Origin of the sequence: Geobacillus sp. Manikaran-105 (assembly GCF_002809955.1) — a bacterium.
GTDB classification, from domain to species: domain Bacteria; phylum Bacillota; class Bacilli; order Bacillales; family Anoxybacillaceae; genus Geobacillus; species Geobacillus thermophilus.
In genome coordinates this window covers 1-45,401 of the sequence record NZ_PIJG01000019.1, presented here as the reverse complement: position 1 = coordinate 45,401, position 45,401 = coordinate 1, and the positions used below count along the sequence as shown (strand labels likewise).

General features: G+C 55.3%; 38 protein-coding genes, 1 rRNA gene, 3 pseudogenes and 1 riboswitch. Of the genes and pseudogenes, 30 read left to right on the top strand and 12 right to left on the bottom strand.

Annotated elements, in window-relative coordinates; all coding sequences use genetic code 11:
* A 5S ribosomal RNA gene (gene rrf / locus CV945_RS07570) occupies positions 1-98 on the top strand; the annotation flags it as partial.
* 240 nt (positions 99-338) lie between these two features.
* On the opposite strand, the gene CV945_RS07565 is transcribed toward rrf, so the two are convergent.
* Entirely contained in the window at positions 339-782 is a 444-nt protein-coding gene (locus CV945_RS07565; protein ID WP_100659493.1) for an Hsp20/alpha crystallin family protein, read from the bottom strand.
* A gap of 147 nt (positions 783-929) precedes the next feature.
* Positions 930-1,031: riboswitch (purine riboswitch) on the top strand.
* A 110-nt stretch (positions 1,032-1,141) separates the two neighbouring features.
* On the opposite strand from CV945_RS07565, the gene purE reads away from it, so the two are divergent.
* The 12 genes from purE to purD all read left to right on the top strand — a co-directional run bounded on the left by purE (position 1,142) and on the right by purD (position 13,947).
* Positions 1,142-1,630 carry a 5-(carboxyamino)imidazole ribonucleotide mutase gene (purE, locus tag CV945_RS07560; protein ID WP_033009939.1) on the top strand — a complete coding sequence of 163 codons (489 nt, stop codon included), beginning with the start codon at positions 1,142-1,144 and terminating at the stop codon, positions 1,628-1,630.
* The gene (gene purK, locus CV945_RS07555; protein ID WP_232722056.1) at positions 1,614-2,771 is read left to right on the top strand and encodes a 5-(carboxyamino)imidazole ribonucleotide synthase; all 1,158 of its coding nucleotides are present in this window, start codon (positions 1,614-1,616) and stop codon (positions 2,769-2,771) included. The genes purE and purK overlap by 17 nt, the downstream gene beginning before the upstream one ends.
* Complete coding sequence (gene purB, locus CV945_RS07550) at positions 2,768-4,063, top strand: adenylosuccinate lyase (RefSeq protein WP_033009942.1); 1,296 nt, start codon at positions 2,768-2,770, stop codon at positions 4,061-4,063. The genes purK and purB overlap by 4 nt, the downstream gene beginning before the upstream one ends.
* A gap of 75 nt (positions 4,064-4,138) precedes the next feature.
* Positions 4,139-4,867 carry a phosphoribosylaminoimidazolesuccinocarboxamide synthase gene (gene purC / locus CV945_RS07545; RefSeq protein WP_100659491.1) on the top strand — a complete coding sequence of 243 codons (729 nt, stop codon included), beginning with the start codon at positions 4,139-4,141 and terminating at the stop codon, positions 4,865-4,867.
* Positions 4,855-5,109, top strand: coding sequence for a phosphoribosylformylglycinamidine synthase subunit PurS (gene purS, locus CV945_RS07540; protein WP_025948703.1), 255 nt, complete (start codon positions 4,855-4,857; stop codon positions 5,107-5,109). Before purC ends, purS begins: the two co-directional genes overlap by 13 nt.
* Positions 5,106-5,792, top strand: coding sequence for a phosphoribosylformylglycinamidine synthase subunit PurQ (gene purQ, locus CV945_RS07535; protein ID WP_033016682.1), 687 nt, complete (start codon positions 5,106-5,108; stop codon positions 5,790-5,792). The genes purS and purQ overlap by 4 nt, the downstream gene beginning before the upstream one ends.
* A complete protein-coding gene (gene purL / locus CV945_RS07530; RefSeq protein WP_050368120.1) occupies positions 5,776-8,004 on the top strand; it encodes a phosphoribosylformylglycinamidine synthase subunit PurL in 2,229 nt (742 codons plus the stop codon). The genes purQ and purL overlap by 17 nt, the downstream gene beginning before the upstream one ends.
* On the top strand, positions 7,980-9,392 hold the full coding sequence (gene purF, locus CV945_RS07525; protein ID WP_100659490.1) for an amidophosphoribosyltransferase: 1,413 nt from the start codon (positions 7,980-7,982) through the stop codon (positions 9,390-9,392). Before purL ends, purF begins: the two co-directional genes overlap by 25 nt.
* 65 nt (positions 9,393-9,457) lie before the next feature.
* Positions 9,458-10,498: a phosphoribosylformylglycinamidine cyclo-ligase gene (purM, locus tag CV945_RS07520; protein WP_033016678.1), complete on the top strand. Its 1,041-nt coding sequence runs from the start codon at positions 9,458-9,460 to the stop codon at positions 10,496-10,498.
* Positions 10,495-11,127, top strand: a complete 633-nt coding sequence (purN, locus tag CV945_RS07515) for a phosphoribosylglycinamide formyltransferase (RefSeq protein ID WP_033009948.1) — start codon at positions 10,495-10,497, stop codon at positions 11,125-11,127. The genes purM and purN overlap by 4 nt, the downstream gene beginning before the upstream one ends.
* Positions 11,090-12,628, top strand: a complete 1,539-nt coding sequence (gene purH / locus CV945_RS07510; RefSeq protein WP_044744031.1) for a bifunctional phosphoribosylaminoimidazolecarboxamide formyltransferase/IMP cyclohydrolase — start codon at positions 11,090-11,092, stop codon at positions 12,626-12,628. The genes purN and purH overlap by 38 nt, the downstream gene beginning before the upstream one ends.
* A gap of 26 nt (positions 12,629-12,654) precedes the next feature.
* Positions 12,655-13,947, top strand: a complete 1,293-nt coding sequence (gene purD / locus CV945_RS07505) for a phosphoribosylamine--glycine ligase (RefSeq protein WP_100659489.1) — start codon at positions 12,655-12,657, stop codon at positions 13,945-13,947.
* Here the strand turns inward: purD and CV945_RS17835 are convergent.
* Both CV945_RS17835 and CV945_RS07500 read right to left on the bottom strand, forming a co-directional pair.
* Positions 13,901-14,005 (bottom strand): EYxxD motif small membrane protein, encoded by a 105-nt coding sequence (locus CV945_RS17835; protein WP_325048220.1) that lies wholly within the window; start codon positions 14,003-14,005, stop codon positions 13,901-13,903. The genes purD and CV945_RS17835 overlap by 47 nt on opposite strands.
* Before the next feature lie 294 nt (positions 14,006-14,299).
* Positions 14,300-14,545: a YgaP family membrane protein gene (locus tag CV945_RS07500; protein ID WP_033009953.1), complete on the bottom strand. Its 246-nt coding sequence runs from the start codon at positions 14,543-14,545 to the stop codon at positions 14,300-14,302.
* Between the two features lie 94 nt (positions 14,546-14,639).
* Between CV945_RS07500 and CV945_RS07495 the strand changes: the two genes are divergently transcribed.
* The 8 genes from CV945_RS07495 (at position 14,640) to CV945_RS07460 (ending at position 24,909) form a co-directional block, all read left to right on the top strand.
* The gene (locus tag CV945_RS07495; RefSeq protein ID WP_100659488.1) at positions 14,640-16,385 is read left to right on the top strand and encodes an adenine deaminase C-terminal domain-containing protein; all 1,746 of its coding nucleotides are present in this window, start codon (positions 14,640-14,642) and stop codon (positions 16,383-16,385) included.
* 49 nt (positions 16,386-16,434) lie between these two features.
* On the top strand, positions 16,435-17,424 hold the full coding sequence (locus tag CV945_RS07490) for a DUF3048 domain-containing protein (protein WP_198518488.1): 990 nt from the start codon (positions 16,435-16,437) through the stop codon (positions 17,422-17,424).
* 102 nt (positions 17,425-17,526) lie between these two features.
* On the top strand, positions 17,527-17,853 hold the full coding sequence (locus CV945_RS07485) for a YerC/YecD family TrpR-related protein (RefSeq protein ID WP_033009956.1): 327 nt from the start codon (positions 17,527-17,529) through the stop codon (positions 17,851-17,853).
* A gap of 99 nt (positions 17,854-17,952) precedes the next feature.
* Positions 17,953-18,654 carry a heptaprenylglyceryl phosphate synthase gene (pcrB, locus tag CV945_RS07480; protein ID WP_033009957.1) on the top strand — a complete coding sequence of 234 codons (702 nt, stop codon included), beginning with the start codon at positions 17,953-17,955 and terminating at the stop codon, positions 18,652-18,654.
* Between the two features lie 28 nt (positions 18,655-18,682).
* On the top strand, positions 18,683-20,857 hold the full coding sequence (gene pcrA / locus CV945_RS07475) for a DNA helicase PcrA (protein WP_044744023.1): 2,175 nt from the start codon (positions 18,683-18,685) through the stop codon (positions 20,855-20,857).
* Positions 20,858-20,878: 21 nt separating this feature from the next.
* A complete protein-coding gene (gene ligA / locus CV945_RS07470; protein ID WP_100659486.1) occupies positions 20,879-22,891 on the top strand; it encodes an NAD-dependent DNA ligase LigA in 2,013 nt (670 codons plus the stop codon).
* Positions 22,888-24,111 (top strand): CamS family sex pheromone protein, encoded by a 1,224-nt coding sequence (locus CV945_RS07465; RefSeq protein WP_033009959.1) that lies wholly within the window; start codon positions 22,888-22,890, stop codon positions 24,109-24,111. The genes ligA and CV945_RS07465 overlap by 4 nt, the downstream gene beginning before the upstream one ends.
* Before the next feature lie 240 nt (positions 24,112-24,351).
* Positions 24,352-24,909 (top strand): LOG family protein, encoded by a 558-nt coding sequence (locus tag CV945_RS07460; RefSeq protein ID WP_100659485.1) that lies wholly within the window; start codon positions 24,352-24,354, stop codon positions 24,907-24,909.
* Between the two features lie 7 nt (positions 24,910-24,916).
* Here the strand turns inward: CV945_RS07460 and CV945_RS07455 are convergent.
* The 4 genes and pseudogenes from CV945_RS07455 to CV945_RS07440 all read right to left on the bottom strand — a co-directional run.
* Positions 24,917-25,207: pseudogene (locus CV945_RS07455) on the bottom strand (flavin monoamine oxidase family protein); the annotation flags it as partial.
* 135 nt (positions 25,208-25,342) lie between these two features.
* Positions 25,343-26,122 carry a VOC family protein gene (locus CV945_RS07450; RefSeq protein WP_100659484.1) on the bottom strand — a complete coding sequence of 260 codons (780 nt, stop codon included), beginning with the start codon at positions 26,120-26,122 and terminating at the stop codon, positions 25,343-25,345.
* A 29-nt stretch (positions 26,123-26,151) separates the two neighbouring features.
* The gene (locus CV945_RS07445; RefSeq protein WP_100659483.1) at positions 26,152-26,658 is read right to left on the bottom strand and encodes a hypothetical protein; all 507 of its coding nucleotides are present in this window, start codon (positions 26,656-26,658) and stop codon (positions 26,152-26,154) included.
* A 169-nt stretch (positions 26,659-26,827) separates the two neighbouring features.
* A complete protein-coding gene (locus CV945_RS07440) occupies positions 26,828-27,022 on the bottom strand; it encodes a Uma2 family endonuclease (RefSeq protein ID WP_232722052.1) in 195 nt (64 codons plus the stop codon).
* A 120-nt stretch (positions 27,023-27,142) separates the two neighbouring features.
* Here CV945_RS07440 and gatC point away from each other — a divergent pair, with 120 nt between their 5' ends.
* The 4 genes from gatC (at position 27,143) to CV945_RS07420 (ending at position 31,827) form a co-directional block, all read left to right on the top strand.
* Entirely contained in the window at positions 27,143-27,433 is a 291-nt protein-coding gene (gene gatC / locus CV945_RS07435) for an Asp-tRNA(Asn)/Glu-tRNA(Gln) amidotransferase subunit GatC (RefSeq protein WP_014194780.1), read from the top strand.
* A 12-nt stretch (positions 27,434-27,445) separates the two neighbouring features.
* Positions 27,446-28,903 (top strand): Asp-tRNA(Asn)/Glu-tRNA(Gln) amidotransferase subunit GatA, encoded by a 1,458-nt coding sequence (gene gatA / locus CV945_RS07430; protein ID WP_100659482.1) that lies wholly within the window; start codon positions 27,446-27,448, stop codon positions 28,901-28,903.
* A gap of 13 nt (positions 28,904-28,916) precedes the next feature.
* Entirely contained in the window at positions 28,917-30,347 is a 1,431-nt protein-coding gene (gene gatB / locus CV945_RS07425) for an Asp-tRNA(Asn)/Glu-tRNA(Gln) amidotransferase subunit GatB (protein ID WP_063193642.1), read from the top strand.
* 175 nt (positions 30,348-30,522) lie between these two features.
* Positions 30,523-31,827, top strand: a complete 1,305-nt coding sequence (locus tag CV945_RS07420) for a homocysteine synthase (protein ID WP_100659481.1) — start codon at positions 30,523-30,525, stop codon at positions 31,825-31,827.
* Positions 31,828-32,043: 216 nt separating this feature from the next.
* Here the strand turns inward: CV945_RS07420 and CV945_RS07415 are convergent, their stop codons facing one another.
* The 4 genes from CV945_RS07415 to CV945_RS07400 all read right to left on the bottom strand — a co-directional run bounded on the left by CV945_RS07415 (position 32,044) and on the right by CV945_RS07400 (position 36,109).
* Entirely contained in the window at positions 32,044-32,673 is a 630-nt protein-coding gene (locus CV945_RS07415) for an ABC transporter permease (protein WP_050368131.1), read from the bottom strand.
* Positions 32,674-32,897: 224 nt separating this feature from the next.
* Positions 32,898-34,025, bottom strand: coding sequence for an ABC transporter ATP-binding protein (locus CV945_RS07410; protein WP_100659480.1), 1,128 nt, complete (start codon positions 34,023-34,025; stop codon positions 32,898-32,900).
* Between the two features lie 16 nt (positions 34,026-34,041).
* On the bottom strand, positions 34,042-34,944 hold the full coding sequence (locus CV945_RS07405; RefSeq protein ID WP_100659479.1) for a glycine betaine ABC transporter substrate-binding protein: 903 nt from the start codon (positions 34,942-34,944) through the stop codon (positions 34,042-34,044).
* Positions 34,945-35,377: 433 nt separating this feature from the next.
* Positions 35,378-36,109 (bottom strand): hypothetical protein, encoded by a 732-nt coding sequence (locus CV945_RS07400; RefSeq protein ID WP_100659478.1) that lies wholly within the window; start codon positions 36,107-36,109, stop codon positions 35,378-35,380.
* Positions 36,110-36,254: 145 nt separating this feature from the next.
* Here CV945_RS07400 and CV945_RS07395 point away from each other — a divergent pair, with 145 nt between their 5' ends.
* From CV945_RS07395 to CV945_RS07375, 5 genes and pseudogenes are all read left to right on the top strand, one after another.
* The gene (locus tag CV945_RS07395; RefSeq protein ID WP_100659477.1) at positions 36,255-37,745 is read left to right on the top strand and encodes a TIGR02677 family protein; all 1,491 of its coding nucleotides are present in this window, start codon (positions 36,255-36,257) and stop codon (positions 37,743-37,745) included.
* A 2-nt stretch (positions 37,746-37,747) separates the two neighbouring features.
* A complete protein-coding gene (locus tag CV945_RS07390; RefSeq protein ID WP_100659476.1) occupies positions 37,748-38,944 on the top strand; it encodes a TIGR02678 family protein in 1,197 nt (398 codons plus the stop codon).
* Entirely contained in the window at positions 38,904-43,025 is a 4,122-nt protein-coding gene (locus CV945_RS07385; RefSeq protein ID WP_100659475.1) for a TIGR02680 family protein, read from the top strand. Before CV945_RS07390 ends, CV945_RS07385 begins: the two co-directional genes overlap by 41 nt.
* Positions 43,022-44,242, top strand: coding sequence for a TIGR02679 family protein (locus tag CV945_RS07380; RefSeq protein WP_033024570.1), 1,221 nt, complete (start codon positions 43,022-43,024; stop codon positions 44,240-44,242). Before CV945_RS07385 ends, CV945_RS07380 begins: the two co-directional genes overlap by 4 nt.
* A gap of 49 nt (positions 44,243-44,291) precedes the next feature.
* A pseudogene (locus tag CV945_RS07375) lies at positions 44,292-44,675 on the top strand (RpnC/YadD family protein); the annotation flags it as partial.
* Positions 44,676-45,217: 542 nt separating this feature from the next.
* Here CV945_RS07375 and CV945_RS07370 read toward each other — a convergent pair.
* Positions 45,218-45,388 (bottom strand): annotated as a pseudogene (locus tag CV945_RS07370) (IS982 family transposase); the annotation flags it as partial.
* Between the last annotated feature and the right edge of the window lie 13 nt (positions 45,389-45,401).

Genomic DNA, 45,401 nt, shown 5'->3' with positions numbered 1-45,401 from the left:
GGGAAACACCCGTTCCCATCCCGAACACGGAAGTTAAGCCCTCCAGCGCCGATGGTAGTTGGGGCCAGCGCCCCTGCAAGAGTAGGTCGCTGCTAGGCAGGCAAAAATGAGGGAGCTGTTTGGTTCTCTCATTTTTTTGCCTATTTCAAATGAGTCATTTTGAATGACGCCATTTTTAATCCTCTCCCCCAAAATGTAAAGCGTGATCATCGTTTCCTAGACCCCCTTTTTCATAAAAGCGATAGGAAACGGAAACTCGCGAAAGGGTGTCCTGCACGGCATGGGACACCCTCTTTTTTTATATGCGGCGGTTGACGGTCTGCTGCCTATTGGGACGATCATTCCCCTTTTTTAATCATAATTTTCTTTTTGGGTTCTTCGGGAATGAGGCGATGCAAGTGAATGAAGAGCAGGCCGTGATGGTATGTCGCTTCAATGCGGTCCTCTTTGACCGGGAATGGCAGTGGAACGGTTTTTTCAAACCGGCCTTGGAAAATGCCTTCTTCTACTAATTCAAACCCTTTAAAGTTGAGATTGACTGTCGCCTTCACTTCCAGCGTTTTGTATGATACATACACTTCCGCGTCCTCGATTTTTTCCAGTCCGGGAAGGCTAATGACGATGAGCAGTTCGTTGTCTTTCTTGTATAGGTTCATGCCGGATGATGATTTGTTTGCCGACGGCAGCAACGGCTGAATGCTCCCCCAAAAATCGGTTTGGAAAAACTGCTGCCAATGCTTTGTCCAATCGGAAAACGGTGTGAACGGGTTTTGATCAGCCATGGCGTTTCCCTCCTCTGCTCCTTCATCATATGCCGCCCTGTCTGTTTGGTGATTGATAAAATACGAACATTTCCTTTTCAAAAATATTAAATGTTCGATTTTGCCTTGACACTTTGTTTCAAAACTTGTTAATATAAAAGTAACTTCATAGTGTATCGCAATGTCCCTCATATAATTTTGGGAATATGGCCCAAAAGTCTCTACCCAATCACCGTAAATGATTGGACTATGAGGGAAAGGATCGGTTTTGGCTTTTTTTCGATCAGCAACTGTCAAAGCCCAGAACGATGCTTTCCCTCGTTTATAAGCGGGAATGTATGTTCTGGGCTTTATTGTTTTGCATTAAAGGGGTGGAACGTATGAGCCCGATCGTCGGGGTTGTGATGGGAAGCCATTCGGATTGGGAAACGATGCGGCATGCTTGCGCTGTTCTTGAGGAATTGGGGATTCCGTTTGAGAAAAAAGTCGTGTCGGCGCATCGGACGCCGGATGAGATGTTTCGGTATGCAGAAACGGCGGAGGAGAGGGGCATTAAAGTCATTATTGCTGGGGCCGGCGGTGCGGCTCATTTGCCGGGGATGATTGCGGCGAAAACGACGCTGCCGGTGATTGGGGTTCCTGTGCAGTCGAAGGCGTTGAACGGTTTGGATTCATTATTGTCGATCGTGCAAATGCCGGGTGGGGTGCCGGTGGCGACGGTGGCGATCGGCAAGGCGGGGGCGACGAACGCCGGGTTGCTCGCGGTGTCGATCGTTGGACTGTTTGAGCCGCGCTATATGGAGGCGCTCAAAGCGCGGCGGGAAGCGATTCGAAAACAAGTCGTGGAAAGCAGTGATCAGCTTGGCTAAGCGGTGGATTGTTCCCGGACAGACGATCGGCATGATCGGTGGGGGGCAGCTCGGGCGGATGATGGCTTTGGCGGCGCGTGAGATGGGGTTTCGCATCGCCGTGCTGGATCCGACGCCTGATTCCCCGTGCGGGCAAGTGGCCGATGTGGAAATCACCGCGCCGTACCATGATTTGGATGCGATAGCTGAACTGGCGCGCGTGAGCGATGTCATTACGTACGAATTTGAAAATATCGATGCGCAGGCGCTTGAGTGGCTGGAGGCAAACGCCTATGTCCCGCAAGGAAGCCGGCTGCTGGCGGTGACGCAAGACCGGGCGCTGGAGAAAGCGGCGATTGTCGAAGCCGGGTTGCCGGTGGCGCCGTATAGGGAAGTGGACGGATGGGATGAGTTGGAACAGGCCGTTGCCATGACCGGCTTTCCGTGCGTCTTGAAAACGCGGCGCGGCGGTTATGACGGCAAAGGGCAATATGTGCTGCGCGGCGAAGGCGATCTAGCCAAAGCGGCTGATTTGCTTGGACTTGGCCCATGCATTTTGGAAGGCTGGGTGCCGTTTGTGAAAGAAATGTCGGTCATTGTCGCCCGCAACCTCGATGGTGAGACGGCTGTTTTTCCAGTGGCGGAAAATATTCATATCGAGAACATTTTGCATCAAACGATCGTTCCGGCCCGAATTCCGGAAAGCGTGCAAGAGCGGGCCATTCGCTACGCGGAAGTGTTGGCCGCATCGTTTTCGCTCGTTGGGACGCTGGCGGTGGAAATGTTTTTGACGGCGGACGGGGATATTTATATTAATGAGTTGGCCCCTAGACCGCACAACTCGGGTCATTATACAATCAATGCATGTGCGACGTCGCAGTTCGCCCAGCACATCCGCGCTGTTTGCAACTGGCCGCTCGGCTCGACGGAGTTGTTAAAGCCGGCTGTGATGGTGAACCTTTTAGGGGAGCACGTCGGACCGGCCATCGGGCAGATCGGGGCGCTCGGCGGCGCAGCCTATCTCCATTTATACGGCAAGCATGAGGCGAAGCCGAAGCGAAAAATGGGCCATGTGACCGTACTGGCGGACGATGTTGAGGAAGCGCTGAGGCGAATCGAGTCGTGGCAAATTTGGCAAGATCGGAGGCTGGAACGAAGATGATTGAACGCTACACGAGACCGGAAATGGGAGCCATTTGGACGGAGGAAAACCGCTTTAAGGCGTGGCTTGAGGTGGAGTTGCTTGCCTGCGAAGCGTGGGCCGAACTTGGCGTCATTCCGAAAGAGGACGTCCGCCGCTTGCGGGAAAACGCGTCGTTTGACATCCGCCGCATTAAGGAAATCGAAGAAGAAACGCGCCATGATGTCGTAGCGTTTACGCGGGCGGTTTCGGAGACCCTCGGCGAGGAACGGAAATGGGTGCATTATGGTCTCACGTCGACCGATGTCGTCGATACGGCGCTCGGCTACTTGTTAAAGCAGGCGAACGCGATTTTGCGGCGCGATTTGGAAAACTTCATTCAAGTATTGAAAGAGAAAGCGCGCGAACATAAATATACGGTCATGATGGGGCGCACGCACGGCGTTCATGCCGAACCGACGACGTTCGGGCTGAAGCTGGCGCTTTGGTATGCCGAAATGCTCCGGAATTTGGAGCGGTTTGAACAAGCAGCCAAGATGGTGGAAGTCGGGAAAATTTCCGGAGCGGTCGGCACGTATGCCAACATTGACCCGTTTGTCGAGCAATATGTGTGCGAGAAGCTCGGACTGACGCCGGCGCCGATTTCGACGCAGACGCTGCAGCGCGACCGCCACGCTTACTATATGGCGACGCTCGCGCTCATCGCGACATCGATTGAAAAGTTCGCCGTTGAGATTCGCGGCCTGCAAAAAAGCGAGGTTCGTGAAGTCGAGGAGTTTTTCGCGAAAGGGCAAAAAGGCTCATCAGCGATGCCGCATAAGCGCAATCCGATCGGTTCGGAAAATATGACCGGCATGGCGCGCGTCATTCGCGGGTATATGGTGACGGCGTATGAAAATGTGCCGCTTTGGCATGAGCGCGACATTTCCCATTCGTCGGCTGAGCGCATCATTTTGCCGGACGCGACGATCGCGTTGAACTATATGTTGAATCGGTTCGCGAACATTGTGAAAAACTTGTTGGTCTACCCGGAAAATATGAAGAAAAATATGGAGCGCACGTTCGGGCTCATTTACTCGCAACGCGTGTTGCTCGCTTTGATTGACAAAGGGATGACGCGCGAGGAAGCGTACGATTTGGTGCAGCCGAAAGCGATGGAAGCGTGGGAGCGACAAGTGCCGTTCCGCTCGCTGCTTGAGGCGGATGAGCGGATTACAAGCCGGCTCACCAAAGAGGAACTCGATGATTGCTTTGACTACCGCCATCATTTGAAACACGTCGATACGATTTTTGCCCGTTTAGGATTGGATTGAGCAGAAAACGGCTGGCTTTGGGCCAGCCGTCCGAACGGAAAATTTTCAATCTTCTGGATAACGGAGGCGTTCATCATGCCGACAAAACAACAGCTGCTGTACGAAGGGAAAGCGAAAAAGATTTACGCGACCGATGCGCCGGGCGTGCTTTGGGTCGAGTACAAAGACAGTGCGACCGCATTTAACGGCGGGAAAAAGGCGACGATCGCCGGCAAGGGGCGGCTCAATAACGAGATTTCCAGCTTGTTGTTTTTGAAGCTGCGCGAAGCCGGCATCGCCAATCATTTTCTTGAAAAGCTGTCGCCGACCGAGCAGCTCGTCCAACAGGTTACGATCATTCCGCTTGAGGTGGTCGTGCGCAATGTTGTAGCGGGCAGCTTAGCGAAACGCATCGGCTTGGCGGAGGGAACGCCGCTTGAGGCGCCGCTTGTCGAGTTTTACTACAAAAACGATGATCTTGGCGACCCGCTGCTCGTGGAAGACCATATTGCGATTTTAAAACTTGCCAGCCGCGAGGAGATTGACCAGTTGAAACGCGAAGCGCTCAAGGTGAACGACGTGCTGGGCGCCCATTTTGCGGAACGAAAGGTGAGATTAATTGATTTTAAGCTGGAGTTCGGCCGCACGGCGGACGGGGCGATTGTTTTAGCCGACGAGATTTCGCCCGATACGTGCCGGCTGTGGGACGCTGACACGAACGAGAAGCTCGATAAAGACGTGTTCCGCCGCGACTTGGGCAGTTTGACGGACGCATACGAAGTCATTTTACAACGGTTAGGGGGAGAATCGGCATGTACAAAGTAAAAGTGTATGTCACGTTGCGAGAGAGTGTGTTGGATCCGCAAGGGACCGCGGTGAAAGGGGCGCTGCACAGCTTGTCATATACGGAAGTGAAAGATGTACGAATCGGGAAGTTCATGGAGCTTGTGATGGAAGAGAGCGGCCGCGACATCAACGAGCTCGTTCGCGAGATGTGCGAAAAGCTGCTCGCCAATCCGGTGATTGAAGATTACCGCTATGAAATTGAGGAGGCCGTCGCCCGATGAAGTTTGCCGTCGTTGTATTTCCGGGATCGAATTGCGACGTCGACATGTATCATGCGATCGCCGATGAGCTTGGCGAGGAAGTCGAGTACGTCTGGCATGATGAGGACAACTTGGACCGGTTTGACGCCGTTTTGCTTCCGGGCGGATTTTCGTACGGCGATTACTTGCGTTCCGGAGCGATCGCCCGCTTTTCGAAAGTAATGGCTGCCGTCAAACAGGCGGCTGATGCCGGAAAACCGGTGCTTGGCGTGTGCAACGGGTTTCAAATTTTGCTTGAAGCCGGCTTGCTTCCTGGGGCGATGCGCCGCAATCAAGGGTTGAAGTTCATCTGCCGGCCGGTGCAGCTTGTGGTGGAAAACAATGGGACGATGTTTACATCCGCCTACGAAAAAGGGGAAGTCATTACGATTCCGATCGCCCATGGCGAAGGGAATTATTATTGCGATGAACAGACGCTCGAGCGCTTAGTGGAAAACAAGCAAATCGTGTTCCGCTACCATGGGGAAAACCCGAACGGCAGCCTCATGGATATTGCCGGCATCGTCAATGAGCGGGGCAATGTGCTTGGCATGATGCCGCATCCGGAGCGGGCGGTCGACGCCTTGCTCGGCAGCGCGGACGGGCTGAAACTATTTCGATCGATCGTCAACTATTGGAGGGAGACGCATGTCGTTACTGCTTGAGCCGAGCGCGGCGATGATCAAAGAACAACAATTGTACCGCGAGATGGGATTGACGGATGACGAATTTGCGCGCATTGAGGCGATTTTAGGAAGGCTGCCGAACTACACGGAAACCGGCATTTTTTCGGTAATGTGGTCGGAGCACTGCAGCTATAAAAACTCGAAGCCGGTGCTGAAAAAATTCCCGACCGACGGCCCGCACGTGCTGCAGGGGCCGGGCGAAGGCGCCGGGATCGTCGACATCGGCGACGGGTTGGCGGTGGCGTTTAAAATCGAAAGCCACAATCACCCGTCGGCGATCGAGCCGTATCAAGGGGCGGCGACCGGGGTCGGCGGCATCATCCGCGACGTCTTTTCGATGGGGGCGCGGCCGATCGCGCTGCTCAATTCACTTCGGTTTGGCGAACTGACGTCGCCGCGCGTCAAATATTTGTTCGAGCAGGTCGTCGCCGGCATTGCCGGGTACGGCAACTGCGTCGGCATCCCGACGGTCGGCGGTGAAGTGCAGTTTGATCCGTCGTATGAAGGGAATCCGCTTGTCAACGCCATGTGCGTCGGGATCATCCGCCATGAGGATATTCAGCGCGGCATTGCGACTGGAGTCGGCAACACGGTCATGTACGTCGGGGCGAAAACGGGCCGCGACGGCATCCACGGGGCGACGTTTGCATCGGAAGAGTTGAGCGAACAGTCGGAAGCAAAGCGCCCGGCCGTGCAAGTCGGCGATCCGTTTATGGAAAAACTGCTGCTGGAGGCGTGTTTGGAAGCAGTCAAGTCGGATGCGTTAGTCGGCATTCAAGATATGGGGGCGGCAGGGCTCACGAGTTCATCCGCCGAAATGGCAAGCAAAGGCGGATTTGGCATTGAAATGAATTTGGATCTCGTCCCGCAGCGCGAGACCGGCATGACGCCGTATGAAATGATGCTGTCTGAATCGCAGGAGCGGATGCTGCTTGTCGTCAAGCAAGGGCGGGAAGACGAAATCGCCGCGATTTTTGCCAAGTATGGGTTGGAAGCAAAAGCGATCGGCAAAGTGACCGATGACAAAATGCTTCGTCTCTGGTTCCGCGGCGAGGTGGCGGCGGAAATTCCGGTGGACGCGCTGGCGAAAGACGCGCCGGTTTACCATAAGCCGTCGAAAGAGCCGGTTTACTACCGCGAATTTCAAGCGATGCCGCCGTATATTCCGCACATCGAAGACTACAACCAAACATTGCTCGGGCTCCTCGCCCAACCGACGATCGCGAGCAAAGAATGGGTGTATGACCAGTACGACTACATGGTGCGGACGAATACGGTCGTCGCCCCCGGATCGGACGCGGCCGTCGTGCGCATCCGTGGCACGAACAAGGCGCTTGCGCTCACCACGGATTGCAATTCGCGCTACTTGTACTTGGATCCGGAAGTGGGCGGGAAAATCGCCGTCGCCGAGGCGGCGCGCAACGTCGTTTGTTCGGGGGCGAAGCCGCTCGCGATTACGGACTGCCTTAACTTTGGCAGCCCGGAAAAGCCGGAGATTTTCTGGCAGCTCGAAAAAGCGGTCGACGGGATGAGCGAGGCGTGCCGGGCGCTCGGGACGCCGGTGGTGAGCGGCAACGTCTCGCTGTACAATGAAACGAACGGTGTGGCCGTCTACCCGACACCGGTCGTCGGCATGGTCGGGCTCATTGAGGACCTTTCGCATATTACCACCCAGCTATTTAAGCAAGTGGGCGACCTCATTTACGTGATCGGCGAGGCGAAGCCGGAGTTTGGCGGCAGCGAGCTGCAAAAATGGCTGGAAGGCCGCATTTTCGGAAAAGCACCGGAGATTGACTTAGAGGTGGAGGCAAGACGCCAGCGCCAGCTGCTGGCGGCGATCCGCGCTGGGGTCGTGGCGTCGGCGCATGATGTGGCGGAAGGTGGGTTGGCGGTCGCGTTGGCGGAGTGCCTGATGGGGGCTTTAGGGCTTGGCGCCAAGGTGACGGTCGGCGGCGACCTCGTCAGTGAACTGTTCGGCGAAACGCAATCGCGCTTTGTTGTTTCAGTGAAAAAAGAACATCAGGAAGCGTTTGAACAGCTCGTGGAAGCGAAGCGAATCGGCGAAGTGACAGGCGACGGCATCTTGACAGTGAACGGGGAACAGGGGGAAACGGTCATCCGCCTTTCGGTTGACGAGATGCGAAACGTCTGGAAAGGGGCTATTCCATGCTTGCTGAAATCAAAGGATTGAACGAGGAGTGCGGCATTTTCGGCATTTGGGGGCATGAAGACGCCGCCCGGCTCACATATTACGGGCTTCACAGCCTGCAACACCGTGGGCAGGAAGGGGCCGGCATCGTGGCGGCGCATAACGGGAGCTTATCCGGTCATAAAGGGCTGGGGCTGGTGACGGACGTGTTTCAAAGCGGCACGCTCGATGCACTCAAAGGGGCGGCGGCCATCGGTCATGTCCGCTATTCGACGGCGGGCGGGGGCGGCTATGAAAACGTGCAGCCGCTCTTGTTCCGCTCGCAAACCGGATCGATGGCGCTCGCCCATAACGGCAACTTGACGAACGCCATCGAGTTGAAGCTCGCGCTTGAAGGACAAGGAAGCATTTTTCAGACGACATCGGATACGGAAGTGTTCGCCCATCTCATCCGCCGCAGCCAAGCGCCGACGTTTGTCGGGCAAATGAAAGAGGCGCTCAGCCAGATCGAAGGGGCGTTTGCGTTTTTGTTGCTGACGGAAGAAGCGCTCTATGTGGCGCTTGACCCGCACGGCTTCCGGCCGCTGTCGCTCGGCCGGCTCGGCTCGGCGTATGTCGTGGCGTCGGAAACGTGCGCGTTCGACGTCATCGGCGCCACATACGAGCGGGAAGTGGCGCCTGGGGAATTGCTCATCATCAGTCATGAAGGGGTGCGTTCGGAACGGTTTGCTCCTAGGCAGCCGCGGTCGATTTGCAGCATGGAATACATTTACTTCGCCCGCCCGGACAGCCATGTCGACGGCATCAACGTCCATACGGCCCGCAAAAACTTAGGGAAACGGCTGGCGCTTGAGGCGCCGGCAGAGGCCGACATCGTCACCGGCGTGCCGGACTCGAGCATTTCGGTCGCCATCGGCTATGCGGAAGCGAGCGGCATCCCCTATGAATTAGGGCTCATCAAAAACCGTTACGTCGGCCGGACGTTCATCCAGCCGTCACAAGCGCTTCGTGAGCAAGGCGTGAAAATGAAGCTGTCACCGGTGCGCGGGGTTGTGGCCGGCAAGCGGGTCGTGATGGTCGACGATTCGATCGTGCGCGGGACGACAAGCCGGCGCATCGTCACGATGCTCCGTGAAGCGGGGGCCGTGGAAGTGCATGTGCGCATCAGCGCCCCGCCGATCACCCATCCTTGTTTTTACGGCATTGATACGTCATCAAGGGAAGAATTGATCGCGGCGAAACATTCGGTCGAAGAGATTCGCCGCTTGATCGGTGCGGATTCACTGGCGTTTCTCAGCCAGGAAGGGATGCTTGAGGCGATCGGGCGCCCGGACGTCTCGCCAGAGCGCGGGCAATGTTTGGCATGTTTCACTGGCCAATACCCAACCCGCATCGGCTGGGCTGTCCGACCGTGCTTGACGGTGAAATAACATCGCGATGGAGAACGCGATTTGGTGTGAAGTTGGCTGCATGGCGGCCAAAGGGAGGATGGAATGTGGCAAACGCATATAAAGAAGCAGGGGTTGACATTGAGGCGGGTTACCAAGCGGTCGCTCTCATGAAACAGCACGTGCAAAAAACGATGCGCCCGGAAGTGCTGGGTGGGATCGGCGGCTTTGGCGGTTTGTTCGATATATCGGCGCTTGGCTATCGCCAGCCGGTGCTTGTCTCCGGCACGGATGGCGTCGGCACGAAGCTGAAAGTGGCGTTTTTGCTTGACCGACATGATACAATCGGCATCGACTGCGTCGCGATGTGTGTCAACGATATTCTTGTCCAAGGAGCGGAACCGCTCTTTTTCCTTGACTATATCGCCTGCGGCAAGGCGGTGCCGGAGAAAATCGCCGCCATCGTCAAAGGGGTGGCCGACGGCTGCGTCGAAGCCGGCTGCGCCTTGATCGGCGGGGAAACGGCGGAAATGCCGGGAATGTATGAGGAAAATGAGTATGATTTGGCAGGGTTTGCGGTCGGCATTGCGGAAAAAGAACGATTGGTGACCGGGCAAACGATTCAAGCGAGCGATGTGCTGATCGGACTGCCTTCAAGCGGTCTCCACAGCAACGGCTACTCGCTCGTGCGCCGCATCGTGTTTGACCAAGCGAAGTTGGACGTTGACCGCATTTACGAGCCGCTTGCGGTTCCGCTCGGCGAGGAGTTATTGAAGCCGACACGCATTTATGCGAAACCGTTGCGTTCTTTGCTGCAGACGTTTACGATCAAAGGGATGGCTCATATTACCGGCGGCGGATTTATCGAAAACATTCCGCGCATGCTGCCTTCCGGGCTGGGTGCGCGCATTGAGCGCGGCTCATGGCCGGGGCTGCCGATTTTTGATTTGTTGCGCCAAAACGGCGGGCTTGAGGAAGAAGAGATGTTTTCCGTCTTTAATATGGGCATCGGCCTTGTGATGGCGGTCAGCCCGGAGGCGGCGGACTCGGTTGTCGATGCGCTGGCCCAGCAAGGGGAGGCCGCATACATTATCGGCGAAGTCGTCGAAGGGGAAGGCGTGTCGTTTGCCGGAGGGAACGGCGCATGAAACGGTTGGCGATCTTTGCGTCCGGGAGCGGCACGAACTTTCAAGCGATCGTCGACGCAGCCAAGCGCGGTGAGGTGCCCGCGGAAGTAGCGCTTTTGGTGTGCGACCGCCCGGGGGCGAAAGTCATTGAACGGGCGGCGCGCGAAAACGTGCCGGCGTTCGTGTTTTCGCCGAAAGAGTATCCATCGAAGGCGGCGTTTGAAAGCGAAATTTTGCGCGAGCTGAAGGAGCGGCGCATCGACTGGATTGCGCTCGCCGGCTATATGCGTTTGATCGGGCCAACGTTGCTTTCCGTCTATGAAGGGAAAATCGTCAACATTCATCCATCGCTGCTGCCGGCGTTTCCGGGCAAAGATGCGATCGGCCAGGCGTACCGGGCGGGCGTTTTGGAAACAGGCGTCACCGTCCATTATGTTGATGAAGGGATGGACACCGGGCCGGTCATCGCCCAGTGCGCCGTCCCGATCGTGCCCGGTGAGCCGATCGAGGCGCTTGAGGCGCGCATCCATCAAGTTGAACATGAGCTGTATCCAGCGGTGTTGCGCATGCTGCTAGGGGAGAAGGAACAACAGGAAGAAAGGATCGAGAATGATGGCAGTGAAACGAGCATTGATCAGCGTGTCCAATAAAGAAGGGATCATTCCGTTTGCAAAGCAGTTGGCGGAACTTGGCGTCGACATCATTTCGACCGGCGGGACGAAACGGGCGCTTGAAGAGGCCGGCGTTCCGGTCATTTCGATCTCCGATGTCACCGGGTTTCCGGAAATTTTGGACGGGCGCGTCAAAACGCTGCATCCAGCCATCCATGGCGGCATTTTGGCGGTGCGCAGCGATGAGCGCCACCAAGCGGCGCTTAAAGAGCACGGCATCCGCCCGATTGATTTGGTCGTCGTCAACTTGTACCCGTTCCAGCAAACGATCGCCAAACCGGACGTGACGCTGGCCGAGGCGATTGAAAACATCGATATCGGCGGCCCGACGATGGTGCGGGCGGCGGCGAAAAACTATGCCGATGTCGCGATTGTCGTTGACCCGGCCGACTATCCAATGGTGATCGAAGAGCTGAAAACAACCGGTTCGATCCAAGCAAAGACGCGGCAGCAGCTGGCGGCGAAAGCGTTCCGCCATACGGCGGCGTATGATGCGATGATCGCCGAATATTTGACCGGTCTCACCGGCGAAGAGTATCCGGAAACGCTCACCGTCACCTACACGAAAAAACAGTCGTTGCGCTATGGCGAAAATCCGCATCAATCGGCGGCGTTTTACGCCAAACCGCTCGGCGCGGCGTTCTCGATTGCCAAAGCGGCACAGCTGCACGGAAAAGAGCTGTCGTACAACAACATCAACGACGCCAATGCGGCCATCAACCTCATTCGCGAATTTCAAGAGCCAGCCGCAGCGGCGATCAAACATATGAACCCGTGCGGCGTCGGGGTCGGTGCCACGCTTCTTGAGGCATTTACGAAAGCGTACGAGGCCGATCCGGTCTCGATTTTCGGCGGCATTGTCGCCGTCAACCGGGAAGTGGACAAAGAAACAGCCGAACGGATGCACGACATCTTTTTGGAAATCGTCATCGCCCCATCGTTCAGCGACGAGGCGCTCGCCATTTTGACGAAAAAGAAAAACATCCGCTTGTTGACGCTTGATTTTGCCGCGCCGGACGTTAAGGAAAAAACGCTCGTTTCCGTCAATGGCGGCTTGCTTGTGCAAGAGGCCGATAAGTATACGCTTGAAGACGCCGAATGGAACGTCGTCACGAAACGCGAGCCGACCGAGGCGGAGCGCGAACAGCTTCGATTTGCTTGGAAGGTTGTCAAACATGTGAAATCGAATGCGATTGTACTCGCCAAAAATGGGATGACGGTCGGCGTGGGCGCCGGGCAAATGAATCGAGTCGGCGCGGCCAACATTGCCATTGAACAAGCCGGGGAACAGGCGGTTGGCGCTGTGTTGGCGTCCGATGCGTTCTTCCCGATGGACGACACGGTTGAAGCAGCAGCAAAAGCCGGCATTACCGCGATCATTCAGCCGGGCGGCTCGATTCGCGACGCCGACTCGATTCGCAAAGCGGATGAGTACGGCATGGCCATGGTGTTTACCGGTGTGCGCCATTTCAAACATTAAACGGCGGCAAAAAGGAGAGGAAGACAATGAACGTTCTGGTAGTCGGACGCGGCGGGCGCGAGCATGCCATCGCCTGGAAAGCGGCGCAAAGCCCGCTTGTGGACAAGCTGTACGCGGCGCCAGGCAACCCGGGCATCGGGGAAGTGGCGGAGCTCGTCGACATTGATGAGCTCGATATCGACGCGCTTGTGCAGTTTGCCAAGCAACGCGCAATCGGTTTGACGATCGTTGGGCCGGAAGCGCCGCTGGCTGCCGGCATCGTCGATCGGTTTCTGGCTGAGGGGCTTCGCATTTTCGGCCCAACTCAAGCGGCAGCGCTCATCGAAGGAAGCAAGGCGTTTGCGAAGGAGCTGATGAAGAAATACGGCATCCCAACGGCGGACCATGCGACCTTTGCGTCGTATGAAGAGGCGAAAGCGTACATTGAACAAAAAGGCGCGCCGATCGTCGTGAAAGCGGACGGATTGGCTGCCGGAAAAGGCGTGACCGTCGCCCAAACGGTGGAAGAAGCGCTGGCCGCCGCGAAGGCAGCGCTTGTCGATGGCCAGTTTGGCACAGCCGGCTGCCAAGTCGTGATCGAGGAGTATTTGGAAGGCGAAGAATTTTCGTTTATGGCGTTCGTCAACGGCGAGAAAGTGTATCCACTTGCCATCGCCCAAGACCATAAGCGGGCGTATGACGGGGATGAAGGTCCGAACACCGGTGGGATGGGAGCGTATTCGCCAGTGCCGCAAATCTCAGCGGAGACGGTGAAAACAGCGCTGGAAACGATTTTGCGCCCGGCCGCCAAAGCGTTAGTGGCTGAAGGCCGGCCGTTTACCGGCGTGCTGTATGCTGGGCTGATCGAAACGGCAACCGGGCCGAAAGTGATCGAATTCAACGCCCGTTTTGGCGATCCCGAGGCGCAAGTCGTGCTGCCGCGGCTGAAAACCGATTTGGTTGAAGCGATCCTCGCGGTGATGGAAGGAAAAGAGCTGGCGCTTGAGTGGACGGACGAAGCGGTGCTCGGCGTCGTGCTGGCAGCTAAAGGTTACCCCGGGGCTTACGAGCGCGGGGCCGAAATCCGCGGGTTGGACCGAATCTCCCCTGATGCGTTGTTGTTCCATGCTGGCACCAAACGAGAAGGCGGCGCATGGTACACCAATGGCGGACGCGTTCTCCTGTTAGCGGCCAAAGGGGAGACGCTCGCAAAAGCGAAGGAAAAAGCGTACGAGCAGTTGGCGGCGATCGACTGCGACGGCTTATTTTACCGGCGCGACATCGGCCGGCGCGCTATCGAACGCGCCTCCGCCGCATATACACGTATGAAAGAGCGATAATTCCCCCGATTAACGCGGCCAATACGAACGACATATCGGTCATATATTCCAGCAACATGGTCAATCACTCCTTTGGGTGGAAGGTGTCCCGAATCTGGGACACCTTTTTGGCGTGATAATGGAACAATTCGGGCGGGGTCGAAGCCAACTTTCCTGAGAAGTCCGGGCGGCTCAAGACGCAAGTTCCAAGTAAATGGGCGACAAGGCCGAAGCCAGTTCCCCGCAAAGTGGATGCCTCCGAACTTGACGAGACGCGGTCGCAGCATCTTCGTCCGCCGGCGCAACACGCGCCAGCACGACAGGAAACAGGTGCCATATGCAACCTTGTTCCAAGTTGACCGCATGATGTTCGTTACGTTGGATTGACAACGGCTTCTTTTTGTTCTTCAAGCAGCTGCTGGCGCTGCATGTTGTCAAACAAGGCCGTCAGCGGGCAAAAACGGGTAATCCCTTCACCGACTTTCATGGCCCCAAGCAAAGCGGCGAACAAGTACGATGTGCACCATGGCCGCCGGGCCAGGCGGGCGGTCGCCCACGCGACGACAGTCAAACCGAGCGTAATGCGAATGAGCGCATTCACAATGCCGATATTTGCCATTGGCTTGCCCCTCCTCATCTTTTTATTGTGAAAATCGCTTTCGTACGTTAAAATGATTATATGGAATGATTAGGAAACAAGGGACGGGGTGTCAATGGGCGAACAACGTTACCGCTGGAAAGGCAGCGAACTGCGTGAACAAGCAGCAGTGATTGAAGGCAAACAATCACCAACGAAAGTATTGGTGAATGCGACGTATTTGCACTCGTATTTTCGTGAATGGGTAAAAGGAAATATATGGATTCATGGCGACCGCATCGTGTATGCCGGAGAGCGTCTTCCCGACCGGGTCGACGAGGCGTGTGAGATCGTCGACTGCCGCGGGTATGTGCTCGTTCCCGGCTACATCGAGCCGCATGTCCATCCATTTCAATTATATAATCCCCATTCCTTTGCCCGTTATGCAGCGGCGCGCGGGACGACGACGCTAGTGAACGATAACTTGTTTTTCCTTTTGCATCTGAATGATGACGAGGCGCTTTTGTTTTTGCAACAAATGAATGCGCTTCCAACTTCGGTGTATTGGTGGTGCCGGTTTGATGGCCAAACGGAGCTGGAGCGCGAGGATGAGCAATTGTCCAACGCACGGATCAAACGATGGCTTGACCAGGAAACGGTCCTCCAAGGCGGCGAGCTGACATCATGGCCGAGACTCGTCAGCGGCGATGACATCGTTTTGTATTGGATGCAAGAGGCGAAACGGCGGCGCCGCAAAATCGAAGGGCATTTTCCGGGAGCGTCGGAAAAAACGCTTGTTAAAATGGCGCTGTTTGGCGTGGATGGCGACCATGAGGCCATGACGGGAAAAGAGGTGCGAACCCGTCTTTGGCACGGTTATACGGTCACGCTCCGCCATTCTTCGATTCGTCCGGACTTGCCGGTGCTGCTTGAGGAAATGAAAGCGCTCGGCATTCGGCATTACGACAAATGTTTGTTGACAACCGACGGTTCGCCGCCGTCCTTTTACGAAGGCGGGGTGATCGATTGGCTCATTCGCATCGCCATTGAGCATGGCGTGCCGGTGATCGATGCGTACGCGATGGCGACGCTCAACGCCGCCCGCCATTACGGCATCGAACATCTCCACGGCAGCATCGCGACCGGCCGCATCGCCCATATCAACTTCCTGCGTTCGGCCCACGATCCGACTCCGGTGCAAGTGCTCGCCAAAGGCGAATGGGTGAAGCGCGACGGAGAAGCGCCGATCCCATGGACGGCGCCCGCATGGGAACAGTTCGGCATCCGGCCGCTGTCGCTGTCATGGGAACTCGGGTGGGATGATTTGCAGTTTTCGATGCCGATGGGATTGCGAATGGAAAATGCCGTTATTTTAAAACCGTATTCCGTGTCGATCGATACGTCGCGCGATCGTTTAGGGCATGACCATGATGAGTGTTTTCTGGCCTTGTTTGACCGAAACGGCCGCTGGCGCGTCAATACGATGTTAAAAGGTTTTTCATCGGTGCTTGGCGGGCTGGCGAGTTCTTACTCGAACACCGGGGATTTGATTTTGATCGGCAAGCATAAGGAAGATATGATGCTCGCCTTCCGGCGGATGAAGGAGATCGGCGGCGGCATTGTGCTCGCTGAGGACGGAGAGATTTTGTTTGAGCTCTCGCTTCCTTTAGGCGGCATGATGTCCTCCTTGGAGGTGGATGAATTGATCAACGAAGAAAAAACGTTCGTCCGTTTGTTGCGCGAGCGTGGATATCCGTTCGAAGACCCGGTGTATTCGTTGCTCTTTTTGCAATCGACCCACCTGCCGTATGTGCGCGTCACCCAACGCGGCATTTACGATGTCATGCACAAAACGGTACTCTTTCCTTCGATAATGCGGTAAAATAAAAAAGAAAAAGGTTGTGTGTCCATTGAAACGTTGGCTGTCTGCCATGGGCTGTATGGTGCTGCTCCTTGGTGGGTGCACCGCCCAAAGCGAACCAAAGCCGGCGAAACCACCTGCGCAAGAGCGGCTGCCTCAGCCCCCAGCAGAGGAGAAGGAGAAAGAAACGTTTCCGCTGACCGGGCTGCCGGCGGAAGGGGACGTTCATCAGCGGGTTGTCGGCGTGATGGTCAACAACCATCCGAAGGCGCGCCCGCAGTCGGGATTAAGCAAGGCGGATATCGTGTACGAGGTGCTCGCTGAGGGGGATATCACCCGCTTTTTGGCGCTTTACCAAAGCGAACAGCCGGAACGAGTCGGGCCGGTGCGGAGTGCGCGTGATTATTATATTGATTTGAGCGAGGGCTACAATGCCATTTATGTTTGCCATGGATGGAGCCCGGAAGCGAAAGCGCGGCTCGAGCAGGGGGAAACCGATTATTTGAACGGGCTCTTTTATGACGGAACGCTGTTTAAGCGCGTTTCTTTCCGCAAGGCGCCGCACAACTCGTACATTACGTTTGCCAACATTGAAAAAGGGGCGGAACAAAACGGGTATGCTTGGACGGACGATGTCGCTCCGCTGCCGTTTCGCGCGGACAAACCGAGCGGGGAAAAGGCAGGGACGGTCCGCATCGCCTATTCGCACCGCTCGTACGCCCAAGTGGAATACCGCTATGCTCCGGAACGGCATGGGTATTACCGATACAGCGGCGGCGAGCAGACGGTCGATTACGATACGCGCGACCCGGTTGTGGCGCAAAACGTGATGATCATCGCCGCCCGCCATCAAGTGATCGACAGCCATGGGCGGCGCGACGTTGACCTCACGTCCGGCGGCCAAGGCTATTTGCTGCAAAACGGCATCATCCAGCCGATTGAATGGAAAAATGTCGACGGCCGGCTGCTGCCATACCGCGATGGGGCGCCGGTCGGGTTCGTGCCTGGCAAAACGTGGATCAATATCGTTCCGGAACTGGCGATCGTGCAATGGCGGTGACCCGAAAACGGCCGCCGGCGGGTTTTCCAAACCATAAACATAAAGAGGAGAGCGCCAACAGTCCACCAAATCGTTTTTCGCCAAAGCAAGGAGGAGACAAACATGCAAATCGACAAGCTGCGCGGCAGAGAGCTTGATCAACTGTTTAAAGCCATCTTGTCGCTGCGCGATTTGGAAGAGTGTTACCGTTTTTTCGATGATTTATGCACCGTCAACGAAATTCAGGCGCTTGCCCAACGTCTGGAAGTCGCCCGCATGTTGCGGGAAGGGTATACGTACCATAAAATTGAAACGGAAACCGGAGCGAGCACGGCGACCATTTCGCGCGTCAAACGCTGCCTCAACTATGGAAACGATGCCTATGCCATGGCGCTTGACCGCATTAAAGAGGAACAACCGCAAGAAGAGAATGAAGCGGTGACAGACTAAGCAGGCAAGGAGATTCCTTCCATTCGCAAAGGAACTCCTTTTCTTTTTGCGGATTTGTTATAATGAAACAATGGAGAACGGAGTGGAAGGGGTATTGTCATGGAAGAGATTCGCGCCTGGCGCCATGTGTTTAAGCTCGACCCGAACAAACCGATCGATGATGAGCGCCTTGAGCGCCTTTGCGAGTCGGGGACGGATGCCGTCATCGTCGGCGGAACGGACGGGGTGACGCTCGATGGCGTGCTTGATTTATTGGCCCGCATCCGCCGGTTTTCGGTGCCATGCGCGCTTGAAGTCACAAATCTTGAGGCCTTGACGCCGGGGTTTGATGCGTATTTCATTCCGATCGTGTTAAACAGCCGCCATGTCGACTGGGTGGTGGGCCGCCATCATGAGGCGGTGAAACAATATGGCGAGATCATGAATTGGGATGAGATTTTTGCCGAGGGGTATTGCATTTTAAATCCGGAATGCAAGGCGGCGAAGCTCACCGAAGCCGACGCCGGCCTGAGCGAAGACGATGTGGTGGCCTACGCTCGCCTCGCTCAACATTTGTACAAGCTGCCGATCTTTTATCTTGAATATAGCGGCATATACGGCGACCCCGCCTTGGTGGAAAAAGTGAAACAGGCGCTCGGCGAGACGCAGCTGTTTTATGGCGGCGGCATCACCGCACCGGAGCAGGCGGCTGAGATGGCGCGCCGGGCGGATACTGTTGTTGTCGGCAACGCCGTTTACGAATCGTTTGAACAGGCGCTGCTGACCGTGGACGCCGTAAAGCGGGCGAATGAGGCGAAATAGAACATATGGTGTATTGGTGGTGAAAACAATGAACTTTTTATCGGAACAGCTGCTCGCCCATTTAAACAAAGAGCAACAAGAAGCCGTCAGGACGACGGAAGGCCCGCTGCTCATTATGGCGGGGGCGGGAAGCGGGAAAACGCGGGTGTTGACGCACCGCATCGCCTATTTGATGGCGGAAAAGCATGTGGCGCCGTGGAACATTTTGGCCATTACGTTTACGAACAAGGCGGCGCGCGAAATGCGGGAACGTGTGCAGTCGCTCTTAGGTGGGGCGGCGGAAGACGTCTGGATTTCGACGTTCCACTCGATGTGCGTCCGCATTTTGCGCCGCGACATTGACCGCATCGGCATCAACCGCAATTTTTCCATCCTTGATCCGACGGACCAGCTTTCGGTCATGAAAACGATTTTAAAAGAAAAAAACATAGACCCGAAAAAATTTGAGCCGCGGACGATTTTAGGCACGATCAGCGCGGCGAAAAACGAGCTGTTGCCTCCGGAGCAATTCGCGAAGCGGGCCTCGACGTATTACGAAAAAGTCGTCAGCGATGTGTATCAAGAATACCAACAGCGCCTGCTTCGCAACCATTCGCTCGATTTTGACGATTTGATCATGACGACGATCCAACTGTTTGACCGCGTGCCGGATGTGCTTCACTATTACCAATATAAGTTTCAGTACATCCATATTGATGAGTACCAGGATACGAACCGCGCTCAATATACGCTGGTCAAAAAGCTGGCGGAACGCTTTCAAAACATTTGCGCCGTCGGCGACGCCGACCAATCGATTTATCGGTGGCGCGGGGCGGACATCCAAAACATTTTGTCGTTCGAGCGCGACTATCCGAACGCAAAAGTCATTTTGCTTGAGCAAAACTACCGCTCGACGAAGCGCATTTTGCAAGCGGCGAACGAAGTCATCGAGCATAACGTCAACCGGAAGCCGAAACGGCTTTGGACGGAAAACCCGGAAGGAAAGCCGATTCTTTATTATGAGGCGATGAACGAAGCGGACGAAGCGCAGTTTGTCGCTGGACGCATCCGCGAGGCGGTGGAGCGCGGCGAACGTCGCTACCGTGATTTTGCTGTCTTGTACCGGACGAACGCCCAGTCGCGTGTCATGGAGGAAATGTTGCTGAAAGCGAACATTCCGTATCAAATTGTCGGCGGCTTAAAGTTCTATGACCGGAAAGAAATTAAAGACATTCTCGCCTATTTGCGCGTCATCGCCAATCCGGACGATGATTTAAGCTTGCTTCGCATCATTAACGTGCCAAAACGCGGCATTGGCGCCTCGACGATCGACAAACTCGTCCGCTATGCGGCCGAGCATGAGCTGTCCTTGTTTGAGGCGCTCGGCGAGCTAGAGATGATCGGGCTTGGCGCCAAAGCGGCCGGGGCGCTCGCCGCGTTCCGCAGCCAGCTCGAGCAATGGACGCAGCTGCAAGAATACGTCTCCGTCACCGAACTCGTCGAAGAAGTGCTCGACAAATCGGGCTACCGCGAGATGCTCAAGGCGGAGCGGACGATTGAAGCACAAAGCCGGCTCGAGAACTTGGATGAGTTTTTGTCGGTGACGAAGCATTTTGAAAATGTGAGCGACGATAAATCGCTCATCGCCTTTTTAACCGACTTGGCGCTCATTTCCGATTTGGACGAGCTGAACGGGACGGAACAGGCCGCTGAAGGAGATGCCGTCATGTTGATGACGTTGCATGCCGCCAAAGGGCTCGAGTTTCCGGTCGTCTTTTTGATCGGCATGGAAGAAGGCATTTTCCCGCACAACCGCTCTCTCGAGGATGACGATGAGATGGAAGAAGAACGGCGGCTGGCGTACGTCGGCATCACCCGCGCGGAGGAAGAACTTGTGCTGACGAGCGCGCAAATGCGGACGCTGTTTGGCAACATCCAAATGAACCCGCCGTCGCGCTTTTTGAATGAAATTCCGGCGCATTTGCTTGAGACAGCCTCGCGCCGCCAAGCGGGCGCCTCCCGCCCGGCCGTTTCGCGCCCGCAGGCAAGCGGCGCCGTGGGATCGTGGAAAGTCGGCGATCGGGCGAACCACCGGAAATGGGGCATCGGCACCGTCGTCAGCGTCCGCGGCGGCGGCGACGACCAAGAGCTCGACATCGCCTTCCCGAGCCCGATCGGCATTAAACGGCTGCTTGCCAAATTTGCGCCGATTGAGAAAGTGTAGGAAAGGAGAACAGGTGAACGTATGGACCGCCAACAAGCCGAACGGCGCGCGGCCGAGCTGCGCGAACTGTTGAACCGCTACGGGTACGAATATTATGTGCTTGACCGCCCGTCTGTTCCAGATGCCGAGTATGACCGGTTGATGCAAGAGCTCATCGCCATTGAGGAACAATATCCGGAGCTCAAAACGAGCGATTCGCCAACCCAGCGTATCGGCGGTCCGCCCCTTGAGGCGTTTCGCAAAGTGGCGCATCGCGTTCCGATGATGAGCTTGGCGAACGCGTTTGGCGAAGGAGACTTGCGCGATTTTGACCGCCGCGTCCGTCAGGAAGTCGGGGAAGCGGCGTACGTATGCGAGCTGAAAATCGACGGCCTCGCCGTCTCGGTCCGCTATGAAGACGGCTATTTCGTCCAAGGGGCGACGCGCGGCGACGGGACGACGGGTGAAGACATTACGGAAAATTTGAAAACGATCCGCTCGCTGCCTCTCCGTCTGAAAGAACCGGTGTCGCTTGAAGCGCGCGGCGAGGCGTTTATGCCGAAAGCGTCGTTTTTGCGCTTGAATGAGGAGCGAAAAGCCCGCGGCGAGGAGCTGTTTGCCAACCCGCGCAACGCCGCGGCTGGCTCGCTCCGCCAGCTCGACCCGAAAGTGGCGGCCTCGCGCCAGCTGGATTTGTTTGTATATGGCTTAGCCGACGCCGAGGCGCTCGGCATCGCTTCACACAGCGAAGCGCTTGATTATTTGCAGGCGCTCGGGTTTAAAGTAAACCCAGAGCGACGGCGCTGCGCCAATATCGATGAGGTGATCGCCTTTATCAGCGAGTGGCACGACAAGCGGTCGCAGCTGCCGTATGAGATTGACGGCATCGTTATTAAGGTGGACTCATTCGCCCAGCAACGGGCGCTTGGCGCGACGGCGAAAAGCCCGCGCTGGGCGATTGCCTACAAGTTCCCAGCCGAGGAAGTGGTGACGACGTTAATCGGCATTGAGGTGAACGTCGGCCGCACGGGTGTCGTCACGCCGACGGCGATTTTAGAGCCGGTGCGCGTCGCCGGCACGACGGTGCAGCGCGCCACCCTTCACAATGAAGATTTTATACGGGAAAAAGACATTCGCATCGGCGATGCGGTCATCATTAAAAAAGCGGGCGACATCATCCCGGAAGTGGTCGGCGTCGTCGTTGACCGGCGCGATGGGGATGAAACGCCGTTTGCGATGCCGACGCACTGCCCGGAATGCGAAAGCGAGCTCGTCCGTCTCGAGGGGGAAGTGGCGCTCCGCTGCTTGAACCCGAACTGCCCGGCCCAGCTGCGCGAGCGGCTCATCCATTTTGCCTCAAGGGCGGCGATGAACATCGAGGGTTTGGGCGAAAAAGTCGTCACCCAGCTGTTTAACGCCGGCCTTGTCCGCGATGTCGCCGATTTGTACTGCCTGACGAAGGAACAGCTTGTCGGGTTGGAACGGATGGGGGAAAAGTCGGCGGCCAACTTGCTTGCGGCGATTGAGGCGTCGAAGCAAAACTCGCTTGAACGGCTGCTGTTTGGCCTTGGCATTCGCTACGTCGGAGCGAAAGCCGCCCAACTTTTGGCTGAGCATTTTGAAACGATGGAGCGGCTCGAACGGGCGACGAAAGAGGAGTTGATGGCCGTCCCCGAAATCGGAGAGAAAATGGCGGATGCGATCACGGCGTTCTTCGCCCAACCCGAAGCAACTGAGCTGCTCCAGGAGCTGCGCGCTTACGGTGTCAATATGGCTTACAAAGGGCCGAAGCGGTCGGCTGAAGCGCCTGCTGACTCCGCCTTCGCCGGCAAAACGGTCGTCTTGACCGGCAAGCTCGCGTCGATGTCGCGCAATGAAGCAAAAGAACAAATTGAGCGGCTTGGCGGGCGCGTCACCGGCAGCGTCAGCCGCAGCACCGACCTTGTCATCGCCGGCGAGGATGCCGGATCGAAGCTGGAGAAAGCCCAGCAGCTTGGCATTGAGATTTGGGACGAATCACGATTTTTGCAAGAGATCAACAGGGGGAAACGATGAAACAAATCTCACTACTTCGCAGTTTCGTTGCTTGTCGTTGGACGAATCGGGCCCGAAAGCGGTTGGCCGTTGTCGGGCTCGCTTCGATTTGTTTGTTGTCTGCGTGTGCGCCGAAGTTTGACAAAGGTGAGGAAGTCGTGCAAGACAAAGGAAGCAAAGAGCAAGAAGCGGTCATCCCGAAATACAACATTTCTGATTCGTATTACCGCGTTGTCTTGCCTTTTAAGCCGTCCGGGGCGCGCGGGCGGGTCGTCAACGACGTCAACACCCGGCTTGATGTCGATGAATTTGAAACCGGGCTGATGCGCTTGGCATCTGAGCAATTTTCCCCGGATGAATATTTGTTTCAGGAAGGGCAATATTTGGACAGCGAAACGATCGGGCGCTGGCTCGCCCGCAAGCGGACGGACAGCCAGCTGAAGGCAGAGAAAATGAAACCGGAAGACAACATCGGCTTAAACCCGCCGATCAGCGACAAAGGAACGAATGAGCAAAAAAACAAACAAAGCCCGATTTACCTGGCCAGCATTTTGGAGCACGACTACTTAGTGAAAGTCGATAACGACAAGGTGAAGCTTGGTGGCGTCGCCATCGGCCTGGCGTTAAACTCCGTCCACTATTATTCGACCGAGCAAGGCTATCCGCGCGAGGTCAAAATCAAAGACGATGTCATCGAACGGGAAGGAAAGCGGATCGCCGCCGAGGTGCTGAAGCGGCTGCGGAGCATGAAAGGGCTTGGCAGTGTGCCGATTACGATCGCTTTATACAAACAAGCGCCCCGTTCATCTGTTGTTCCAGGCCACTTTTTCGCCGTCGCCCATGTCGATGAAGGAAGCAGCACCATCGATGATTGGGAGGCGGTAAACGAGGAATATTATTTATTCCCGTCCGATGAGGCGGAAGAGAACCATCGTGATGACTGGCTCAAATTCAACAATTTTAAATCAGATGTTGAAGACTTTTTCCCGAACTACACTGGCATCGTCGGCAGAGGGTTGTACGTCAACGACCAGCTTCAGAAGTTAACGATCAACATTACGATGCCGTTTTACGGCAAAGCGGAAGTGATCGGCTTTACCCAATACGTGACCGGCTTGGTGATGGAAAAATTCCCGGACTACATCACCGTTAATGTCTACATCGCCTCGGCCGGCCAGCCGGAAAGCCTCATCGTGCGCCAGGCGAAAGCAGACGAGCCGTTTGTGCATATTTATCAATAAGGTCGGCATCATCGCGTTATTTGGGATACGGCGAACGGAGTGATCCGAACATTTGATTCTCCAAAAATGAAGGAAGCGGAAAGGGCTGCAGCAGCGGCCCTTTTTTGCGCGAAAAGGCCGTCCGAACGATGGTGGAAAGAACAGGGAGAGCATTGTATAATGACGGTAGGAAAATGAGCGCAGCACTCGAAAACGGATGCAAAACGAGCAACAGGTTATGGCAGGAGGCGGGTGTGAGACTTGAAGGCGATTTGCGTGTTTTGCGGATCAAGCAATGGAAACGATGGGAGATATAAGGAAGCGGCGAAAGCGCTCGGAACGTTTCTCGCCCAAAGCGGCACGACGCTTATTTACGGCGGCGGAAAACGCGGCTTGATGGGGGAAATCGCGGAGGCGGCGCTTCGCCATCAAGGGCGTGTGATCGGCATCATTCCGCAGTTTTTAAAAGACAGGGAAGTGGCGCATGACCGGTTGAGCGAGCTGGTGGTCGTCGATACAATGCACACCCGCAAAGCGAAAATGTATGAGTCGGCCGACGGGTTTATCGCCTTGCCAGGCGGGTATGGGACGTATGAAGAGCTGTTTGAAGTGCTCTCATGGTCGCGCGTCGGCCTCCACCAAAAACCGATTGGCTTGCTTAACGTGGAAGGGTTTTTCGATCCTCTTCTTCATTTGCTTCGGCATACAGTTGACAGCGGATTCGCCGCGCCGGAAGACCTCAAGCTGATCGTCAGCGCCGAAGACGTTCTGACGCTGTATGGACAGATGAACACATTTTGCCGTCGCCGCCACTCTTGACCGTGGACGGGGGAAGCGGCAAGTTGAATTTTTGGATGTATTCCAGCGTCAAAGCATGGGTGTGAGGAATGCGCATCGCGCCGGCTTCGAGATACTGGTCGTCGCGAAAGTTGGAGCGGAGCGTGTAGATGCGGCCGCCGACCCGCTCGGATGCTTCTAAGATGGTGACGCGATGACCCGCCTGCTTCAGCAATGACGCTGCGACAAGTCCGGCCATTCCGGCGCCGATGATGACGATGTGTCGAGGCGCCGCGGTTTTCTTTAAGCCGTTTCGAATGATCGAGATCATCGTTTCCATCGAAAGTTTTGGAGAAACATACGGGTGGGACACGGTTGGACTCCCCCTTTGCCGTTTTCACCGCGCGAGGATGAAGGTGCGGTTATTCCATCTTATTCCGCGGCAAAGGGGAGTATGTGAGAATAGGAATGCCCGTCACGGCTTGGAAACGATATACGTCGCGCCATCGATTTCAATGCGGCGCTGCTCCTGCATTCCCACAAGCCGGCACGAAAACGGGCGCGTCGATGGATGACGGCGGTCAGCCTCATAGAACCGAATCGCAATGCCGCCGACAGCGAGCTCCGCGTATGCTCCCGCCTCATCGCGCCCGACATCGGGTTCGGGCAAGTCAAACAGCCGGCGATAGCCGTTGACCGCCCGCTCGAGACCGAGGGTGTAGAGGCTAATTGACGAGAGCGAAACAGAGCCAATTGGGTGTCTCATGAGCGGCGCCAGCTCGTTCATCCGTACATCATCACGGTCGCCCCACTGAATGAAAAACGGATAGCGAAACACGCCGTCTGTGTCGTCTTCGATAAACAGCATCGACCATGTGAGCCGCTTGCCGTCATCGCGTTCGCGGCTGCCGGGGAGCGGACCGACTGGGGCGAATCCTTTGCTTTTGAGCTGTGCCGCCACCGCTTCGATGTCGTTCGTGCGAAAGGCAAACTGGGAGAAGCCGCTTCCTTCTTGGCGGTGGTCGGCGACAAGCTGAGTGATGAGCGGGTTTCCGCACGTTCTCGCCGTCTGCATATCGGCAATGCCGATCCACTCGATGTAGCGCAAATGCTCTACGTAACATAAGGCGTTGTACGTTCCCCATGACGGATGGCGGCCGCCGTGGATGGCCGCAAGCCCCCATTGTTCAAACGCCATTTTCACTTGCTCCGGTCGTTCGACGAGATGGACGAGATGGTCAAACGCGACATGCATGGCGGTGGCCTCCTCTTTAGATCAATCGATCAGCGGAACAACATTTCTTTCAGTTTGTAAATGATTCGTTCGTTGTCGACGGTGCGGTGGGCGATGAAATTCAAGTCCAGTTTGATGTCTTCGATTTGGGCGGACAATTGTTCGTAACGGGAGTCCATTTTTTGTTCGAGGCGGTCCACCGTTTGTTTCAATGAGGCAAATTCCTGGTGAAGCTGGTGGACGTCAGCGGCGAGAGCTTCCAGTTTGGCGTCTGTTTCGTCTTGGCGGTGGAGAAGAGCGGCCACGATGCCGTTCAATTCCTTTTGCCCGGCGCGAAGCGAATCTTGTTCTTGACGCAGACGCTGTTGTTCCAAACGGATTTCCTGCTGCTCTTTTCGGATTTCTTGTTGTTCTTTTCGAATTTCTTCTTGTTCCTGGCGAATGGCGATTTGTTCCCGCTCGAGCCGCTCTTGGCCTTCTACGAGCTTTTGCAGCGTGCCATCCATGGCGCTTAGGCGGTCGAGCACTTGGGCGAGCAAAGCGTCACTCATCGTCATGATTCCCCCTTTTTCGTCCGTTACAGCCATTATAGTACATATGTTCGGGATTGTCAATCAAGAAAATTTGAACATCCATGGCGGACAAACTCCTTCATATTCCTTGTTTGTCAAGGATTTATTCCATATCGGTGCAAAAAAATCCTCCCGATTTTTGTCAGGAGGGTTCTCACATGGAAGCGAATACTTTTGGCAATGCGATGAAGAGGTTTGGAAAAATATGAGGGCAAATCGTTTCATCTTTATAGTGCACTTGCACTTGGTGAAACTTTTGATCTTGCAAGGCATATTTTTCGACGGTCTCATGAACCGGATCGACAATCCAGTATTCTCTGACACCAGTTTGTTCATAGTTGTGAAACATTTGCATCGCGAATATGTAGATTGATTCTCGCCCAGAACACGCGGCAACTGTTGCTTCATTCGATGAAAGTTTGGTATCATCATGGTATTGTGATAGGTCGAACTCGTTGGAGGTGAAACTATGTCGCGAATTTCCATTGACCAAGTCAAACACGTCGCCGACCTAGCGCGGTTGGCGATTACGGATGAAGAGGCGGAGATGTTTACGAAACAGCTCGATGCGATCATTACGTTTGCCGAGCAGTTGAATGAATTGGATACGGAGAACGTTCCGCCGACTTCGCACGTGCTTGATATGAGAAACGTGATGCGCGAGGATATTCCAGAACCGGGGCTGCCGCGCGAGGAAGTGTTGAAAAACGCGCCGGATCAGCAAGACGGCCAGTTCCGTGTGCCGGCCATTTTAGAGTAAGGAGGGGGATTTATGTCGCTTTTTGACCATTCCGTATCAGAATTACATACGTTGCTGCAGAAAAAAGAAGTGTCGATTTCCGATTTAGTCGACGAATCGTACCGACGCATCGGCGAAGTGGAAGAAAAAGTGCAAGCGTTTTTAACATTAAATGAAGAACAGGCGCGGGCGAAAGCGAAGGAGCTCGATGACCAGCTCGCCAAAGGCGAGGAAACGAATCCGCTGTTCGGCTTGCCGATCGGCATTAAAGACAACATCGTCACAAAAGGATTGCGCACGACATGCGCCAGCAAAATTTTATACAACTTTGACCCGATTTACGACGCGACCGTTATGGAGCGGCTGAACGCTGCGGGCGCCATTACGATCGGGAAGCTGAATATGGACGAGTTCGCCATGGGCTCGTCGACGGAAAACTCTGGCTTTCAGCTGACGCGCAACCCGTGGGACTTAGAGCGCGTTCCGGGCGGCTCGAGCGGCGGTTCGGCGGCGGCGGTGGCGGCAGGGGAAGTGCCGTTTGCTTTAGGTTCGGATACGGGCGGTTCGATCCGCCAGCCGGCGGCGTTTTGCGGGGTTGTTGGTTTGAAGCCGACATACGGCCGCGTCTCGCGCTTTGGCCTCGTCGCGTTTGCCTCGTCGCTGGACCAAATCGGCCCGATTACGCGCACGGTCGAAGACAACGCGTATGTATTGCAAGCGATCGCGGGCGTCGACCCGATGGATTCGACTTCAGCGAACATTCCAGTGCCGAACTATGTGGAGGCGTTAACGGGCGATATCAAAGGATTGAAAATCGCCGTGCCGAACGAATATTTAGGCGAAGGCGTCGATGAAAGCGTGCGCCAGTCGGTGCTTGCGGCGCTTGCCGTGCTTGAGAAGCTCGGTGCAACGTGGGAAGAAGTGTCGCTGCCGCATTCGAAATATGCCTTGGCGACGTACTACTTGCTCGCTTCGTCGGAAGCCTCGGCGAACCTCGCCCGCTTTGACGGCGTCCGCTACGGCTACCGGACGGACAACGCCAAAAACTTGATCGATATGTATAAACTCACACGGAGCGAAGGATTCGGGGCGGAGGTCAAGCGCCGCATTATGCTCGGGACGTTCGCGTTAAGCTCGGGCTATTACGATGCGTATTACAAAAAAGCGCAAAAAGTGCGGACGTTGATCAAACGAGATTTTGAGAACGTCTTTGAGCAATATGACGTCATCATCGGCCCGACGACACCGACGCCGGCGTTTAAAATCGGCGAGAAAACGAGCGACCCGCTGACGATGTACGCAAACGACATTTTAACGATTCCAGTCAACCTGGCGGGCGTGCCGGCCATTTCCGTGCCGTGCGGCTTTGTCGACGGCTTGCCGGTCGGCTTGCAAATCATCGGCAAGCACTTTGATGAAAGCACGGTCTACCGCGTCGCCCACGCCTTTGAACAGGCGACCGACTACCATAAGCAAAAACCGGTGTTGTAAGGGGGGTTAGGTGATGAACTTTGAAACGGTCATCGGACTTGAGGTGCACGTCGAGCTGAAAACGAAATCGAAAATTTTCTCCAGCAGCCCGAACGCGTTTGGGGCGCCCCCGAACACGCAAACGAACGTCATCGACTTAGGGTATCCGGGCGTGCTGCCGGTGTTGAACCGCCAGGCGGTCGAGTTTGCGATGAAAGCAGCGATGGCGTTAAACTGCGAAATCGCGACCGAAACGAAATTCGACCGCAAAAACTATTTTTATCCGGACAACCCGAAAGCGTACCAAATTTCGCAATACGATCAGCCGCTTGGCAAAAACGGCTGGATCGAAATCGAAGTAAACGGAAAAAAGAAAAAAATCGGCATCACCCGCATTCACTTGGAAGAGGACGCGGGCAAATTGACGCATACAGGCGACGGCTATTCGCTCGTGGATTTTAACCGCCAAGGGACGCCGCTCATTGAGATCGTCTCCGAGCCAGACATCCGCTCGCCGGAAGAGGCGTACGCCTACTTGGAAAAATTAAAGGCGATCATCCAATACACGGGCGTCTCCGACTGCAAAATGGAAGAAGGATCGCTCCGCTGCGACGCCAACATTTCGCTCCGGCCGATCGGATCGGACCAATTCGGCACGAAAACGGAGTTGAAAAACTTAAACTCGTTCAACTTCGTCCGCATGGGGCTCGAGTATGAGGCGAAGCGGCAGGAGAAAATTTTGCTCTCGGGCGGCGTCATCCGTCAAGAAACGCGGCGCTTTGATGAAGCGACGAAAACGACCGTTTTGATGCGCGTCAAAGAAGGCTCGGAAGACTATCGCTACTTCCCAGAGCCGGACTTGGTGATGCTCTATATTGACGACGAATGGAAAGAGCGCGTCCGCGCCTCGATTCCGGAGCTGCCGGACGCCCGCCGGAAGCGGTATGTCGAAGAATGGGGCCTGCCGGAATACGACGCCAAAGTGCTCACACTGACAAAAGAAATGGCTGACTTCTTTGAAGCGACCGTCGCCAACGGCGCTGATCCAAAACTGGCGTCGAACTGGCTCATGGTCGAAGTGTCCGGGTACTTAAACGCCGAACAAAAAGAGCTGCATGACATCGCCTTGACGCCGGAAAGCCTAGCAGGCATGATCAAACTCATCCAAAACGGCACGATTTCGTCGAAAATCGCGAAAAAAGTGTTCAAAGAGCTTGTTGAAAAAGGCGGCGACCCAGAGAAAATCGTCAAAGAAAAAGGGCTCGTGCAAATTTCCGACGAGGGAGCGCTGCGCAAAATCGTGCTCGAAGTGCTTGACGCCAACCCGCAGTCGGTCGAAGACTATAAAAACGGCAAAGACCGCGCGCTCGGTTTCCTCGTCGGCCAAGTGATGAAAGCAACGAAAGGGCAAGCGAACCCGCCGCTTGTCAATAAGCTGTTAGTAGAGGAAATTGGAAAACGATAATGAAACAATAGGAGGCCTGCCCACCGGCAGGCTCTGTTTTCAATAAAAATTTTTGCACTATTAAAAAAATATAATTGACAAACGTTGTGATCCAGTGATAGATTCTTTATAAGAAAAACCAATTGATTTAGTAGGATATGAGATCTCGAGGGATCAAAGAGGGGGAGAGGAAACGATGAGCCATGAACAAACTTTCCGCCCGGAAACGCTTGCCATCCATGCCGGGCAAAAACCGGATGCGGAAACGGGAGCGCGGGCGGTGCCCATCTATCAGACGAGTTCGTACGTATTTCGCGACAGCGAGCATGCAGCCAATTTGTTTGGCTTGAAAGAGGAAGGGTTTATTTACACGCGCATTATGAACCCGACGAACGATGTGTTCGAAAAGCGGATCGCGGCGCTTGAAGGCGGCATTGGGGCGCTTGCGCTCTCATCGGGACAGGCGGCAGTGTTTTATTCGCTCATCAACATCGCCTCGGCGGGCGATGAAATCGTGTCGTCGTCGTCCATTTACGGCGGCACGTACAACTTGTTCGCCCATACGCTGCGCAAATTTGGCATTACGGTGAAGTTTGTCGATCCGTCTGACCCGGAAAACTTTGAGAAGGCCATCACCGACAAAACGAAAGCGTTGTTTGCGGAAACGATCGGCAACCCGAAAAACGATGTGCTCGACATTGAAGCGGTAGCTGATATCGCTCATCGCCACGGCATTCCGCTCATCGTTGACAACACGGTGGCCAGCCCCTATTTGTTGCGGCCGATTGAATTCGGCGCCGACATCGTCGTCCACTCAGCGACAAAGTTTATCGGCGGGCACGGCAATTCGATCGGCGGCGTGATTGTCGACAGCGGCAAGTTCGACTGGAAAGGGAGCGGCAAGTTTCCGGAGTTCACCGAACCTGATCCGAGTTATCATGGTTTGGTGTATGTCGATGCTGTCGGGGAAGCAGCGTATATCACGAAAGCGCGTATTCAGCTGTTGCGCGACTTAGGGGCAGCGCTGTCGCCGTTTAATGCGTTTTTGCTGCTGCAAGGGCTGGAGACGCTCCATTTGCGGATGCAGCGCCATAGCGAAAACGCCCTTGCCGTCGCCAAGTTTTTAGAAGAGGAAGAAGCCGTCGAATCGGTCAACTACCCAGGGCTTCCGAGCCATCCGTCGCATGAACTGGCGAAAAAGTATTTGCCGAATGGGCAGGGCGCGATCGTCACGTTTGAAATCAAAGGCGGCGTCGAAGCTGGCAAAAAACTGATCGACTCGGTCAAGCTGTTCTCCCATTTGGCCAACATCGGTGATTCGAAATCGCTCATCATCCACCCGGCCAGCACAACGCACGAGCAGCTGAGCCCGGACGAACAGCTGTCCGCCGGCGTCACCCCGGGCCTTGTGCGCCTGTCCGTCGGCACGGAAGCGATCGACGACATTTTGGACGACTTGCGTCAAGCCATTCGCCAAAGCCAGACGGTGGGGGTGAAGTAGTGGATGCACAAGGAAAGCCACCCGCTTGCTGGGTGGCTTTCGTAAGCGCAGAGACAGACTGTTTTTTTTAATGGGACATCGTCTTACGGTTCCAGATTGGCTTGGTACGCGTACCATCATGTTTACTAGTCGATGCCGGCTCGTTTCCTCCAGGCAGGCAAGCTGGGAACATGGCTTCCTCAAGGTTTGTGTTTTCATGTTGGGGCCAATGGCCCGTCACAACCCTTTCGGCGTCACTTTCTTTTCGACTTTGCGCAGCAGCCAGTCAAAGGCAATCGCTAAGATCGCCGCAGGAATGGCCCCGGCTAAAATCAAGTTTTTATCGGCGATGCGCAAGCCGCGGTCGATCAAGTCGCCAAGACCGCCGGCGCCGATGAAGGTCGCCAAGGCGGCGACGCCGATCGTCAGCACCGTTGCCGTGCGCACGCCAGCCATAATGACGGGAAGCGAGAGAGGAAGCTCCACCATCCATAAAATTTGCCGCGATGTCATCCCCATCCCTCGGCCAGCGTCCACCAGCGCCGGGTCGACGCCGAGAATCCCAGTGTACGTGTTGCGCAAAATCGGAAGCAAGGCGTACAGCGTCAACGCGATGATCGCCGGCAGTTTGCCGATGCCGAAAATCGGAAGCATAAATCCAAGCAAGGCCAGGCTCGGAATTGTCTGAATGATGGCGGCCACGCCGATGATCGGCTCGGCGAGTTTGCGATACCGCGTCAATACGACGCCAAGCGGCACGGCGATGACGATCGCAATGCCCATGGCGATAGCGGATAAGAGCACATGCTCTTGAAAGGCGATCCAAATATCATTCTTTCGTTCGATCAACGTCTGCAATAATTCCATTGTATCCCTCCTTGGCGGAAAAAGCGGCAGCGGATGGCTGCTGCTTCGTCGTGAGAAGTTCAGATAAAAACGGTCATCCCTTTTTATTCGCAAGCAGAACGAATTCCGTTGACAAACCGCTCGAGGCCATTTTTCCTTTTCAACATGAGGCATGTTGTTCAAGCGAGGCGATTGCGGCATCGAGTTTTCCGGCTGTGATTTGCCTGCGCATGTTCCGTTGCCCGTTATGCGTGCTGCTGGAACGTCCACTCAGCGAGTGCGCGCATCATGCTCGAGCGCGTAATACCGCCAACAAGACGGTCGCCGTCGAGCACCGGAATGATGCGCACATCCGAGTCTTGGAACAAAGCAGCGACGTCGGTGACACCCGCTTCTTTTTGTAATGTCGTCACATCGTAATCAGCGATGTCGGCGACTAACAAATGCTCTTCCCGATAGCGCTCCTCGATTTGTTTCAACGTCACGATGCCGAGAAACGAGTGCTTTTTATCGACCACAATCAAACTGTCGACTTTTTTCGCTTTCATCAATCGGAACGCTTCCGCTAAACCGCGGCGCGGCGAGATCGTCGCGACATCAACCGACATTAAATCTTCCGCCGTCGGCACGGCCGTCTGGCGGGTCCGCAGCCGGTCTTCGCCGATAAACTCGCGGACGAACGAGTTCGCCGGCCGCCGAAGCATTTGGTCGGGCGTCGCAAATTGGACGATTTCCCCGTCCTTCATCAAGGCGATCCGATCGGCGATTTTAATCGCTTCGTCCATATCATGGGTGACAAAGACAATCGTTTTCTGAATCTCTTCTTGCAGGCGGACGATGTCATCTTGCAGCTGCTCGCGGCTGATCGGGTCAAGAGCGCTGAACGGCTCATCCATTAAAATAATATCCGGCTCGGCGGCCAAGGCGCGGACGACGCCGACGCGCTGCTGCTGGCCGCCGCTGAGCTCTGACGGGTAGCGGTGCTTGAACGTCGCTGGATCCAATCCGACGAGCTCAAGCAACTCATCGACCCGTTTTTCATAGACGTGTTTTTCCCACTTTTTTAGTTTCGGCACGAGTGCGATGTTTTCCGCGATCGTCATGTGCGGAAACAAGCCGATTTGCTGGATGACGTAGCCGATGTTGCGCCGCAGCTCAACCGGGTCGAGCTCAGAAATGTCTTGCCCGTCGATGTACACTTTGCCCGATGTCGGCTCGATCAGGCGGTTGATCATCCGCATTGTCGTCGTTTTCCCGCACCCGCTCGGCCCGATCAAGGCGACCAGCTCGCCTTTGCGGATTTCAAGATTCATATTTTTTAAGGCGACAAAGCCGTCCTCATACTGTTTCGTCACGTTTTCAAACCGAATCATTGACATTCCTCGCTTTCTAGTCGATCAGTCCTTCCGATTTCAAAAAGTTGATTGCCACCTCACGTGGCTGTTTTCCTTCCAAGTTCACTTGGCCGTTTAGTTCCATCATTTTTTCATCGGTCAAAATGTTGGCCAACTTGTTCAGTTTCTCCTCAAGCACGGGATTGGCATCGAGCACTTCCTGGCGGATGATCGGCACGGAGTGGTATGGCGGAAAGTAGTTCTTATCATCTTTTAGCACGACCAAATCATATTTTTTGATTCTTGCATCAGTCGTATAGGCGGTGATGACGTCAATCTCCCCGTTTTTCGCCGCTTCGTATTGCAGGTCTGGATCGATCGTCACTTTTTTCTTGAACTGAAATCCGTACGCATCGACAAGCCCATCATAGCCGTCGCTTCGCTCAAAAAACTCGGCGTCCGACCCGAAGGTGAGGGAGGACGAGTGTTTGGCCAAATCGGAGTACGTTTTTACCCCGAGCTTTTCCGCCAAGTCTCTGCGCATGGCCAAGGCGTAGGTGTTGTTAAATCCGAGTGGTTTGAGCCAAGCGATGTTGTATTTTTTCTTATATAATTTCTTCGTTTCATTGTAGATTTGTTCGGGCGTCTTTTTAGGATCGTACGGCTGTTTTAAAATGTTTAAGTATCCCGTTCCGGTGTACTCAACGTACATGTCGACATCGCCATTTTCAATGGCTTGCTGCAACATAAACGCGCCGCCTAGACTGTCCTTCACTTCCACATCCAAATCGGTGTTGGCCTTTACATATTCCGCCAACAAATGCGTCAAAATCACCTGCTCGGTAAACTTCTTTCCGCTAATCACAATTTTTCCTTTCGCATCGCTCGTTCCGTTGCAGGCCGCTAACCCAAACACAAGCCCGACAGCGAGCAAAGATCGAATCCATTTTCGCAACACAATTCCTCCTTTTTCGGCTGTTATCATACAAATAAAGGGGGATGAAAAAAGGCGGCAACAAGACGCGGAGGGGATGAAAAAGCGTCACAAACAAAGGATACCGCAATTTGGGTGCAACTGGCAAATTTGGTATCAGTCGATATGTTTGCCTCTCGCCTGCTCTCGCGGTGATGATGGCCCTCTCCTCCTTGATCCTAAAAAATGCTCCGGAATGCTGGCGAATCCTTCAGAATGCTCCGAATTCGAGATGTTCGAATAAGCCCGCCGTTTATCCATCAACATGCTGGCTATGCATTCCCCCGCGCCGTTGATCGAAAGGTTGGCAGGCTCCATGGCGAAGACGAACGGATCGACACGTGAACAAAAAAAACGGCAGCCCACAGCTGCCGGGTGAAAAAGGAATCCGTGTGGAACGTTTTTTATGGGGAACGCATTAGGCATGAACAAGGCGATGAAGGGTGCTTTCCGTTTTGAAAACGCGGGCGTTCAAGACGTGCAGTCCCGCTTCATGTTCGGCGAGGGCAGGCAGCACTTTGTCTTCGAGGATGGATGTGATATGGGTGAGGTCGCCTTTCATATGGTGAAGGTCGTGCGCCATCGCCTCGTATTTGGCGGTCAGCACTTCTTGCCCATGGCGGAGCGCTTCAACGATCGCCTTCGTTTCATTCGTGCGCTCATCCAGCAAGTCGATTTGTTGCGCAAGCGTGGTCGTCTGCTCGTTCAGTTGGGCGACTTGATGTTCGACAGTGCCCATGCGTTCGTTGAGTTGGGCGACTTGATATTCGACAGTGCCCATGCGTTCGTTGAGTTGGGCGACTTGATGTTCGACAGTGCCCATGCGTTCGTTGAGTTGGGCGACTTGATGTTCGACAGTGCCCATGCGTTCGTTGAGATGAGCAACTTGGTGCTCAAGGTTGCTTGTCCGCTCATTCAACTGAGTGAACTGCTGCTCAAGGGCGCTTGTTCGTTCGTTAAGCTGTGCGACCTGGCGTTCGAGAACGCTCGTGCGCTCATTCAGCTTGGTCATTTGAGCTTCAAGAGCACCTGTTCGTTCATTGAGCTGGGCCACTTGCCCCTCCAAGGCGCCAACCCGTTGCTCGAGCGATTCGACCGCCGCGCGCGTCGCTTTCACTTCATGCAAAATTTCCCGCAGCAACGCTTCCATTCGTTTCACCTCCTTTTCCCCTCTATTTTACAAAAAACGCGCGCCGATGGCGAGAAAAAATAGGAAAACGGTTTTTGCTAGAAAAAGAGCGGAGAAAATCGTTACAATAAACAGTAGGAAAAAACCGAAGCAAAGGTGGACGGAAATGGATGCCACATGGCTCAAACCCATTGTCGAAACCAAATATTTATCGACCGAAAACGCGCACCGCTACCGTGCGATTTTGCGCTATTTCTACATTCAGCACGAGCGGATGCGCCAATATTTGTTTCCAGAAGAAGTGTACGCTTTTTTAAAGCAGCACGAGGAGTTTGCCGATTACACAGAAGATGACTTGCAGCAAGACCTCGACCAGCTCGTGAAATGGAACAACTTGATCGCCCGTCAAGAGACGTCCCACGTGCGGACGATTGAAGAGTTTAAGAAAAAGCGATTCCGCTACCAATGCAGTCCGTACACGGTGGAGATCGAGCGGATGATCCGCACGCTTGAGCAGCTTGGGGATTCGTTCGGAGGATCGCTTGAGAAAACGCGGTTTGACCGCTTGTATGCTTCCCTTTCCCGCATCGAGGCGATCATCGCCTCCGGGTTTCAGGAACAGAGAGATGAAATGTACCAAGTATGGGAAGAGACGTTCGATTATTTCAAGAAAATCATCCAAAATTCCGCAGACTATATGGCCTATTTACATAGCGAAAACGTGGAAGAGCGGATGACGTCTGAGTCGTTTCTCGTCTATAAAGAGCAGTTTACCGCGTATTTGCGCGATTTTATCGTCGCCTTGCAAAAAACGTCGATGCAAATCGAACAATTGCTGGAAAACTTGCCGGAGGATGGGGTTCGGCAGTTCATCGGGCATGTCGTCGACTATGAGCGGTCGATTCCGCGCTTTGCCGATGCGCCGCCGCCGCGTCCGATGCAGATTGAAGAAAAATGGGAGACGTGGCGCAGCTTGTGTGAATGGTTTTTAGGCCGCAACGGGCGCGAGAGTGAGCTTTTGTTTTTGCAATATCAGACGAATGAGGCGATTCGCCGCCTGACGCGCGTCGTGCAGCGGCTTGGCGAGCGGCATCATCATTTTCGCAGCCGCAAAGGCGACTACTTGCATTTGGCGCGGTGGTTTTCCCGCCTTGAATCGATTGAAGAGGCGCATTGTCTGTCGGCGGTCGTGTTCGGCTGTTTCCATACGAAACATCTCGTCGCTGACACGGAAGCGACCGACAACATATACCGCGACGTATGGGACGATCCGCCAGCTGAGTGGGTGACGAAGCCGCGCGTCCGCCATTACGGGGAAAAGAAAAAGCCGCAGGCGATAGAAGATAAAGAGCGGGAGAAAGAAGAAGCGCGCCTCCGCTATTTGGAAGAAAAAGCGCGCGAGGAAGCGGCGCTTAGGCAGCTTGTGACCGACGGGAAAATCGTGCTGGCTGACCTTCCCGAGGTGACTCCATATGTACGAAAAACGCTGCTCGGTTGGATCGCCAAGGCGATGGGGCGCGAGGGGCAAGCTATTAAGACAGAAAACGGGTGGGTGGTCAAGGTGGCGGCGAAAGAGGGGACGATTTGCCTTCGGGCGGAAGACGGGGAACTCGTAATGCCCAACTATGAAATCCACGTGCTGGCAGGAGGTGAATGAGCGTGGAGACGGCGTTTGACGACAAGGCGAAGGAAGCGCTCGCCGCGCTGTTTGAGCAGTTTTGGATCATTCGCGACCAAGAGCCGGATTTGTATCAGCTCATCCGCGAGCGTGAACATGTGTTGAAACGGTATGTGGAGGAGAAGTTTGGGTATCGACTCATCGTCCACCGCTATTTCGCCAAGCTCGAGAAAATTCCCGCCGATCCCGAGCCGTGGATGGGCATCGAGTCGTTCCAAGAGCCGCTCGATTATGCGCTGTTTTGCTGCTTGATGGCGTATTTGGAAGGCAAGGCGGTGGAGGACAAGTTTTTGCTTTCCGACGTGTGCGAAGAAATCCGCGCCATGTACCCAGGGGATTTGCCGGTCGATTGGACGAACTACGCGCATCGGCGCGCGCTCATCCGCGTGTTGAAAACGGCGGAACAAATCGGGCTCGTCCGCCGGATGGACGGGGAGATTGAAGCGTTCGCGCAACATGCGGAGGAAGAAGCGTTGTACGAAGTGCCCGTGCTCGCCCGCTATTTTATGCGTACGCATCCGAAAGATTTGCTTCGGTATGAATCGATTGAGGAGCTGATGGCCGAGGAATGGAAAGCCTCGCCGCAAGATTATCGGCGCCATCGCCTGTACCGGAAGTTGTTTTTATCCCCGGCTGTGCATCGGACGGAAGGCGACGAGAAAGATTTTTACTACTTGCGCAACTTCCGCCATCGGCTGCGCGATGACATCGAAGCGCATACGCCGTTTCGGTACGAGTTGTACAAAAACGCCGCCATGTTGACGTTGCCTGAGCGGCAGGCGCCGTACACGACATTTCCCGACCAGAAAGGAACGTCGGAGATCATCCTTCATTTTTCTGCCTTGGTGCGCGAGCGGCTTCAGGACTATCCGCCGGATGAATACGGCCGCATTCGCTTGACGCCGGAACAGTTTTCCGCTTGGCTTGCCGATTGCCGCCGCCGTTACGGGGCGGGGTGGGGGAAAACGTACCGTGACATGTCGGCCGCCGAGCTCGTCCGCGAGGTGCTTGCGGCGCTTTGCGAATGGCGCATGGCTGATATAGAGCGCGACACAGGAATGATCGTTCTCTATCCGCTTCTCGGACGGGTGGCGGGACGGTATCCAGATGATTTTGACGCAAAAGAGGGGGAGGAACATGGCGAATCCATGGGTGCTTCATCGCGCGGGGCTGATTAATTTTTGGTATTACGACGAGCAATACTTTCACTTCGCTGACGGCAAGCTGCTGTTGCGGGGAAGCAACGGGGCGGGCAAGTCGGTGACGATGCAAAGCTTGATCCCGGTGCTGCTTGACGGCAAGAAGACGCCCGACCGCCTCGATCCGTTCGGCTCGCGGGCGCGGCGGATGGAAGACTACTTGCTTGGAGAAAAAGATGTCGTCAACCGCGACGAGCGAACGGGGTATTTGTTTTTGGAATACAAACGAAAAGCATCCGACCAATACGTCACAACGGGCATCGGCCTGCGCGCGAAGCGGCAAAAAAGCCTCGACTTTTGGGGGTTTGTCCTTTTCGACAACCGCCGCATCGGTCATCATCTTACCCTATATAAAAAAGAAAAAACAGGAGAGAAAATCCCGCTCACGAAACGCGAGCTGGCCGCAGCGCTCGGCGCGGGCGGGACGGTCGTCGACACGCAAAAAGAGTATATGGAGCTCGTCAATAAGCATGTGTTTCGCTTTGAATCGCTCGAGGCGTTTCAAGAATTGATCGAACTGCTCATTCAACTGCGCAGTCCGAAGCTGTCGAAAGACTTTAAGCCGACGGTCATTTATGAGATTTTGGAAAGCTCGCTGCCTCCGTTGACTGATGACGAGCTCCGCCATCTATCGGACACGATCGAAAACATGGACCAAGCCAAGCAGCAGCTTGAGCAGCTCGAGCGTGACGAGCGGGCGTTGAAGCGCCTTTGCGATCAATACCGCCTGTACAACGAATATATGATCGCCGAAAAGGCGGCAGAATACGTAAAAGCGGTCAAACAAGCGGAACAGCTCGCTGCTGAACAACACCGCCTTCACGATGAAGAAGAGCGGGCGCGAACGACGCTTGATGAGCTTGAGGAGTCCATCACCCGCCTCGGCCGCGAGGAAGACGTGCTGCGAGCGCGCGAAATCGACTTGGCTGGCCATGAAGTGTTCCAGCAGGCGGAAAAGTATGAACAGCTGAAAGCCGAACGGCAGCGCCTAGAGGAGCGGCGGGAGCGGCACGAGCAGACGATTGCGGAAAAAGAACGGCAGGAACGTCAGCACCGCCGCCGCCTCGATGAAGCGGAAGCACGGTTGGACGACCTTGAGCGGAAGCTTGAAGACGAGCTGGAGCAGCTGCGTATGGATGCCGACGAAGGATCCTTTTCCTTGCATGAAACGAACGAAGGCGACTTTCACCGCCATCGCCAAAAGGAGCAGGAGTTTTTGTTTGCCGCTTGGAAACAGGAAGCCGACCGCCATATCGAGCGGCTTGAAGGGCTGGCCCGCCTTTGGCGCAGGCATGACGAGGTGAAACGGCGCTATGAGGAAGCGAGCAGCGAAGCGGGCGAACGGCAGCGGGAAATGGACGAATGGCGCCATCAGCAGCGGAAATGGGAAGAGCTGCTCGAGCAGGAGAAAGAGCGGTTTGAACAAGCCGTGCTGGCTTGGATCGGGCAAGGAGACGTCGACATTTCCGAAGCGGATATTCAGTCGTTTTTGCAACAAATGGACGCCCTCTATGAGCAGTATTCGCTCGATGATCTGAAGCGCCCGTTCGTGCAAGCGTATTACGATGCCGTCGGGAAGAAAAAGGATGAGAAATGGCGGCTCGAGCATGACATCCGTCTGTTGGAAGAAAAACGGGCAGAACGTGAAGCCGAACTGCGCCGTTGGCGGGAACAACGCGACCCCGAGCCTGAACGGGATGAACAAACCACTGCCGCCCGGTTGGCGTTGGAGGAGAAAGGCATTCCGTTTGTCCCGCTTTATGCCGCGGTGGAATTTGTCGACGATGTGCCTGATGATGTGCGCGAGCGAATCGAATCGGCGCTTTCGCACGCGGGGCTGCTTGACGCCCTCATTACTGCTCGCGAGATCGACGTCGCCTGCGACCGTGTGCTCATTCCGAAACCGGTCCATATGGCGCACACGCTTGCTGATTATTTGCGCCCAGATGCCAATGCCCCTGTGTCAATGGAGCGGATTGACGAAGTGCTCCGAAGCATCGTCATCACCGATGCCGACCAAGAAGGCGGCATGACGATCGATGAAACGGGGCGCTATTCGCTCGGCCTTGTCCGCGGCCATGCACCGCGGGGATCGAAGGCGGCGTTCATTGGCCGTGCGGCGCGCGAGCGGTGGCGGCTTGAAAACATCGCGGCGCTGGAAGCGGAGATCGCCGCGATGGGGCAAGAGATCGACCGTCTGCGTGGGGCGCATGCGGCCGTGGAAGCGGCCATTCAAGCGCTCGCCGACTGGTTGGCGTCCTTCCCGGCGGACCGCGACGTGCGCACCGCGTTTGACGAAGCGCAAGAAGCGCGCCGCCAAGCGGAAAGCAAAGAGCGGGAATGGAAGCGGCAAGAAGAAAAAGCGGCCCTCCTTGCGCGCGAATGGAAACAAATCAAACAGCAGCTTCGTGACGAATCGGCTGAGCTTGATTTAGCCTTCACCTTGGACGGCTGCGAACAAGCCATGCTCGCCATGAAATCGTACGTCCGCCATTTGCACGAACTCGAAGTGCTTTACCGCGAAACGCGCCATACCGAAGCCGTGATCGCTCAGCAGCGCGAGCAGCTTGCGGTGCTGGAAGCGGAGATCGACGAGGCGAAAGGCGAACGAAATCGACTTCGGGATGAAACCGAGCGGCTCGCCTTGCGAATCGCGGAGATGGAGCGGACGCTCGCACAAATGGGAGCGGATGACATTCGCGCCGAAATCGCCCGCATTCAAGAACGGTTGGCGTCTTTGCGCCGCGAAATTCCGCGCCTTGTCAACGAACGGGCGCGGACGGAACAGCAGCTCATGCGCCTGGCCGAAGAACGGGAAAAAGAGGCGCGGCGGGAAGCGTTCGCCCGCGAGCTCGCCGCGATGTGGGAAAAGTCGTTTGCCCGTGAAGCGGCGCTTGGGCTTGTGGATCTTGATCGTTCCCGCTCCCTCCTGGAGCAGGCGAAAGAAGCGAAACAACGGTACGAAGCAGTGTTAAAAGAGACGCGTTCCTCGCTTCTGGCGCGGCTGAACACCGTCTTTTTCCAAGAGTCGTCCAACTTGACCGAATACCGGGCGTCCTTCGAGCCGCTGGAAGAACAAACAAAGCCCGAATGGACCGCCGCTGCCCCAGACGATGAGATGGCCATGAAAGCCGCGGACTGGCGGGAGAAACAAGAACGGCACGTCATTTACCTCGACTACAAAGGCGAGCGCGCCACGCCGTTTGCGGTGCTGGCGGAAGTGGAGCGCGACATCGTCTTGCAGCACGAGTATATGAAAGAACAAGACCGCGAGCTGTATGAGGACGTCATCTTAAAATCAGTCGGCCGCATTTTGCGCAGCCGCATTCAGCGCGCCGAACGGTGGGTGAATGAGATGAATAAACTGATGGGCGGCCTCGACACATCATCAGGGCTTGTGCTGTCCATTCAATGGAAGCCGAAAACGGCGGAGACGGAAGCGGAGCTCGATACGAAAGAATTGGTGCGCCTGTTGCGGCTCGATCCGCGGCTGCTTAGAGAGGAAGATTTACAGCGAGTGACGAACCATTTCCGCTCGAAAATCGCCCGCGCCCGCGAATTGCTTGAAGAGCGCGGCCAAGGCAGCACGCTCCATCAAATCATTAAAGAAGTGCTCGACTATCGGAAATGGTTTTCCTTCACTTTGTACTATGAAAAAACAAACGAGCCGAAACGCGAGCTGACGAACCACCGCTTTTACCAATTCAGCGGTGGGGAAAAGGCGATGGCGATGTACATTCCGCTTTTCGCCGCGGCGTATTCGCGCTACCAAGAAGCGGGCGATGATGCCCCGTACATCATTTCGCTCGACGAGGCGTTCGCCGGCGTCGATGAAAACAACATCCGCAACCTGTTCGGACTTGTCGAACAGCTCGGCTTTAACTACATCATGAACTCGCAGGCGCTTTGGGGCGACTACGACACCGTGCCCGCGTTGTCCATTTGCGAACTCGTCCGTCCGCGCAATGCGTCGTTTGTGACCGTCATTCATTACCGTTGGAACGGCCGCGTCAAACAGCTGATGGTCAATGATAAAGAATGGGAGACGATCGAGACGTGAGCACGGCCAAGGAGGCGGCTGCCTTTTTCCGCTCTGAACCGGGCTTCCGCCGTCTGTTTATCGAGATGAAGCACAAGTACGAGTCGCTCGGCCGCGTCGGCGGCGCGGTGTCTTTAGAGGCGTTCACCGATGAAGAGCGGGAGGCGGTGGCCGCCTTTTTCGGCAAAGACGTCTCCCGCGTCTCCCTTATCGCGTTTGAAAAACAGCTCGGACAGACGAGGTTTGCGGGCGTTGGGCTTGTCGAGCTGCTTGAACAGTACTTCGGCGCCCCGCTTGTCTCAAACAAAGAACGGCGCCAGGCGGAGGAAGAGGAACGGGATCGTTTTTTTGCGCGTCTGACCGAGGAGCATCATTGGGTTGAGTCGGTCCGCCCTCAGCGCTTCGTCCAAACGGCGTACGAAACCGACCGCCGCAGCCTGGAGGAGGCCATCCGCCTTGTCAGCGCGGCTTTGGGCCGCCTCCCGCTCCCGTCATACATGCGCCTCCCGCTCTTTGCCCAGCAAGTGGCGGGCGACCCGCATGCGTTCGATTTGTCCACGCTACCGGGGAGATTGTTGCTTTCGGCGTTGCAAGCGACCGTGCCCGGGGATTGGGACATGGCATCTGTAGAGAGCGTCAACGAGTTGCTCCAGTCCGTCGGCTTGCTCCGTGAGGATATCCTGAACTTTGTCACATGCGCCAACATTCTTGCTGAAACCAAGGACGGACCGCATCCTGTTTTCTCCGCTGCCTGGGAGGCGAACACGGCGCTGAACATGCCGCTTAGAGATGTGCTGTCGCTTGTCCGCGCCCGCCCTGCCCATGGGGGGACGGTGTACATTGTCGAAAACGCGGGCGTCTTTTCGACGCTGCTTGACACCCGCGCCCCGCTTGTCAGCACGAACGGGCAAATGAACTTGGCGACGATGAAGCTGCTCGATCTTCTTGCCTCTTCAGGCGCCAAGCTGTATTACTCCGGCGACTTCGACCCAGAAGGATTGGCCATGGCAGAGCGGCTGCAGGAGCGGTATGGACAGGCCGTCACCCTTTGGCGCTTTTCCGTCGAGGATTATAGGGCCGCCAACCCTGTCGTCGACCTGACCCCCGAGCGCCTCGCCAAGCTCGCATCCGTAACGTCGACGCCGCTGCAGCCGCTGAAAGAGGAGATGGCGGAAACGAAAAAAGCGGGGTATCAAGAGGCAATTATCGGGAGGCTGACAGAGGATATCAACGGGTAGTCCATCCATGAGCCAGAGAAGGAGCCCGGAGCGATCGGGTCTCCTTCTCCAAAAGGAATTTTTGCGCATGCTTGTCCGTCTCGAGCTGGATGAAGCGAAACAGCGGCTGTTGTTCGGTTTTTTCGAGACGTATTTGCGGCGATCCGAAGAGGAGGAAGCAAAACGGCGACACGAGGTGAGCCAAATGGAAACGAAGGAAGCAAAGCGTGTGATGGAGCTCATCGTCTCATACGAACAGCGGGGGCTGGAAAAGGGAATCCAACAAGGAATCGAACAGGGGTTAAAGCAAGGGATGAAGCAAGGACGCCAAGAAGGGATCGAGGAAGGGAAGCTCGACGTGGTGAAGAGAATGCTGGCGAAAGGATACGATGTCGACACGATCCACGAACTGACCGGACTGCCGATGGAGAAGATTGAAAGGATGAAGGGGTGAGACGGCCCTTCGCCGTCAAGCTCCGCATTGTCGTCGACCTCCAATCGTGCCAAAACCCCGGGAGATCGACGACAATGTTCTTTTGCGCCAAAATCCTACAGCCAACACGGCTGAACGATATTGACAGAATATTTGAAACGTGATATTCTGAAAACAGCCAAAAGGGGAAAAGCTTGATTTTATGCGCATTGTGTGGGGTTTTTATCGTACCTATGAGGGATTGAAACCTCATACAGGGCCTGTCCAGTTTAAAATGGGGCAGTCGGTTTTTATCGTACCTATGAGGGATTGAAACTTGGAAATAGTGATAAGGAATTCCGAGACGTTGACAGTTTTTATCGCACCTATGAGGGATTGAAACTCAGGAGCCTCATTTTCATATCGGGGAACTGGATCAAGTTTTTATCGTACCTATGAGGGATTGAAACCGAAAAAAGGCAGTTTTCTGCCGTATAACAACAGCGTTTTTATCGTACCTACAAGGGATGAGACCTGTGCCGGTGTACCAAAATATTTGTGTTACCCGTGGTGCTAGTTGAGCGTTAGAACTCAACTAGCCCAAGTGTAACTAGGGAATAGGCTAACAATATGCCGTCGAGCGCTACTTCAAATCCGATCATGGAATTTGCTCGGATCCCTGTGATCCGGTATTGGTCAACCAGAACCGAGAACACCGTCTCGATCACTTTGCGTTTTTGTTGGATCCATTTCTCCTATGCTTCGGAC

Coding starts and splice junctions, on each gene's coding strand:
- CV945_RS07565 (WP_100659493.1), bottom strand. CDS start 782: ATGGCTGATCAAAACCCGTTCACACCGTTTTCCGATTGGACAAAGCAT.
- purE (WP_033009939.1), top strand. CDS start 1,142: ATGAGCCCGATCGTCGGGGTTGTGATGGGAAGCCATTCGGATTGGGAA.
- purB (WP_033009942.1), top strand. CDS start 2,768: ATGATTGAACGCTACACGAGACCGGAAATGGGAGCCATTTGGACGGAG.
- purC (WP_100659491.1), top strand. CDS start 4,139: ATGCCGACAAAACAACAGCTGCTGTACGAAGGGAAAGCGAAAAAGATT.
- purS (WP_025948703.1), top strand. CDS start 4,855: ATGTACAAAGTAAAAGTGTATGTCACGTTGCGAGAGAGTGTGTTGGAT.
- purQ (WP_033016682.1), top strand. CDS start 5,106: ATGAAGTTTGCCGTCGTTGTATTTCCGGGATCGAATTGCGACGTCGAC.
- purL (WP_050368120.1), top strand. CDS start 5,776: ATGTCGTTACTGCTTGAGCCGAGCGCGGCGATGATCAAAGAACAACAA.
- purF (WP_100659490.1), top strand. CDS start 7,980: ATGCTTGCTGAAATCAAAGGATTGAACGAGGAGTGCGGCATTTTCGGC.
- purN (WP_033009948.1), top strand. CDS start 10,495: ATGAAACGGTTGGCGATCTTTGCGTCCGGGAGCGGCACGAACTTTCAA.
- purH (WP_044744031.1), top strand. CDS start 11,090: ATGGCAGTGAAACGAGCATTGATCAGCGTGTCCAATAAAGAAGGGATC.
- purD (WP_100659489.1), top strand. CDS start 12,655: ATGAACGTTCTGGTAGTCGGACGCGGCGGGCGCGAGCATGCCATCGCC.
- CV945_RS17835 (WP_325048220.1), bottom strand. CDS start 14,005: ATGTTGCTGGAATATATGACCGATATGTCGTTCGTATTGGCCGCGTTA.
- CV945_RS07500 (WP_033009953.1), bottom strand. CDS start 14,545: ATGGCAAATATCGGCATTGTGAATGCGCTCATTCGCATTACGCTCGGT.
- CV945_RS07495 (WP_100659488.1), top strand. CDS start 14,640: ATGGGCGAACAACGTTACCGCTGGAAAGGCAGCGAACTGCGTGAACAA.
- CV945_RS07490 (WP_198518488.1), top strand. CDS start 16,435: ATGGGCTGTATGGTGCTGCTCCTTGGTGGGTGCACCGCCCAAAGCGAA.
- CV945_RS07485 (WP_033009956.1), top strand. CDS start 17,527: ATGCAAATCGACAAGCTGCGCGGCAGAGAGCTTGATCAACTGTTTAAA.
- pcrB (WP_033009957.1), top strand. CDS start 17,953: ATGGAAGAGATTCGCGCCTGGCGCCATGTGTTTAAGCTCGACCCGAAC.
- pcrA (WP_044744023.1), top strand. CDS start 18,683: ATGAACTTTTTATCGGAACAGCTGCTCGCCCATTTAAACAAAGAGCAA.
- ligA (WP_100659486.1), top strand. CDS start 20,879: ATGGACCGCCAACAAGCCGAACGGCGCGCGGCCGAGCTGCGCGAACTG.
- CV945_RS07465 (WP_033009959.1), top strand. CDS start 22,888: ATGAAACAAATCTCACTACTTCGCAGTTTCGTTGCTTGTCGTTGGACG.
- CV945_RS07450 (WP_100659484.1), bottom strand. CDS start 26,122: ATGCATGTCGCGTTTGACCATCTCGTCCATCTCGTCGAACGACCGGAG.
- CV945_RS07445 (WP_100659483.1), bottom strand. CDS start 26,658: ATGACGATGAGTGACGCTTTGCTCGCCCAAGTGCTCGACCGCCTAAGC.
- CV945_RS07440 (WP_232722052.1), bottom strand. CDS start 27,022: ATGTTTCACAACTATGAACAAACTGGTGTCAGAGAATACTGGATTGTC.
- gatC (WP_014194780.1), top strand. CDS start 27,143: ATGTCGCGAATTTCCATTGACCAAGTCAAACACGTCGCCGACCTAGCG.
- gatA (WP_100659482.1), top strand. CDS start 27,446: ATGTCGCTTTTTGACCATTCCGTATCAGAATTACATACGTTGCTGCAG.
- gatB (WP_063193642.1), top strand. CDS start 28,917: ATGAACTTTGAAACGGTCATCGGACTTGAGGTGCACGTCGAGCTGAAA.
- CV945_RS07420 (WP_100659481.1), top strand. CDS start 30,523: ATGAGCCATGAACAAACTTTCCGCCCGGAAACGCTTGCCATCCATGCC.
- CV945_RS07415 (WP_050368131.1), bottom strand. CDS start 32,673: ATGGAATTATTGCAGACGTTGATCGAACGAAAGAATGATATTTGGATC.
- CV945_RS07410 (WP_100659480.1), bottom strand. CDS start 34,025: ATGATTCGGTTTGAAAACGTGACGAAACAGTATGAGGACGGCTTTGTC.
- CV945_RS07400 (WP_100659478.1), bottom strand. CDS start 36,109: ATGGAAGCGTTGCTGCGGGAAATTTTGCATGAAGTGAAAGCGACGCGC.
- CV945_RS07395 (WP_100659477.1), top strand. CDS start 36,255: ATGGATGCCACATGGCTCAAACCCATTGTCGAAACCAAATATTTATCG.
- CV945_RS07385 (WP_100659475.1), top strand. CDS start 38,904: ATGGCGAATCCATGGGTGCTTCATCGCGCGGGGCTGATTAATTTTTGG.